The organism is Centipeda felix, assembly GCF_900186465.1.
Classification (GTDB): domain Bacteria; phylum Bacillota; class Negativicutes; order Selenomonadales; family Selenomonadaceae; genus Centipeda; species Centipeda felix.
In genome coordinates this window covers 188,153-245,823 of sequence record NZ_LT891956.1, presented here as the reverse complement: position 1 = coordinate 245,823, position 57,671 = coordinate 188,153, and the positions used below count along the sequence as shown (strand labels likewise).

The 57,671-nt window shown below is 55.7% G+C and carries 44 protein-coding genes, 8 pseudogenes and 1 riboswitch (2 of these 53 running past the window's edge); of the genes and pseudogenes, 18 read left to right on the top strand and 34 right to left on the bottom strand.

Annotated features, from left to right (window positions below):
* On the top strand, positions 1-525 hold the 3' portion of the coding sequence (locus C1713_RS02230; protein ID WP_102492888.1) for a phosphatase. Its footprint begins 228 nt before the window's first position; only the last 525 of its 753 coding nucleotides appear in the window; the start codon falls outside the window, past its left edge; it ends in the stop codon at positions 523-525.
* A gap of 124 nt (positions 526-649) precedes the next feature.
* Here C1713_RS02230 and C1713_RS02225 read toward each other — a convergent pair whose 3' ends face one another.
* The 6 genes and pseudogenes from C1713_RS02225 to C1713_RS02200 all read right to left on the bottom strand — a co-directional run bounded on the left by C1713_RS02225 (position 650) and on the right by C1713_RS02200 (position 6,711).
* Positions 650-874: a type II toxin-antitoxin system RelB/DinJ family antitoxin gene (locus C1713_RS02225; protein WP_039981258.1), complete on the bottom strand. Its 225-nt coding sequence runs from the start codon at positions 872-874 to the stop codon at positions 650-652.
* Positions 875-917: 43 nt separating this feature from the next.
* Positions 918-1,547, bottom strand: a complete 630-nt coding sequence (locus C1713_RS02220; RefSeq protein ID WP_050341967.1) for a sigma-70 family RNA polymerase sigma factor — start codon at positions 1,545-1,547, stop codon at positions 918-920.
* Positions 1,548-1,713: 166 nt separating this feature from the next.
* Entirely contained in the window at positions 1,714-3,873 is a 2,160-nt protein-coding gene (locus C1713_RS02215) for a GGDEF domain-containing phosphodiesterase (RefSeq protein ID WP_102492887.1), read from the bottom strand.
* Positions 3,874-4,034: 161 nt separating this feature from the next.
* A pseudogene (locus C1713_RS02210) lies at positions 4,035-4,559 on the bottom strand (hypothetical protein); the annotation flags it as partial.
* Positions 4,559-5,341 (bottom strand): annotated as a pseudogene (locus tag C1713_RS02205) (glycerate kinase type-2 family protein); the annotation flags it as partial. The pseudogenes C1713_RS02210 and C1713_RS02205, both read right to left, overlap by 1 nt.
* Positions 5,342-5,748: 407 nt before the next feature.
* Positions 5,749-6,711, bottom strand: coding sequence for a D-2-hydroxyacid dehydrogenase (locus tag C1713_RS02200; protein ID WP_102492886.1), 963 nt, complete (start codon positions 6,709-6,711; stop codon positions 5,749-5,751).
* Between the two features lie 255 nt (positions 6,712-6,966).
* On the opposite strand from C1713_RS02200, the gene C1713_RS02195 reads away from it, so the two are divergent.
* Both C1713_RS02195 and C1713_RS02190 read left to right on the top strand, forming a co-directional pair.
* Positions 6,967-7,215, top strand: a complete 249-nt coding sequence (locus C1713_RS02195; RefSeq protein ID WP_006690657.1) for a DUF1653 domain-containing protein — start codon at positions 6,967-6,969, stop codon at positions 7,213-7,215.
* A gap of 136 nt (positions 7,216-7,351) precedes the next feature.
* A complete protein-coding gene (locus C1713_RS02190; RefSeq protein ID WP_102492885.1) occupies positions 7,352-8,611 on the top strand; it encodes an SLC13 family permease in 1,260 nt (419 codons plus the stop codon).
* A gap of 107 nt (positions 8,612-8,718) precedes the next feature.
* Here C1713_RS02190 and C1713_RS02185 read toward each other — a convergent pair whose 3' ends face one another.
* Positions 8,719-10,905, bottom strand: coding sequence for a TonB-dependent receptor (locus tag C1713_RS02185; RefSeq protein ID WP_102492884.1), 2,187 nt, complete (start codon positions 10,903-10,905; stop codon positions 8,719-8,721).
* A gap of 138 nt (positions 10,906-11,043) precedes the next feature.
* A riboswitch (cobalamin riboswitch) is annotated at positions 11,044-11,215 on the bottom strand.
* A gap of 218 nt (positions 11,216-11,433) precedes the next feature.
* On the opposite strand from C1713_RS02185, the gene C1713_RS02180 reads away from it, so the two are divergent.
* From C1713_RS02180 to C1713_RS02150, 7 genes and pseudogenes are all read left to right on the top strand, one after another.
* A complete protein-coding gene (locus C1713_RS02180; protein ID WP_102492883.1) occupies positions 11,434-13,149 on the top strand; it encodes a Z-ring associated ZapG family protein in 1,716 nt (571 codons plus the stop codon).
* Positions 13,150-13,210: 61 nt separating this feature from the next.
* A pseudogene (locus tag C1713_RS12305) lies at positions 13,211-13,333 on the top strand (secretion protein HlyD); the annotation flags it as partial.
* 55 nt (positions 13,334-13,388) lie between these two features.
* A complete protein-coding gene (locus tag C1713_RS02170; protein ID WP_245870919.1) occupies positions 13,389-13,964 on the top strand; it encodes a hypothetical protein in 576 nt (191 codons plus the stop codon).
* A complete protein-coding gene (locus C1713_RS02165; RefSeq protein ID WP_061945690.1) occupies positions 13,961-15,535 on the top strand; it encodes an AAA family ATPase in 1,575 nt (524 codons plus the stop codon). The genes C1713_RS02170 and C1713_RS02165 overlap by 4 nt, the downstream gene beginning before the upstream one ends.
* 24 nt (positions 15,536-15,559) lie before the next feature.
* Positions 15,560-16,063: a hypothetical protein gene (locus tag C1713_RS02160; protein WP_102492882.1), complete on the top strand. Its 504-nt coding sequence runs from the start codon at positions 15,560-15,562 to the stop codon at positions 16,061-16,063.
* Positions 16,064-16,257: 194 nt separating this feature from the next.
* Positions 16,258-17,493 (top strand): PLP-dependent aminotransferase family protein, encoded by a 1,236-nt coding sequence (locus tag C1713_RS02155; RefSeq protein WP_102492881.1) that lies wholly within the window; start codon positions 16,258-16,260, stop codon positions 17,491-17,493.
* 487 nt (positions 17,494-17,980) lie between these two features.
* Positions 17,981-18,385, top strand: a complete 405-nt coding sequence (locus C1713_RS02150; RefSeq protein WP_138774470.1) for a hypothetical protein — start codon at positions 17,981-17,983, stop codon at positions 18,383-18,385.
* Positions 18,386-18,539: 154 nt separating this feature from the next.
* Here the strand turns inward: C1713_RS02150 and C1713_RS02145 are convergent, their stop codons facing one another.
* Positions 18,540-19,448 carry a hypothetical protein gene (locus C1713_RS02145; protein WP_245870918.1) on the bottom strand — a complete coding sequence of 303 codons (909 nt, stop codon included), beginning with the start codon at positions 19,446-19,448 and terminating at the stop codon, positions 18,540-18,542.
* Between the two features lie 372 nt (positions 19,449-19,820).
* On the opposite strand from C1713_RS02145, the gene C1713_RS02135 reads away from it, so the two are divergent.
* Together C1713_RS02135 and C1713_RS02130 are read left to right on the top strand one after the other, a co-directional pair.
* On the top strand, positions 19,821-20,165 hold the full coding sequence (locus tag C1713_RS02135) for a single-stranded DNA-binding protein (RefSeq protein ID WP_102492879.1): 345 nt from the start codon (positions 19,821-19,823) through the stop codon (positions 20,163-20,165).
* A 39-nt stretch (positions 20,166-20,204) separates the two neighbouring features.
* A complete protein-coding gene (locus C1713_RS02130) occupies positions 20,205-20,900 on the top strand; it encodes a hypothetical protein (protein WP_050341995.1) in 696 nt (231 codons plus the stop codon).
* 294 nt (positions 20,901-21,194) lie between these two features.
* On the opposite strand, the gene C1713_RS12040 is transcribed toward C1713_RS02130, so the two are convergent.
* Positions 21,195-21,554, bottom strand: coding sequence for a hypothetical protein (locus C1713_RS12040; protein ID WP_170950749.1), 360 nt, complete (start codon positions 21,552-21,554; stop codon positions 21,195-21,197).
* A 235-nt stretch (positions 21,555-21,789) separates the two neighbouring features.
* Here C1713_RS12040 and C1713_RS02125 point away from each other — a divergent pair, with 235 nt between their 5' ends.
* The 4 genes and pseudogenes from C1713_RS02125 to C1713_RS12655 form a co-directional block, all read left to right on the top strand.
* Complete coding sequence (locus tag C1713_RS02125) at positions 21,790-22,146, top strand: type I restriction enzyme HsdR N-terminal domain-containing protein (protein ID WP_102492878.1); 357 nt, start codon at positions 21,790-21,792, stop codon at positions 22,144-22,146.
* 5 nt (positions 22,147-22,151) lie between these two features.
* Positions 22,152-24,389 carry an N-6 DNA methylase gene (locus C1713_RS02120; protein ID WP_170950748.1) on the top strand — a complete coding sequence of 746 codons (2,238 nt, stop codon included), beginning with the start codon at positions 22,152-22,154 and terminating at the stop codon, positions 24,387-24,389.
* Positions 24,390-24,537: 148 nt separating this feature from the next.
* Positions 24,538-25,797 (top strand): IS3 family transposase, encoded by a 1,260-nt coding sequence (locus tag C1713_RS02110; protein WP_245870917.1) that lies wholly within the window; start codon positions 24,538-24,540, stop codon positions 25,795-25,797.
* 171 nt (positions 25,798-25,968) lie between these two features.
* A pseudogene (locus tag C1713_RS12655) lies at positions 25,969-26,206 on the top strand (IS30 family transposase); the annotation flags it as partial.
* Positions 26,207-26,271: 65 nt separating this feature from the next.
* On the opposite strand, the pseudogene C1713_RS12650 reads toward C1713_RS12655, so the two are convergent.
* From C1713_RS12650 to rhaB, 11 genes and pseudogenes are all read right to left on the bottom strand, one after another.
* Positions 26,272-26,493, bottom strand: a pseudogene (locus C1713_RS12650) (pyridoxal-phosphate dependent enzyme); the annotation flags it as partial.
* Positions 26,494-26,602: 109 nt separating this feature from the next.
* Positions 26,603-28,465 (bottom strand): phosphoethanolamine transferase, encoded by a 1,863-nt coding sequence (locus C1713_RS02100; RefSeq protein WP_102492875.1) that lies wholly within the window; start codon positions 28,463-28,465, stop codon positions 26,603-26,605.
* 11 nt (positions 28,466-28,476) lie between these two features.
* The gene (locus C1713_RS02095; protein ID WP_039981239.1) at positions 28,477-29,184 is read right to left on the bottom strand and encodes a 3D domain-containing protein; all 708 of its coding nucleotides are present in this window, start codon (positions 29,182-29,184) and stop codon (positions 28,477-28,479) included.
* A 154-nt stretch (positions 29,185-29,338) separates the two neighbouring features.
* Positions 29,339-30,169, bottom strand: a complete 831-nt coding sequence (locus C1713_RS02090; protein WP_102492874.1) for a menaquinone biosynthesis protein — start codon at positions 30,167-30,169, stop codon at positions 29,339-29,341.
* Between the two features lie 2,160 nt (positions 30,170-32,329).
* A complete protein-coding gene (locus tag C1713_RS02080) occupies positions 32,330-32,914 on the bottom strand; it encodes a hypothetical protein (protein WP_102492873.1) in 585 nt (194 codons plus the stop codon).
* Between the two features lie 174 nt (positions 32,915-33,088).
* The gene (locus C1713_RS02075) at positions 33,089-33,844 is read right to left on the bottom strand and encodes a DeoR/GlpR family DNA-binding transcription regulator (protein ID WP_006690671.1); all 756 of its coding nucleotides are present in this window, start codon (positions 33,842-33,844) and stop codon (positions 33,089-33,091) included.
* 90 nt (positions 33,845-33,934) lie between these two features.
* Positions 33,935-35,359, bottom strand: coding sequence for an arabinose isomerase (locus C1713_RS02070; protein WP_102492921.1), 1,425 nt, complete (start codon positions 35,357-35,359; stop codon positions 33,935-33,937).
* A 38-nt stretch (positions 35,360-35,397) separates the two neighbouring features.
* Positions 35,398-35,715, bottom strand: coding sequence for an L-rhamnose mutarotase (locus C1713_RS02065; protein ID WP_006690673.1), 318 nt, complete (start codon positions 35,713-35,715; stop codon positions 35,398-35,400).
* Between the two features lie 17 nt (positions 35,716-35,732).
* Positions 35,733-37,052, bottom strand: a complete 1,320-nt coding sequence (locus tag C1713_RS02060; protein ID WP_245870915.1) for an MFS transporter — start codon at positions 37,050-37,052, stop codon at positions 35,733-35,735.
* A 61-nt stretch (positions 37,053-37,113) separates the two neighbouring features.
* Complete coding sequence (rhaD, locus tag C1713_RS02055) at positions 37,114-37,932, bottom strand: rhamnulose-1-phosphate aldolase (RefSeq protein ID WP_102492872.1); 819 nt, start codon at positions 37,930-37,932, stop codon at positions 37,114-37,116.
* Positions 37,933-37,967: 35 nt separating this feature from the next.
* Positions 37,968-39,380 (bottom strand): rhamnulokinase, encoded by a 1,413-nt coding sequence (rhaB, locus tag C1713_RS02050; protein ID WP_102492871.1) that lies wholly within the window; start codon positions 39,378-39,380, stop codon positions 37,968-37,970.
* Positions 39,381-39,689: 309 nt separating this feature from the next.
* Between rhaB and C1713_RS02045 the strand changes: the two genes are divergently transcribed.
* On the top strand, positions 39,690-41,186 hold the full coding sequence (locus C1713_RS02045; protein ID WP_102492870.1) for a serine hydrolase domain-containing protein: 1,497 nt from the start codon (positions 39,690-39,692) through the stop codon (positions 41,184-41,186).
* 217 nt (positions 41,187-41,403) lie between these two features.
* Here the strand turns inward: C1713_RS02045 and C1713_RS02040 are convergent, their stop codons facing one another.
* The 14 genes and pseudogenes from C1713_RS02040 to C1713_RS12635 all read right to left on the bottom strand — a co-directional run.
* On the bottom strand, positions 41,404-42,411 hold the full coding sequence (locus C1713_RS02040) for an ABC transporter permease (RefSeq protein WP_102492869.1): 1,008 nt from the start codon (positions 42,409-42,411) through the stop codon (positions 41,404-41,406).
* Positions 42,411-43,427 (bottom strand): ABC transporter permease, encoded by a 1,017-nt coding sequence (locus C1713_RS02035; protein WP_102492868.1) that lies wholly within the window; start codon positions 43,425-43,427, stop codon positions 42,411-42,413. The genes C1713_RS02040 and C1713_RS02035 overlap by 1 nt, the downstream gene beginning before the upstream one ends.
* Entirely contained in the window at positions 43,424-44,926 is a 1,503-nt protein-coding gene (locus C1713_RS02030; protein WP_102492867.1) for a sugar ABC transporter ATP-binding protein, read from the bottom strand. The genes C1713_RS02035 and C1713_RS02030 overlap by 4 nt, the downstream gene beginning before the upstream one ends.
* 90 nt (positions 44,927-45,016) lie before the next feature.
* On the bottom strand, positions 45,017-46,099 hold the full coding sequence (locus C1713_RS02025; RefSeq protein WP_102492866.1) for an autoinducer 2 ABC transporter substrate-binding protein: 1,083 nt from the start codon (positions 46,097-46,099) through the stop codon (positions 45,017-45,019).
* Between the two features lie 46 nt (positions 46,100-46,145).
* Entirely contained in the window at positions 46,146-46,592 is a 447-nt protein-coding gene (locus C1713_RS02020; protein WP_102492865.1) for an RbsD/FucU family protein, read from the bottom strand.
* Between the two features lie 45 nt (positions 46,593-46,637).
* A complete protein-coding gene (locus tag C1713_RS02015) occupies positions 46,638-47,201 on the bottom strand; it encodes an SIS domain-containing protein (RefSeq protein ID WP_102492864.1) in 564 nt (187 codons plus the stop codon).
* A 5-nt stretch (positions 47,202-47,206) separates the two neighbouring features.
* The gene (locus C1713_RS02010; protein ID WP_102492863.1) at positions 47,207-48,244 is read right to left on the bottom strand and encodes a LacI family DNA-binding transcriptional regulator; all 1,038 of its coding nucleotides are present in this window, start codon (positions 48,242-48,244) and stop codon (positions 47,207-47,209) included.
* Between the two features lie 163 nt (positions 48,245-48,407).
* A complete protein-coding gene (rbsK, locus tag C1713_RS02005; RefSeq protein WP_102492862.1) occupies positions 48,408-49,334 on the bottom strand; it encodes a ribokinase in 927 nt (308 codons plus the stop codon).
* A gap of 5 nt (positions 49,335-49,339) precedes the next feature.
* Positions 49,340-49,990 (bottom strand): deoxyribose-phosphate aldolase, encoded by a 651-nt coding sequence (gene deoC / locus C1713_RS02000; protein ID WP_102492861.1) that lies wholly within the window; start codon positions 49,988-49,990, stop codon positions 49,340-49,342.
* A gap of 177 nt (positions 49,991-50,167) precedes the next feature.
* On the bottom strand, positions 50,168-51,772 hold the full coding sequence (locus tag C1713_RS01995) for a xylulokinase (RefSeq protein ID WP_102492860.1): 1,605 nt from the start codon (positions 51,770-51,772) through the stop codon (positions 50,168-50,170).
* A 902-nt stretch (positions 51,773-52,674) separates the two neighbouring features.
* Positions 52,675-52,815 (bottom strand): annotated as a pseudogene (locus tag C1713_RS01985) (deoxyribose-phosphate aldolase); the annotation flags it as partial.
* Positions 52,816-52,850: 35 nt separating this feature from the next.
* On the bottom strand, positions 52,851-53,858 hold the full coding sequence (locus C1713_RS12290; protein ID WP_170950747.1) for an SEC-C metal-binding domain-containing protein: 1,008 nt from the start codon (positions 53,856-53,858) through the stop codon (positions 52,851-52,853).
* 1,752 nt (positions 53,859-55,610) lie between these two features.
* A pseudogene (locus C1713_RS12640) lies at positions 55,611-56,204 on the bottom strand (methyl-accepting chemotaxis protein); the annotation flags it as partial.
* A 222-nt stretch (positions 56,205-56,426) separates the two neighbouring features.
* A pseudogene (locus C1713_RS12635) lies at positions 56,427-56,804 on the bottom strand (cache domain-containing protein); the annotation flags it as partial.
* Between the two features lie 352 nt (positions 56,805-57,156).
* Here C1713_RS12635 and C1713_RS01955 point away from each other — a divergent pair.
* Positions 57,157-57,671 carry the 5' portion of a hypothetical protein gene (locus C1713_RS01955; protein ID WP_102492856.1) on the top strand. The gene runs 118 nt beyond the window's last position, so 515 of the gene's 633 nt are visible here — the first part of the coding sequence; the start codon lies at positions 57,157-57,159; the stop codon falls past the right edge of the window.

The following is a 57,671-nucleotide window of genomic DNA, read 5'->3' as shown; positions in this document are numbered from 1 at the left end:
GTCATGGATGAGACGGGGCGCGTCGATCTCCCCGAAAAGGTGCTGAAAAAGCTCCACTACGGCATTGCGAGCCTGCACGATCTCGTGATCGCCCCCGGCAGCACGGCGGAGAATACGGCGGCGCTCGTCGGCGCAATGAAAAATCCCTACGTCAACATCATCGGTCACCCCGATAATCCCTCCTACCCTGTCGACTTTGACACATTGGCGCGTGCTGCCGCAGCGGAGCACGTCCTCATCGAGATGAACAATTCCTCCCACGACCCGCACGGCAGCCGCCCCGGCAGTGATCGCCTCGCACGCGATCTGCTCGCCGCCTGCCGCCGTCACGGCGCACATATCCTCCTCGGGAGTGATGCGCACATCGACGCAGACGTCGGGGAACACGGCTATACACACGCCATTCTCGATGAGATCGGATTCCCCACAGAGCTTGCGCTCAACGATGATCCCGCACGGCTGAAGGCATGGCTGACGGAGCGCCGTGCAAAAAATGGCGTACAGGGCTTGGATTATTTTTCCTAATTGTTTTGATTTTATCGTAATTTATTTATATTTATCGTTATTTATTGCTTTCATGGATAACGCACGCTTCCGCAGCAAAAAGCACCGATCAAGAAGCTCTTGATCGGTGCTTTTTCGTCGCCTCTTACTCCTCGCTCTCCCCCCACGAGGTATCCGTGAAGAGATCGAGCGACTCTCCGGGCAGGGCGCGCTGCGCGGAAATCTCGAACGGAATCTTCTGCGTGCGCACGCACGCAATAGCGAACATATTGATCGCCGTCGACATATTCATCCCGACCGCACCGCAGAACTGCTCAAAGCTCTTTTTGAGCTCGGCATCCATGCGGATACTAATGCTGGTCTGTGCCATGTATGCCATCCCCTTTACAAGTTCACACTTTCTTCTAAGAATATCATATTTCGTGCGCCGTTGCAATAGGGAGAGCCGCACAGGCACGCAGTTTTCGCAGGAGATTTGCCTTGCTCTTGGAGAGTGCGCCCGCGCTCGTGCCAAGGAGCACCGCGATACGGCGCAGGGTGAGGTCGCGAAAGTAGTGGAGATCGAGCACCTCCTTCTCTCGCGCCGTGAGGCGGTGCATCGCGCGCGTGAGGATATCCTCGGCGAGGAGCCGCTCCTCCGCCCGCTCCATCGGACGGTCGGCGGCACACCCCCGCCACAGTTCCTGACCGTCCGCTTCCTCCGGCGGTGCACAGGTGCGCGCCCGCCGCCGCAGCTCACGGCGGAACTCCGCGATGAGCGCATGGTGGACGCGCGCCTTGACAAAGCCCGCAAACGGGACACCCTGCTGTGCGTCGTAGTCATGTAGTGCCTCGAGAAAGGCGAGCGCCGCGACGTTCTCCGCCTCTGCCGCGAGCGATGTCCCGCGCAGATACGGCGCATACGCCTCCGCAACGATCAGCCCGCGGTAGCGCGCCGTCATCTCCGCCATGGCGCCCGCCTCACCGCGCACGGCGCGCATGATGACAGCGTCTTCCTCCGCCTTCGTTAGGGGCGCGTACCTTTGTTTTCCATCGAATACCATTTGATACTCCTCCTTCAAACATTTGTTTTGTTATCTGGAGTATATCAGCTCGATGAACGCCCTGCAAAAGCATCATCCCTGTGATGGCAGAAAAAACCGCAGATTTCTCTGCGGCAGATATCTTTTCGATGGGTTTTTTCACCCATGCAGCATACGCAAAATTTTCTTACGGCAGTTCAGGCGCCGCGAGCGACGCAAGGGATGCACTGATGACGTTCTCGTCGACCTGCTGGATGCAGGAGATGATGTAGTCACGGTTCTCCATGTGGAACGGGATGAGGTGGTGCAGCCGCAGGACGCGCGTGCCATCGGGCAGGCGCTTGTGCAGGAGGATCGTACTCTCCGCATCCGCGTGGAGGAGGAGGCTCTGCAGATGCGCTGTGCTGTAAAAGCGCTGATAGAGCGGCAGCTCGGCGGGGAGCACCATCGCCTTGCCGTAGCGGTCGAGCAACTCCTCAAATGGATCAAATTTGTTGAGATAGCTCGGCTCGGTGACGGAGCAGTACACCTGCGTAAGCCGACGCCGATTGAGGTCGAGAAGATCGACGCGGTCGTAGAGCTCGATGATCTGGTTCATCGCCTCCTGTGTGGAGCCTGCCTCGGCACTGAAGCGCGAGATATTCACAGTCGCCATAAGGAAGACGGCGCGCGTGTCGTCCGCGTCGCGTGCGATGAGCCGCAGGCGGACACTGTTAAAGGAGTTGCGCGTGACGAAATCCGTATAGACCTCGCGCTCTGTGCGGTCCGCCTCCTCGATCATGCGCGCGATCATGCGCCGGTTCTGCTCGAGGCGGCGCTCGTAGTGCGGTGTGTCGACACTCCCATCGTCGAGCTCGATGCTCTTCATGAACAGGCGGAACATGTGGTTCTGATAGAGGTACTTGAACGAGCCGTCGCAGTCCTCGAGAATGGCGAGCGCGAGCGAGTCGCCGATCTCAGGTGAGCCGCGCCGCTCGAGCGGCGTGTTCGAGAGCACGTTGATCGCGCCGACGCGCGCGTAGTAGCTGCCGAGACGGAACGGCTCCACCTTTACCCGCGCCGTGGGGCCATGGCAGTAGGCAATCGCCTCTGCATACGGAATCGGCGGGCTGAAAAGATATCCCTGCACCTTTTCGCAGCCGATTTCCCGCAGAAACTCGAACTGCGCCTCGGTCTCGACGCCCTCGGCGAGCGTGTGCATCCCGAGTTCCTTTGCCATGTTGACGATGGAGCGGATGACAATCGCCGACTTCGGGTTCGTCTCGAACGAGCGCAGGAAGTTCATGTCGATTTTGAGTACGTCAAAGATATAGTCCTTGATGTTGTTCAGCGAGGAGTAACCGCTGCCGAAATCATCCATCCAGACCTCGTAGCCCAGCGCACGGAAGCGCGCGATCTCGCCCTGCAGGAACGTCTCATCGTCGCCCTGCACGCCCTCCGTGACCTCGATGTTGAGCATCTTCCGTGCCACGCCATGGCGCAGGCGGACATCCTCGACCGCCTGCACCATATCCATCAGGCGAAAATCCGCCCGAGAGAGGTTCACCGAGACACGCAGAAGACTCCAATCCGGTATATCACGCTGAATCTGTACGATGGATGCACAGACCTGATCGATGATGCAGAGGTCAAGCTGCGGCGAGAGATGCGCGTCCTCCAGCACAGGGACGAACACGCCCGGCGAGATGACACCATAGACGGGATCATGCCAGCGCGCGAGTGCCTCGAATCCGCAGATCTCACGCGTCATCGTACGGATCTCGGGCTGGTAATAGGCCATGATGTGCCCGCCCATAATTGCCTTGGAAAAATTGCGGACGATGTAGCTGCGGAAGTTGAGCTCCTCCTCCATCGAGAGGTCGAACACCGCCCACACGAGATCATAGGTGTTCTTGATGGTGTTGCAGGCGATCTTGGCGCGATCCACGATGCGCGCGACATCCGTCACATCTGCATCGGGGCGGTAGATGCCCGCCTTTAGCTCGAGCGGAAGATGCGTATCGTAGATGCGGACGTGATCGTGGATGAACTGCACCTGTCGATCCGGCTGCTCGATCGGCGTCGCCACGACGAAGTGATCGTCGTTGAACCGTGAGAGCAGATCTCCCGGAAACGTCTCACGCAGGAGATCCGCGATATAGCGCAGGAAACGGTTGCCCTGCTGAAAACTGTAGCGCTGGTTAAAACTCTTGAAATTTTCAATATCAAAATAAATGAACGTGAGCGGCCGCGTCATCGGATCCTGCAAATGGAGCGACGCATGCCGCATGAACTGCATCATATTGAGAAGGCCGGTCACGGGACAGACCTCTTTTTTACTATAGTTTTCCAGTAATGTTGTTCCCATATTCGCCTCACCTACCCCCTAAGGGGATCGCCCCGCAGTGCTGCAACAGTGCATCTTTCCCCGCTTTTCCGGGCCGCAGCTGCTGCCCGGCTGCGACGGTATGCTCGGTAATTCGCGCAGCCGAACAGGAAAATCTGATCCATGGTTTGATCTGTGATTTCTCAGAGCGAGATACGCGCGAATTCCTCGAGCATGTCACGCAGGCTCATGCCGCTCGTGCCGCTGAGCACGCCCGAGCGTTCCCCTGGAGCCTGCTTCATCTTGGCGACGATGGCGTCAAAGAGATCGTCCTCAATCGAGCCCGGCACCAGCTGCTCCCAGTTTGCAGCATCGTACGGGCGCTCCTTGACAGCGTTCTCGGGGCGTCCCGTCACCTCGAGCTCTGAGATGAACATGATCTCGCGCCGCTCGGGGCTGATGTAGTAGTGCTCCAAAAAATACTTGTTCGGGCGCACCTTGCCATCCTCGGCAACGGGGCCGCCCGTCGTGTTTTCCACGAGACGCACCCACGCCTCGATCATGCGCTCCCTGCCGCTGTTCGGACGCAGTACCCAACGTGAGTTTTTGGAGTCCAGATAGTAGGTAAAGCCGTTGTCTACAAAAAGGGTCTTGTATCGCGCCTTCTTCTCGCGTTTTTCCTCTGCTTTCTTCGCGTCACGCGCCGCCTTCTGCGCCGCCTTGGCGGCTCGGCCGCCTCGGCCGCCGCCGCGCACAGCTCGCGCACGCTGCCCGTGATGTGCGTCGTCACATTCGGCAGCTCCGACGGCAGCGGCGTATCGAGCAGCTTTGTTGCAGCGTCAGATAGACGGATGCCATACTTCTTCACGACAGCGTGTGCATCCTCTGCCGTCGATGTATCGGGATATGCGGGGCCCGATGCGATCATATCGAGCGGATCGCCGAGAATGTCGCTCAGTACAATCGTAAAGACCTGTGCGGGCGCACAGTGCTCTGCAAACCGCCCGCCCTTCACAGCACTCATCCGCTTGCGCAGCGTATTCACCGCCACGATGTCCGCGCCCGAGGCGAGCAGCTGCTCCGTCAGATCCTTCAGCTCCTCCGCCGGGATCAGCGGCTTTTCAAAGAGCGCACTCCCGCCACCCGAGAGGAGGAAGAGCACCGTATCCTCCGCCGTGAGCCCCTCGGTCAGGTCAAGCGCCTCCTGCGTCGCCGCAAACGAATTCGCATCCGGCACGGGATGTCCCGCCTCATGACAGGCAATGTTTGGTATATCGCCCTTGATATGTCCATACTTTGTAATGACAATGCCGCAGTCAATACGACTGCCAAGCTCATCCGATGCCGCATGCGCCATCTGCCACGCCGCCTTGCCGACCGCGACCAACACAATGCGCCCCGTGCCGAACGTATGCCCGCGCAGAGCCTTCTCCACCGCCGCATCCGGCAAAATCGCCGCCAATGATTCCTGTATGATGCCATCCGCATCGCTGCGCAGATTCATAATCATCGCTCCTTTTCTTCTTTCTTCCTATTATAACACACGATTCAAGAGGCGCCCTGCCTCTTGTCAATCTGTATGTCACCTGTTATAATGGACATAGAAAGAACGTCCCTAGCGGCATCTTTCCAGAGTCAAGTGTTATATTCATAGAGAATAACCGCTCGACCGGTCAAAGCTGGGCGGTTATTTCTTTTGGGTTATTGCAAGTAAATATCCGGTTGCCACGACAAGCAATACAATCGCGTCAAATTCGGTCATACTCACGCACCCCCTTTCGGGGGAAAGAAGCCGCCACAAGTCCGGGGACGTTCCACATCCATTATAGTGGACGCCCACGCGAAAAGCCAAACATATTATCGAAAAACCTGTTCGGAGCACAAACTCCAAACAGGCTTTTATAATATTGGAATCCCTCAGTTCACGACGTTCTCGGGCTTCCCTTCGATAAACGACTTCACATTATCCGCCGTCGTCTTCATGATGCGCTCACGCGCCTCCTTCGTTGCCCACGAGATATGCGGCGTGATGATGCAGTTCGGCGCATGGAGGAGCGGGTTGTCCGCCTTGATCGGCTCGATCGATACCACATCGAGCGCAGCATACGCGACCTTGCCGCTCGCGAGCGCCGCTGCGAGATCCGCCTCGACGATGAGCTGCCCGCGCCCGTTGTTGACGAGAATGACGCCGTCCTTCATCTTCGCGATATTCGCCGCATTGATGAGTGCCTCCGTCTCCGGCGTGAGCGGGCAATGGAGAAAGATAAAGTCCGCTTCGCGCAGCAGCGTATCGAGCGGCACATAGTCCGCGAGCGCTCGTCCCTCCGCGCGCTCCGTGCGGCTGTAAGCGAGCACGTGGACGTTCATCGCGCGCAGGATGCGTGCGACCGCCTGACCGATTCGCCCAAATCCAACGATGCCCGCCGTCTTGCCGCTGACCTCGATCAGCGGACGCTGCCAATAGCAGAAGTCGATGCTCCGCGTCCAGTCGCCCGCATGCACGGAGTGATCGTGAAGTCCGACCTGCGAGCACGCCTCGAGGAGGAGCGCTATCGCATACTGCGCCACATTGTCCGTACCATAGACGGGCACATTCATGACAGGAATATTCTTCTGTCGTGCATACGCCGTGTCCACGACATTGTAGCCCGTCGCGAGTACAGCAATCGCCTTGAGGTTCGGGCAGGCGTCGATGACCGCGCGCGTGAGCGGGGTCTTGTTCGTCACGGCGATCTCCGCATCGCCGATGCGCTCCGCGATCAGCGGCGACTCCGTGAGCGCCGTGCGGTCATAGACCGTCACCGCCCCCAGCGCCTCCAGCGGCGCCCAGCTGATGTCCCCCGGGTTCTCTGCATATCCGTCGAGCACAACAATCTTCATGACATTTCCTCCTCGACTGTCCTCCGAATCAATCCTTTTATCGCTTTTTCTATTTTACACGAATTTTCTCTCATGGGGAAGAAAATATTTGATTGACAATCGTCCGCCTTCCGTCTATCATCGTGACGACTTAGGAATTCACTGATGCGTTCAGCACCAATCCAAGAGACTTCATTTTATCAGCAATTCCTCAGGGAATCTCGGAGGATATAGGCCACACGTTCATGCCTCGGCATTTCACAACAGGAGGAAACGATGACGCGCGAACCACCAAAACACGGCGAGATCTGGCGCCACTTCAAAGGGAAGCTCTACCGCATTGAGACTGTGGCTGAGCACACGGAAACGGGCGAAATGCTCGTCATCTATCAGGCACTCTACGGGACATACGGCATCTACGCGCGCCCGCTCGCGATGTTCCTGAGCGAGGTGGACCGCATGAAATACCCCGGTGCCGCACAGAGGTATCGGTTTGAGCGAATCAATACGGCGCACGACACATAACGCCGTGTGTATTTTACCCGCGTCCGACAGCAGGTATGCGCCACTTTATCGCGAATTACACCAAATCATACAGATACGAGCATGACAGGAATCATGCCAAGGAAGAACTGAACTGATTGAGAATGGAGAAAAATCTATGGATCAGGCAACACTGACGCTCATCGTCCTCGCCGCTGCGGCGGTGCTCTTTGCGACCGAGGTCATTCCGCTCGCCGTCACAGCGATGAGTGCGGCAATCGTCCTCGGGCTCCTCGGTGTGCTGACGCCGACACAAGTCTTTGCCGGGCTGTCGAACCCCACCGTCGTCCTCTTTGCGGGCATGTTCATCATCGGCGCAGCGATGTTCCAGACGGGACTCGCACAGCAGATCGGCATCGCCGTCGTCAGGCGCTCAGGCACAAACGAGCGCGCGCTGATGGCCGCCCTCATGCTCATCACAATCATCCTCTCGTCGGTCTCCTCGAACACGGCGACCGTCGCGTGTCTGATGCCCGTCGTCATCCAGATCTGCCGCACGGCACAGATCCCCGTCTCGCCGCAGCTTATGGCGCTCGCCATCGCCGCGAACGTCGGCGGCACGATCACGATGATCGGCACGCCGCCGAACATCCTCATGAGTGCGACCCTTGAGACGGCGCATCTGCGCCCCTTTGGCTTCTTTGAATTCGCATGGATCGGCATCCCGCTCTCCCTCACGGGCATGATCTACATGCTCACGATCGGCCGCCATCTCTGTCCGCGTCACCTCGCACTGGAGAGTGTCTCCGAGGAGTCGGAGGCGGAGAAAAGCGATCCGCGCAAAATGGTCATCTGCGCCGTCATCCTCATCGCCGTCGTCCTCGCCATGGTGCTCGAAAAGAGCATCGGCGTCGACATGGAGACCATCGCCATCATCGGCGCACTCGCCTGTGTCCTGACGGGCTGCCTGACAGAAAAGCAGGCGTATCGCGGCATCGACTGGACAACGATCTTCCTCTTTGCGGGGATGCTCCCGCTCGCCAATGCCATGGAGAGCAGCGGCGCGGGGCAGCTCATCGCGAATGTTGTCGTCGGGCTCATGGGCGATGCCCCCTCGCCGATGCTCATCATCACGGCGATGTTCATCCTCTCGTGCGGGCTGACCCAGTTCATGTCCAACACGGCGGCGGCGGCACTCCTCGCCCCCATCGCCATCTCCATCGCGCAGACCATCGGCGCGGAGCCGTACCCGATCGTTATGGCCATCGGCATCGCCGCCTCCTGCGCGTTCACCACACCGGTCGCGACCCCGCCGAACACGCTCGTCCTTGCCGCGGGACAGTTCCGCTTCATGGACTACGTCAAAATCGGCCTTCCGCTCGTCCTCCTCTCCCTCATCGTCTGCGTCCTCATCATCCCCCTCGTCTGGCCGTTCTGACACGCCAAAATTGCATAGAAAAAGCTGCCGCACGAAGTATCTCCTCGTGCAGCAGCTTTTTCTATGTTCCTCTATTCATCCTTCAACAGGCGCAATTCCTTAAAAATCTAGAACGAATATGTTGTACCAAAGGTGTAGGTTCTCTCGTTTGCCGCTTCACCTGCATAGTATTTGCGGTTAAAGAGGTTCTCAATGCCGAACTGCATTTTAACGTTCTCATTGAGCTTGTAATTGAGATACAAATTGGTCACGAAGTAACTGTCTTCCGAGCCATACTCTCCCGTAACGCTGTCCGCGCCCTGACGCGCGGCAATGTACTGGGCATCGAGTACGCCGTTAAATTTATTACGATTATATTCGATACCAAACCGCATCATGTGTTTTGGCAGATCCCAGTCACGCTCGGTCTTGCCGCCACTCGTATACTCACCGGACTCAAAGGTATAGTTAAAATACGCACGCCAGTCACGATGAAAACGGTGTTTCAGTTCAAACTCCGCCCCCTTGACCATCGCTTCGTTCAGATTATAGTAGGCACGCACGTTATTCCTCTTTGCAATCGCAATCTTGTCCTCCGTGTCCACGCGGAACAGCGTCAGTCCATAGGAGGTATTCCTACCGATCTTCTGCTTGACTCCCAGCTCAAGTGTACGGGAGATCTCCGGGGTCAGATCCGGGTTCGCCTGGATAGAGCTCGCACTGTTTCCCGCACGGCGATAGAGCCGATAGATCGACGGGGGATTAAAGGATTTTCCATAGCTTACATAGAGCATTGTATCCTTTTGCGGCTCATAGCTAACGGCAAACTTCGGACTCCACGCATGGAACGATGTGTCCTCGTAGTCCCTGCGTGCGGCTCCAATGTAGGAGTACCCGTCCTTCTTGTCGAAGCGGTCATAGCGTATACCGAGCTGAAGTTTCCAGCGTGCATCCAGTGCCAGCTCATCCTGCAAAAAGAGTGCCGACGACATCACAGAACCGCCGCTCTGCTGATACGGTGCGCCATAGGTCGAGCCCCAATCCTTCCAATGGAGGAGATCGAATCTGCGATAGCGCATTTTATCCTTCATCCACGAGAATCCGGCAAGCAGTGTATTGTTGCCAAGCGTCCACTTTTTCTGCAGATCCGCATTATAGTTCTTGGCCGGATACTCCGCACGGTCGCCGGCACCCGTCCAGTCAATATCCGTTGCTCCATCAGCACTGGAGTATCCATCCTTCCAAGTATTGCTGTAGCCAATTCCTGCCTTGAAACCGTTCTTTGTATCCTCATAGCGCAGTTTGTGAATATCCTGCTCCCGCTGGCCATAGTAGCCAAGAAAATCATCGGGCGAAGCACTGATATAGTTTCCGTTTGGCAGAAGGACAGTGCCTGAGAAAACAGGGAGCCCGGCGGCATCCCTGAAATAGGTGATGGGATCATGATAGGAGTACTGATACGAGGCATGCAGATAGGTGTAGCCAAGTGAGCGGTTCTTGTCAAACGCATAGTTCAGATCGACGAAGGTATTCTCACTGTCCTTCTTCTTTGCCCCACGGCTGCCTATAATATAGTCGCCATCAGACAGCCTCCTGAAGGAACCGGTCGCATCGGGCGTATAACTTCCACTGTCTTCCTCCGCCGTTACGGCATGACCGACCCACCCGTCCGACGTACGCTTCTCATAGCCGACGCGGAAGGAAATATTCTTATCACCACCTGTGACCTGAAGTCCGCGCTGCCATGTATTGTTGCTGCCTCTCTGAAGATCGACCTGTCCATGGATCTGAGGTTTTGTCGCCTCTGATGCAGTCGGCTTCTTCGTGATGATATTGATGATGCCCGCGACGGCATGTCCACCATAGAGCGACGATCCGGCGCCACGCACGATCTCAATGCGATCAATATTGGTCAGTGGGATGGAGTCCCAATTGACACCTCCGTCAAAGGCAGTGTTCAGCATCTGCCCATTATACATGACGAGGATATCTGCGCCCGAAAATCCGCGTAGCATGACACCATCCTTGACTTCGGCTGTTGGTGCAACGTAAATGCCCGCCTCACGTGTCAGGGCATCGCGCAGACTAAACGCATGCCTTTTTTCAAGATCCTTCGCGGTGATGACCGTCACGTTAGCAGGGATTTTCATGCGTGACTCTGCGATACGAGTCGCCGTCACAACGGTTTCGCCAAGGGTATGTTCATCTGGTGATGCGTGCACGTCCGCCGCGCCCTCCTGCGCCGCTGCCGGCACCGTCCATGCTGCGCTCAGTGTCGCCAATGCGACCGCAAGTGCCAAATTCCGTTTTGTCATTGCTGTTCCTCCATACCATACACATACATCCGCTGTACGCCCGCAAAAAACCGTCCCGGCAGGGACGGCTGCATTTTCACACGAAAAAAGCCTGCCGTCCTGTCCATCGCAGGATGCAGTGGCGCGCACCAAGGGCGCACCGGCGTACGAGATTCGGTAGGTCTTCCGGCTCTGCTTCATCGTTGCCCTGCCTTCCCGGTTTCCCAGTGACATCATAGGGCATTCTCAGCATTACGGCGGCGGGACCGCATCGGCATTGCACCAATTTCCCTGTTACGCCCCGAGGGGCACCGAACCTGCTTATTTATATTTGCTATCGTAGTATACCGTAGGCATATCGCAGTGTCAATTATTTTTCACAGATTTCATTCGCGTACGCCGCGATCCCGTCCAGCCTCGTCAGGTGCACGGTTCAGCGTTCGATCTGCTGCGGATTCATTCGCACATACACAGGCTTTTCACGCTTTTCGCAATATGATATAATGAGAATCAAATTATATGATGCATCGCTGAACAGGAGGGTACTGCATGGCTGACCGCATTATTGCGCAGGCGGATCTTTCCGGGATATGGAACTGTCTGCGGGAGCTCGGTGAGTACATCGACACAACCAATTCCAACGTCATCACCGTCGGCAAGAATGTCGACGCGCTGCAGCAGGATTTCGATGCGCTGACGGCGGATTTCCACGCCTTCGTGCAGGCGCACCGCCTCACCGCGCGCGCCCAGCTCGCGGAGACTCGTCTCGTCAAGCTGCGGCAGGAGCTCGAGCAAAAGTACGGGCACTACGCCGAGATCCGCCGCACGACGAAAGGCATCCTGCAGGCGAACGATCTCGCCATCGTGCGGCAGGAGACGGTGCGCGCGGCAGGCGAGGAGCTGATGCTGCGCGCACCCGAGTACTGGCTCGCGCCCGCGCTTGTCGCCCTCTCCGCCTGGATCAGCGACCACGAGGAGATCGCCGTGCGTGCGCTCCGCGAGGCACTGCGCCGTGACGAGGAGAAGACGGCGCTCTTCTTTGCCCTCGTCTGCCGCCGTGCGGGACGCGGTGCCCCTGCCCTGCACTGGGCGCAGCACTATCTCATGCGTCAGGATGAGACGGCACTCGACCGCAAGGCGATCCTCATCGTCGATGCGTATGCGAGCGGGCTCCTAGGCGTGGACACGGAGGGGCTGATTGCGCAGCAGCTCGACGCATGGCTCGCCCGCCTCTCCGAGCAGCCGGGCTTTGTCGAGGCGCAGGAGGGCCGCTGGAAGGAAGCACTCTCCCTCATGCAGCCCGAGACGCCCGCCGCGTTCCACTATCCCTATCTCGAGGAGCACAGCCCGACCGTCGCCGATCTGAAGTCCACACTCGCCGGCGCGGAGCTGCACGGCAAATTTTACGCGCACGTCCAGCAAATCGTCATGCAGAACCCGCCCATGCGCACGCTGGTGCAGGAGCTCGACCGCGTCCTCACGAGCCTCGTGACGGATTTCGACGCGGCGGAGCAGCCCCTGCGCGAAGCGGTGACGTTCGAGCAGCTCGTCGCGGATGAGGGCGGCGACGAGACGCGCGCAAAGAAGGAAATGCAGCTCAAACAGGAGGCGTTCGAGGAGCGGCGCGACTTTATGCAGCTCCTGACCGACGCCGCCATGAACCCGAAGGAGGCGCAGGCGAGCGTCGCGACGCAGAAGATGGCGCTCGCCATATCCAAGGACTGGATGCTCTCCGCCTATCGCGACCACATCGCGGAGAACCGCGCCGCCGTGCCGCACAGCATTGCGCTGCGCATCGGAGAGTTCGAGGGGGAGACGGAAAACGGCGAGAACGAGGAGGAGCTCCTGCGGCAGTTCGCCGCGTGGAACGACGCCATGCGCGACCGCGAGCTGGCAAAGCTGCGTCTGACCGGGAAGCAGGAGCTCTGCAAGTGGGCGGGCATCGTCCCCATCGTCCTCGGGTTCTATCTCGGCGGTGCGGTCGGGCTCGTCATCGGCGCGGTCATCGGCGTGCTCATCTACCTGAACTACCGCAGCGCAAAGCGCGCCCTCGAAACGCAGCGCGAGGAGCTGCAGGAGCACTTTGCCGAGCAGGGCAAAACAGGGGCGGAGATCGTGCGCGGCCTCCTCGCCGAGGTCGTGGACTACCGCGAGGCATACCGCGCGCTCGACGCCGAGAGCCAAAAGACGCTGGATTACCTCACGGCACTGGACGTTTCCGCCTTCCGCACCGTCCGCGAGGGCGGCCGCAGGATGCAGATATAGGAGGCAACAATGAACGGGCTAGGGAATCACTGATAAAATGAGGTCTGCCAGATTGGTGTAGATTTTTTGTCCGATTGAGGCAGCAAACCGGACGCATAGCAAGAGCTATGTGGAGGATTTGCTAACGAAAAGCGGGCGAAAAAGATGCGTCAAGATGGTTGTGCCGAATTTATCAGTGCTTCCCTATAGATCAGCGCCCGCAGGTGTCTCGCCGAGGATATAGATATAGGAGGCCTACGATGAACGAGCAACATCCGTTTGCTGCGATCCCCACAAGCGATGCGGCAGCGCACGGCGCAGCAACCCCCGCCGCACAAGCCGCCGACCGCGCCCGTGCGCAGGAGACGCGCATGATCGCCCCGCCGCGCACCTACGCCCAGTGGGCGGCGCTCCTAACGACATTCGCTGCGGGGACGGCGGACGAGGAGGCAGTGCACGCCATGCGCGCGGGGACGCTCGTGTGGCAGTCGGGAGTCGCCGAGCGGTTCACCCAGCGGCTGCTCGATGCCCTGAACACGCGCATCCAGAAGGACGGCGACACATTTTCGCGCGACCTCGCGCGCGCATCCGCCGAGCAGGATACCATCGCGGCACTCCTCGCCCAGCGGCGCAGATTTCGCACGCTCTATGCGGCGGCCGATCTCCCCGCCCTCCCCGCCGCGACGCGCAAAGAGACCATCGCTGCCGTACAGACGGCGGCCGACCGCACGCAGGAGTCCCTTGAGGCCTCCGCAAAGACAGACCGCACGGGGCGCATGAGCGCGCTCGTGCGCAGCCACAGGGTAAACGTACTGGAAACGGAGGCGTTCTCATGACCGCACGACAGACGTGCAAGGAGCTGCTCGCGCGCTACGGCATCGCACGGATCCCCTTTATCACGCTCCACACCGTCGAGCGCGCCCGCGCGCTGACACTGCTCAAAGAGGTCGCAGAGGAGCTCTCCCTACCCTTTTGCATCCATACCCTGTCCAAGGGCGTCTACGACCTCGCCACGGACAAGGTGCTCAGCGACGACAAGTCCGTCTATGGCGCGCTCGACTTCATCGGCGAGCAGATGAAGCACCGCGCGAACACGACCCTCGTCCTGACCGAGACGCCCGACCTCTCGACCGACACGAACGACGCGCGGCAGCTCCTCGACCTCGTGACCCTCGCGAACGAGACGGGCGGGCAGATCATCGTGCTCACCACCTCCCCCATCTGGAACCGCCTCCAGCGCCTCGGGCTGCGTCTCGAGCTCCCGCTGCCCGACGAGGACGAGATGGAGCAGATCGTGCGCGGCTACATCGACGACTACCGCGGCGAGATCACGATCGAGTGGACGGACGCCGACATCCGCGAGGCGGCCTCCATCCTCTGCGGCGTCACCGCCATCGAGGCAGAGAACGTCATGGCGGCGCTCATCGCGAAAAAATCCATCCGGCGGGAGGACATGGACGAGGTGCGCACGGCGAAGGATCGCCTCTTTTCCGACATCTCGGGACTGGAGAAGATCACCGTCGACGAGAGCGTCCGCGACGTGGGCGGGCTCACGGGACTGCGGAACTGGCTCGACGAGAAACGCCTCCTCTTTACCGCGGAGAAACGCAGCCTGCTGCGGGAAAAGGGACTCAAGTCCCCGCGCGGCATCCTGCTCGTCGGCGTGCCCGGCTGCGGCAAGTCCCTCTCGGCCAAGGCGATCTCCGCCAGCTGGAAGCTCCCGCTCTACCGCCTCGACTTTGCGACCGTACAAGGCAGCTACGTCGGGCAGACCGAGCAGCAGCTGCAGAGCGCACTTCAGACGGCGGAGAACGTCGCGCCGTGCATCCTCTGGATCGACGAGATCGAAAAGGGACTCTCGGGCGCGGGCAGCTCGAACGACGGCGGCGTTTCCACGCGCATGGTCGGGCAGTTCCTCTTCTGGCTGCAGGAGTGCCGCAAGCCGGTCTTCGTCGTCGCGACGGCGAACGACGTCTCCATGCTCCCCTCGGAGCTCCTGCGGCGCGGGCGGTTCGACGAGCTCTTCTTCATCGACCTGCCGACCGCCGACGAGCGCCGCGACATCCTGCACCTCTACATGCGAAAGTATCTGGGGCTCGACTTCGCGGGCGCATTCGCCGACACCCTCGTCGCAATGACCGACGGCTTTACGGGCGCGGATCTCGAGTCCACCGTCCGCGACCTCGCCTACCGCGCCATCGCGAACCCCGCGTTCAGCCTGAGCGCAGAGAACCTGCGCAGCGCCTTTGAAAACGTCGTCCCGCTCTCCGCGACCGCGCCGGAAAAAATCGCCGCCATCCGCGACTGGGGACGCGAGCGTGCCGTCCCCGCGAGCGGACGCCCCATCGGCAGCGAGACCGAGCTCAAAAAATCCGCCGAGATGCGCACGCGCAAGGTACTGGTGTAACTCCCCCGACAGAAAGGAACGAACATGCCGCGACCACTACTCCACCGAAATCAGACGGAACAGACGCAGGAAAGCCGCCTGAGCCTGACCGCCGCCCCCCGAGAGACGCAGAGAGAGGCGCAGGAAAACGCCGTGCAGCTCGCGCGCCGTCTCAAAGAGCCGCGCTCCAAGGCGTACATCGACGCCATCCACAAGCTCGATGCGGGCGGCGCGACCATGAGCGCGGCAGAGCGCGACGCCATCGTCGACGCCATCCGCGCGGAGTTTCCCGACATCGTCAGCATCGCATCCATCCCCATCGGCATCGTCGCGCAGTGCTTTCTCGGCGCACCCTACGAGGTGCACACCATCAACATCACCGGGGGCATCATCATGCACTATAAGCGCGGCGAGCCCCTCCCCGAGGGCATGGAGGGCGCACGTTCGCTCGCCGCACACGGCGGCTACGAGTTCGTCGAGGTCTACAGCGACGGCACATACCGCGCCATCAGCAGCAATGGCGCCGTCTCCGTCGTCCATCCGCACTGAGGAGCGGCGGGGTGCTGCTCCGCCATCGGGCGCGCTATGCACAGTGAAGGGGCGCATAGCAGCCCCCTCTCTCCCTGATAGCAATATTCAGAAACGTCAAAAGTGGGTGACCAAACGGAAATATTGTGGTATACTGTGGGCATGGAAAACGTCAACAGTATCCTTTCTTTGTCGATTTTTAAGGAGAATTGCCCATGAAACGCGAAGAAGTCGTCCATCATCTCGAAGCCTTCGACCCCGAGATCTACAACCTCCTGCAGGAAGAACGCCAGCGCCAGCGCTACACACTCTCGCTGATGCCGAACATGAACGCCATGTCGCCGTTCGCAAAGTATCTTGAGGGCAGTATCCTCACGAACAGCTTCTTTGACCGCAGCGACGAGACCCCGACCGGCGGCCTCCACCTCGAGGCCATCGTGCGCGACCGTGCAAAGCAGCTCTTTCACAGCGACCACGCCATCGTCCGCCTCGGCAACATCGTCGCCGCCTCACGCGTCGTCTTTCAGGCGCTCCTCGCAGAGGGCGACATGGTACTCTCCCTCAACCTGCGCAAAAAGGATCACGTCGCGGGACTCTCCTACTGCTTTGAGAACTACGGCATCGAGCCCGGCACGCAGGAAATCGACTGGGGAGCAGTGCGCGCGCAGGCAGAGCGCGTAAAGCCGCGGCTCATCATCTTTTCCCCGGTCAGCTTCCCGCGCACGATCGACTACCAGATCCTCTATGAGATCGCACAGACCGTGGACGCCTACCTCTGGGTCGACATCAGCCAGAGCGTCGGCCTCGTCGCATCCAAACTCATCCCCTCGCCCGTCCCCCTCGCCGATGTCGTCACGTTCTCCACGCGCGACTCCCTGCGCGGGCCCGACGGCGCCGTCGTCCTCACGAAGGCGGAGCTCGCCTCGCGCATGGATGCCGCCGTCATCAACACGGGGCATGAGGCACTCCACATGAACCACCTCGCCGCACTCGGCGTCGTCCTGCGCGAGGCAGCCAGCGAGCGCTACCGCAACTACGCCGAACAGGTCGTGCAGAACGCACAGGTGCTCGCGCGCACCCTCGCCGACCACGGCGCGTCCGTCCTCTGCGGCGGCACGGACACACACCTCGTCCTCGCCTCCACGGCGGCGGGCGTTGACATCGGCACGGCGGTCAAGGTCATCGGACAGATGGGCATCCGCGTCAAACTCGACACCATGCCCACGATGGATCCGGGACTCTTCCTCCACGCCCTGCGCCTCTCGACCTCGAACCCGACGACCCGAGGAATGCGCGAGGAGGACATCGCCTACATCGGCTCCCTGCTCGCAAAGCCGCTCTCGACCGTCCTCACACCCGAACAGATCGAGGCAACGCGCAAGGAAATCGTTGCCCTCGTCAAGGATGCCCCCCTCTTCGACGACGAGTGGATGGGGGATTCTGAGAGCTAAGGAAATATTGATAAATTCTTTTGTTGCACGATTGGCCTCCGAAATATTACAATAGAGGGAAACAGCAGCACGACGAGAGAGGCAACATCATGGTGCAGCGCCCCTTTACCGAAATGGAATGCCGATTGTTAGGGAAGGGCTGATAAACAGGCCCGTGGATTGGTGCAGATTTTTTCCTGTCAATGAGGCAAACCGGACGCATAGCAGAGTCTATGCGGAGGATCGAGGGCACAGACAGGGCAAAAGAATGCGCTAAGATGACGGTGCTGAATTTATCAGTGCTTCCTTAATATGGAGGAATGAGATGATGTTCGGAAGACAATATTTCAAAAAGATAGGCATTGTGTTCTTTTTCTGCTTATTTATTAGTCCTATATGTGTTGCTCAACGTCCCGTGGAATACACAAGGAATCTCGGAGCTATTCCGATAAGTTGTTCTATATACAAGGAGCAGACGTCAATCAATGGTATCTGTGTAGGGGATTCTATGAAAAAACTGCTTGCTGCTTTTGGAAAGCCGTATCATACGTCACAATCAGACCATAGAATAGACCTTTCCTACAAGGGAGCAAGTATTCAATTGACCGCATGGGATTTGGATGATAATTATATCGTAACCTCAATTACCGTAGATGGGAGAGGCGACTTTAGTACAGCAGATGGTGTGAGTGTCGGAATGTCAGAAACTGTATTATCCGAAATATACGGCACAGCAGATGGTGTATCTACGGAAAGACATAAGGCCCCGAAGCTTTCTGAAAAAGATAATGAGGAGTATCGGAAACGTTTCGACAAAACGATATATGCATATAATGTAAACGAGTCTGTGACAATGTGGTTTACGGTAAAGAACGGTATGATAACCTCAATTAAAGTTCGTGCCAGTGAATAGTGATATACGCAAACGCTGCAGATAGGAATCACTGAAACATACGGTATGCCAAGATGGTCATGTCGAATTTATCAGTGCTTCTTCCTAAGCCTCTACACACACAGACAAAAGAGCGCCTCTCCGCCATGCGCGGAGGGGCGCGTTTTCGTATGTGCTATGCCTTTTTTTCGAGCATCTCCTGCATCTCCCCAAGGGTCTTCATCGGATCGGCATAGAGTGCATACCCCATCATGGATGAGGCCGCGAATTTGATGGCGAACGGATACGGCTGATGTGCAACAAGATTTGCCATTTGCTCAACCGCTGCTCTTAGCCTTGTCTTGTCCGGATCATGGTTCGCGATGAGAAAGATCAGCTCGATGTTCTCTTCGGATATCGTGATATGATGCTTTTTCTCCGCCATATCCGAAATCAGTCCAAGCTCGCATTTCTGCCGGAACACCTTCGCCATATCCGCACAGAACTGATGCATCGCTGCGCCGTCGACAAATGCCTGAACATCATTCAGATGAGCGACCAGCCCCGCCGAACCATCCAGCGCGTCATCTCCATACTTCATCTCGATCACAGCGAGCGTCGGTGCTCCCTCGTCCTTTCGGGCAGACGCGGTCGACGGCCATTTCACAGCGACCATATCAAACCGCGCATTCGTCCCCTCTGTATCGCGATAGACATACTCCACATCAGCGATATAATAATCCGTCGCGTGCGAGATCGCGCCATGCCGATTATTCTCCCGTACGACGACCTGCTGGAACTCCCGCTCATACTTCCGATTCTTCGCGAACCAGACATCTATCGCATGCTTATACAGCGGGATAAGTCCGACTGCCACGCAGATCGAAGGATTTGCCGCCATCCCCTCATCATACTTCGTATCAAACGTGAGCGTATAGCCAGTCGCGCTGCGGTCAATGCGGAAGAGGCTGCCGCCGCGATAGTAAATATTCGCCGCGTACTCCCCGCGAAATTCCAAATCAAGGGTGTCATCATTCTGCACGTACGCGAGCAGGTCGTGGAGCGGGCCACCCTTTTGAAAGTCGTGGAACATATTTTCGCCCAATGCTCTTTGATACAAGCCCCTCACCTTTCTCTCTCATCAAAAGAATATTGCTTTGACAAGAATAAAACAATATTACTTTTCTTTCAAGTTCTGAAAAATATTTTTCTTTTTCTGGTTGACATTATCAATCAGAGTATATATAATCTAAATATGCTCACAGACAACTAAGGAATCACTGATAAAATGAGGTCTGCCAGATTGGCGTAGATTTTTTCGTCCGAACGAGGTGGAAAACCGGACGCAGAGTGGTGCTCTGTGGAGGATTTTCCGCCGAAGTGCGGGCAAAAAAGATGCGTCAAGATGGTTGTACCGAATTTATCAGTGCTTCCATAAATTCATTTCATCAAGCAAGAATATGTGAGGAGCGTTATCATGAAAAATATCCAGCTCTTACTGAACGACGATGAGTACGCCCATATTGCAGAGGCCGCGGAGAGGCAGGGCATTCCTGTCCTCGCGCACATCCGCGCGCTGCTCCTCGGCACGGAGGATGCGTTTGCGGCGACATACGCCGACACATTGCGCCGTGTCGAGGCACTGACGCCGGGGACAAAGTTCAGCCTAAAGACCCTCTTCGGCACAGACTGGACAATGCCGCGCGGAACCAAACTGACCCTCGGCAGAGCGTTCTACGACATGGTCGACGGCGGCAAGGTCACCGCGGCCAAAGCACTCGGCAAGGACAGCTCAAACATCATGCAGTACGTGCGCGTGTAAAGGAACACGCACGGAATAAGAGAGAAAACGGAGGAACACATGAATCTCAAGGAAGCATTCCAGATGCAGAAGATCCTCAGCCGCCTGCTGGAGGAGGCTGCCTCATATCTGGACGATACGGACAACGTCATGACGGTGACGGAGAAGCATCTCCGCAGCAAGGTCGTCCCCGAGCAGGCGGACGAGGACGTGGACTGCAGCGAGAAGTTCTACATGGCGTACAATCCCATGACTGTGCTGCGCGCATGGCACGCCCTCATGGAGGAAAAGGAACGGCTCGGGCGCGCCATTACACAGGCAAAGACGACAATGACGCTGAACTTCGACACCGCCGCCGAGGAGAACAAGGCACGCCGCCGCTTCCTCAAGACGCTCGCGCACCTATCCGAGCAGCGTTCCACGAGCAGGATGAAACGCGGCGCCGGGAAGGGCTACGTCTTTAACAAGGACGGCAACCAGACCCCCTACTGCTACGACATCGAGGTAGTAAAGACGATCGACTACGATCGGAATGCCGTGCGCCGCATGCAGGAGGCACTTTCAAAAACGGCAGCGGATACGTCCCGTGCGCTTGACGAGGCGCTCCTCAATGTGCAGGTTGACTACACGCTGCAGCTCCCGATCACGATGCCTCCCCTCGGCGAAGACAGCGCCGAACGCCGCCTCATTGAACGCATCTTCGGCTGCGATGGCACCTCCCTCACGGAGATCATCGAGGCACTGGAAGGGAAGTAGCGAAAACAAGGGCGCCCCTTTCGGCTCGCTGCGCGCGCCACTTCCCCCGCAGCGACGGAGGAAGCGAATATCCCGCCATTTCAGCCTCCCCTGCGAGAGCGGGGGAGGGGGACCGCGTAAGCGGTGGTAGGGGCGAAAACGGAAAAGATGCACCAAAATAACGGCTGCTCCGGCAGGGGCAGGGATTCCACTCCCGGTTCAGGTGCAGATGAACAAAGAGGCTGCACACCCCCCTCTGTGTGTATCCGCACACAGAGCTCAAAACATGGTATAGACACTCCCTGTGAGGAGAATTCAAATACCACCCCCGCGCCGCGCCTTGGCATCGGCGGACCATGCCGCAGGGCGGATGAACGCGGGGCTGGCGGGAGAGACCGCCACCACACTTCGCCGTGTAAAACGCAATGGCCGAAACACCCAACGGCGTCCCTGAACGCACAGTGTACGGATGCAGACTGCGCCGTACAGCACCCTGCCGCAGACACACGCCGCATCAATGCCCCGTCCGCACGCACTTTCCCCAACACCAAAACACGCTTTCGCCCCCTGAATATATGTACGCTTTCGCCGCCTCCTGCGGGAGTGCGGCACAATGGGGAGCCCCCTGCCTCTGCCGGAGCAGCCGAAAACGCCCGCCCACGAACGTGCAAACATTCGTGGGCGGGCGTTTTTTATGCGGAAAGGAATGCCGATAAGGTGTAGTTCGTCAGGACGGCACGACTGTCTTTATCAGTGCTTCCTAAATTTCACACAGAAAAAGACGCCCCGAAGGGATCTCATCGTGACGAAATTCTTCTGCAGTATGCTGATGGAATTTATTTAATTTCTTTGGAATCTATGATATTCTATATAATATAAAGACAATTCTATTTTGCATGAGAGGATTCCTATGGCTACTGAAAACATGTATTATGGCGATACGATTTCTGACTATCTCACGGGAACTATCTTAAAAACTACACCAGAGGAAATTGTGCGCCAGACTTTTATCCGCACTCTGCACGAAGACTATCTTTATCCGAAAGAAATCATCCGCAGAGAAGTTAGCATTCAAAGCGGATCAAAGATTTTACAGGACGAAACCGGTGCTGACATTCGCGCAGACATTGTTGTTTACCACAATAAACGAGCCGCACTAGATGGCGATCAAGGAAATATTCTATTTGTTGTAGAATGCAAGAAACCCAATGTAACAGATGGGGTTACAATCAGCTTGTTTCCTATGTATTTAACACATCTGCCATAGGTGCAGTGTGGACAAACGGCAATCAAATCAATATATATCGCAAAACCAAAGAAATCGGAAGGCTAGAAGAAATTCAATCCCTTCCACTCTATCACGAATTATGGCAGTCTGAACACGATGCCATCCCCAAAAAAGAAGAGCTTAAACGCCCGCATAACATACGCTTTCTCCTAGCAACTTGTCACAACAAGTTATATGGGCGTGGGATGGAGAATGAAGATTTTGATCTAGCGATGGATATGGTGCGAATCCTGCTTGCAAAAATCCAAGACGAAACCGGTCCCGGTCTATATCCACGTTTTTGGATCACGGACGAAGACTTCAAAACCGTAGAAGGAAGAGCCGCAGTAGCTTCCACGATACAAACCCTCTTTAGAGAGTATGCAGATCAATATCCGGATATTTTTGATGCCCATGAAAAAATATCCGTTGGCAATGACTGTATTGCGGAAGCTGTCGGGATATTACAAAAGTGGAATCTTGCTGCATGTAATGATGACGCAGATGACTGGGATCTCATGGGAGAAACATACGAGCAATTTACCCACATCAACCTCAAGCGACAACAAGGTCAATTCTTTACAAATAGGCTTGTCGTCAATATGATGGTAAAAATGTTAGCCCCCGAAATTGGCGACCGAATACTAGACCCCGCCGGCGGGGGCGGGGGATTTGCCACAGCTATGTTCCGTTATTTGCGTCGCAAAGTGATCATGTCTACAAAACATGGGTCAGCAGCACGAGACCGCCAATTAACAACGATTAAAGACAGCATCTACCTTGTTGAGATTGCTGCCAGATTGGTAAAAATCGCAAAATGCGCAATGCTCCTTACCGGTGATGGACAAACAGGAATGACGAGGGGAAACTCTATCGATCAATATGACCGACTGGATCCTTGGATTAAATCGCGCTGTTTTGCAAATACAACAAATGCACCGTCTATCATCGTGACAAACCCGCCATTTTCTGGTCAGAAAGCAGATTCCCAAATATCCGACCGAAATATTTTGAGAAATTTTAAGTTTGGACATACATATACACAACAACAGGATGGTTCCTATATTTTTTCCGAATCTGATAATGACCTCCTATCACGTCAATCCCCGGAACTTCTTTTTTTGGAGCGTTGCATCGACTGGTTGAAGCCAGGAGGGCGGTTGGGTATCGTTCTACCAAAAGGAGTATTGGACAACATTACCTGTGAAGCATATCGTTCATGGCTGCTGGACAACTGCAATATCAAAGCCATTATCACCCTGCATAAGGATACCTTTCAACCGGATACCGGTGTAAGGACTTGCGTACTGATACTGGAAAAATATTCGAAGGGGCACAAAGGAATAAATAATTATAGAATATTTATGGCACAATCACAAAGAATTGGACAAGACTCAAAGGGAAACGCCGTTTACGTGGTTGACAACAACGGGAACAGCACAGGTATTCTCAGTCAAGATCTGGATGAAATTGCCGAGGCATATTCTTCATTCCTTCAAGATAATACGGCGATACACCCTTCTGAGTATATTTTCTCTATTCACAGGAATGATCTTAAGGATCACCTCAACCTCAATCCCCAACATTATTCTCCCCGCCTAAACAGGGCAATCGATCATGTGTTGGAGTATAATGAAAAACCCGGCTGGTCTGTAACAACGATCGGACAACTAGAAGCCGGTATGAAAATTTTTATGGGTCCGCGATGGAATTCTGCAACAATAAAGGTGGATAATCCTACGAATACAGCAGAACTCACTCCATATTTGACGGCAAATGGTGCCTTGGAATTACGTCGCTTTACTGTAAAATGGCTTGATTTTTCCAAGGCAACAAGACAGCAACGTGAGTGCAGATCATTACTCAAAATTAAGGAGGGGGATATTTTAATCACGCGCTCAGGCACAATCGGAAAAGTCACCTATGCCACAAAGAACTTAGCCATGGCCTATTTGGTCAGTGACGACTTAATTCGAATCCGAGTGCAGGACAAAACGCTGCGCGCCTATTTATTAACATACTTTTCTTCATCGACGGCACGCTCGCTGATGCTGCTTGATGAATACGGCTCTGTGCAACAACATTTACAGCCTCGTCACATACAAGAAATGCTAATTCCGATACCGGAGGATTGGGGATCTGCCACACAGGAAATTGCCGCCGGAAACAGGTTGATCCACGCTATGGAAAATTTATCTTTGGCAGACCATCTCATACAAAACAGTATATTTAACGTTTTTTGATACACTCTACCAAATCATTATCATTCTGAAGTGGTAAACTAAAACTGGACACAGAGGGGGTAGAAAATGGACACTGCTTGGAGTATCCTGTGCACAGGATAACAAGCAGTGCACAACGTCTCTCCCAATGTAGACAGGGGGTTATCACATGAAGTACACCAAGGAGGAACGGCTTGACATAGGACGTCGTATTTATGACGGCGAGCTCACAAGGTATGAAGCAGCCGATGAATACAAGATCAGCGAGCAGACCGCACGCAATTACATGCGGCTGTACCACGATGTCAACCATCTTCCGCCGCGAAAGGGCGCGCAACATATCTGTGGCCTTGCCAAAACAAGATCTGCGCCGGCTCCAACGGGGCTGGAAGAACTCCAATCCATGACAAAAGAAGAACTGATCGATGCCCTCGTGATGGCAAAAATTACGGAGGCACGCTTAAAAAAAAGGCTATCTGGTGGAAGGAGTTGGTGCGCACAAGAAGTTCATTCCTATCGGCAGGAAGAGTACCAAGTAGTGATGGAGCTTTCCGGTCAATTTCCCGTTCAGCTGCTCTGCGAAAGAATCGGCATCCCGCGCAGCAGCTTCTACCACTGGAAAAAGAGTGTGGAACATCCGTCTAAGCAGAAGAAGCGGCTTGTACAGAGTATCCTGTTGTTTCAGGAATACCATATACGTTTTCCCTCTCACGGGTACCGTTGGCTGAACGCCAAAATCAGACTGGATAAGGGAATCATCTTTTCCGATCCCTATGCCCATAAATGTTGCAAGATGGCAGGAATCAAGAGTGTTTCCAAACACTACAAATACAAGAAGCCCGGGGATCCGTTTAGAATCTATCCGAATCTGCTGCTCGCAGGAATCGACATCCAAGGCCCTATGGAGTGTATTGTGAGCGATATGACCGTCTTTTATGTGAAGGGCACATACTACAAGCTCACACTATACATGGATCTGTGGAATGACGAACTCATCGCTCACGCGCTTTCATCGAGACGTGGAGACCGCATGACCTATCTTGCCGGCTTACAGGATGTGCTTGCGTTCAAGAAGCAGTATCCAGAATACAAACTTATCCTGCACAGCGATCAAGGTTCTGTCTATGCATCCAAGAGCTATAACGAACTCTTGCCCATGTACAACATTACAAGGTCAATGTCCAGAGCCGGCACACCAACCGATAATGCCGCTATGGAATCCATCAATGGCTGGATCAAGGCCGAACTATTTACGGATTTCCATATTACCTCATCGGAGAACGTCCCGAAACAGGTATCGGATTACATCCGTTTCTTTAACGAAGAACGACCGGCGTACACACTTGGGTACCTCACGCCAAAGCAGTATCGGGAACGGTTTTCGCCCAAGCAAGAATATGCTGCCCAGACCACCGCAGGTGATGTTTGAAGATTGCTATCCGCATTCTGTGTATCATATCTTCGATGGAACTGTATGGCATTCAAGATTCCATGAATAATTTTGGTTCATTGTAAAATGAAATCGGACACATAAAAAAGTAGAACATACAGAATCAATCTGGTAAAATATCTTTGCACAAACACTACCAGGAGGTTCTGTATGTCCCACACTCATTCTACCACAAAACGCCGCACATTCAAGCACTTAAACGCCTATCAGCGCGGGCAGATCGAAGCGATGCTGCGTCTCGGTGTCCCCAAGGTGAAAATCGCCAAAGACCTTGGCATCGCCCGCTCCACCTTGTACGAGGAAATAAAGCGCGGCACGGTAGCGCAGAAGCGTTCCGATTGGACGTACTATGAGCAGTATGTTGCACAGTCCGGTCAAATNCGCATCCGCCGGCGGGGCGCAATGCCGGCGCTCCTTTCTCCCCACCAAGTGGTTAAAAAGGCACAGGGCCGCCACCGCCGCGCCCGCGTTGCCCGCCGTGTCCAGTGCCACCTTGTCGATGCCGATATGCGCCAGCTCCCCGATGAGCCGCTTTGCCCCGCGATCCTTGAACGAGCTGGTCGGCTGACGATCCTCCATCTTGAAATAGAACCGCCGCCCGTCCATCATACGCGGCAGGAGGGGCGTGGGCACCTCGCCGAGCGTCACCCCATCATGGACATCCTTTGCATCCATCGCACTCTGGTACAGACGGAACAGGCCGCCGCACTCACATTGAAAAGAATGCGTCGCAACGGGATACTCCTTTTTGCATTGCTCACAGAAAAAGTGCATCGTAATCCTCCTATTCCTTCCCATCAGCAGGCGCAGCAGGTGCGCCCGCCGCATATATCGGCGGATCGACATCCTCGGTCAGCGCATGCGTCCCAAACATCGTCGTCAGCGTCTCACGCGTAAACCCGTACGTGGACGCCGAGAAATCCTGCCGCGGATCGTAGCGGTTGTTCGGCGCACCGAGGAGGCCACAGACCGTATCGTACATCATATCGTTCGTAAAGTACGCATCCCGCCGCCCCGTCAGTGTCGCCGTGCGGCGCGGCATCGCGGCGCGGTATTCGGGCGAGAGATAGATGAACATGGGAATGCGCACCATATCGAACTTGAACACATCGGGATTGTGCGAGATCTGCAGATTCTCTCCATGATCGGAGAAATAGACCATCGCGCGCAGGTTCAGATTCTTCTCCGCATAGGCAAAGATCTCCGCGAGGATATGATCCGTATAGAGAATGCTGTTCGCATAGGACGGCGCACTCGTCGCCGTCGAGTCCCCCGCCGTCGAGGCGAACTTCGCCCACGTATCGGGGTAGCGGTTGTTATAGTAGATATGACTGCCCATCAGATGCAGGACGACGAAGTTGTTTGCCTTTGGATCAATACGTGTCAGGTATGGGAGCAGGCTCTCGTCATACTTTGTCGTGAAATTGTAGGAGTCATCTGTCCACTCCGCCACGTCCGCCGTCTTGGCGACCATCGTGATCGCACTGTCGAACTGCCCATAGCGCCCCTGATTGCTGAACCAATACGTCTTGTAGCCGATCTTCTTCGCCACATCGAGAATCGACGCCGACTCATAGAACTCCTTGTCGTTGTACTGACTCTTCTCCGTCAGCGCGCGCTCCAGCACGGGAACGGTCTGCGTCCACGAGGAGTATACATTCTGATAGATCAGGAATCCGTCCCGGCTCGCCATACTCTCCAGCCACGGCGTATCCTCGTACGGGAAGCCCGGCGTATAGGCGTGCATATAGTCGCGCGACGCCGACTCACCGATGATAAAGATCACCGTCCCCGGCGCACGTGCGGCAAGCGTATTCTCCAGATCAATGATGAGCGACTCGTAGCGCTCGCCCTGATTTAGTCCATACGACTGCGTCTCCTCGACATACGAGGTCACGTCCTTGTATACCCCTGCAATCGAGCACTCGGGCACGAGGGCAAAGAGAACGCCTGCCGCGACCACCATAACCGCGACGAGCGCGCCCATGCGCGAGCCCTCCGCGCTCGGATAGATATGGCGCGCGAGCACGAGGTAGCTGCGGTAGAGGAGATAGACAAAGAGGAGCAGCAGCACCCCGATGCCAAGCGCGGGCAGCGTCCCCACCGTCGACTCGATGTAGTCACCCGCCTCGTGCCAGTTCGTCAGATAGAGCGCCATCAGTGAGGCGGGACTGAGCGCGTGCCAGACCGTCATATAGTACGCGATCTGCGTCAGCGGGATGAGTGACATGAGAAAGCCGAGCACAGCGAGCAGTGCCGCCGTCACGCGCCGATGGCCGAGCCGCAGGAACGCCCCGCCGAGTGCGGCGAGCGCAATCATCTGCGCCGTCCCGATAAGAAAGTCAAAGTAGATCAGTGACTTGTACCAGTCCTGATGGTACGTCCACGCATAAAGCAGCGGGAACGTCAGACACCAGAGCAGCCCCGGCACCATCGCCCCGAGCATCCCGCGCGAAAAGAGTGAGACGCCCGTCCCATACTGCAGCAGCATAAGGACAACAAGGACAGGAATGAGCCCGGGGAGAAAATACTCCGCGCCCATGTCCTGTCCCATATTGATATAGGCGGCGACCATGACCAGAAAATAGATGCCCGCCGCCGCCGCATAGCGGATCCACTCATTGGTCCGCTCCACACTTAGCTTCATGAACGAATCCACTACTCCATAATAAAGATCTCAAGATCCTGTCGACCGAAGGACAATGCCTCCGCGTGTGTATCAAAGGCAACGTCGATACGATAGCCGTTGATTGCATAGCCGATGTCCTCTGCCACAGCCTCGCCGTAGCCGGGGATAAAGACGTGTGTCCCGAGAGGGATCACGGACGGGTCAACGGCGATCACGCCGTGGCGCACGAGCGTCCCCGTCGCCGTATGGCTGCCGTTGCCGGGATCGTACGCACTGTACGCCGTCGCCGACACATAGACTGAGCGTCCACCGCCGCGGCTCACCTGTGGGGGGCGCTCCTCGACGATGCCGAGCGCCGCGGGGTCATAGTCCGCCCCGCCCGACAGCGCGTGGTAGGTCGCCTCGCCGCAGATCCCATCCACGGTGAGCTGATGCGCCGCCTGACAGCGCTCGATTGCCTCGCGTGTCATGGGGCCCGCGATCCCGTCCGCTGCCCCTGCAAGATAACCGCCCTGAATCAAAAGCTCCTGCACGTGCTTTACCGCACCGCCGCGCATCCCCTCCTTGACGAGGATATGTGCTGCCTCGGCGGGCATCTGCACCACCAGCGGTGCACAGACCGCCAGCGCCGTTCCCGCCGCGAGACTGCGGCGCAGCGTCCGCTGTGTCCGGCGCATCACGCGTCGACGGCCAAAGATATGTTTCACCGCGAAAAGGAGTTTTCGTATCTGTGTCATTCGGATGCTCCCTTCATTTCTCAACGCGCTGCAAGTCATTCCCCCATCGGCGGCACGCCTCATACGCTTCGATTGGCTGTATGGAATCCGTGCCCTCCACGCAGCGCATCCATTTCTTTTGATGGAAATATTTTACTATAAAGAAGGAAATCCGTCAAACCTGCGCCAACTCAATCGCAGGAGCACGCGCGATCAGCCCGTCCTCCGCCGCGTACCGATAGAAGCAGCGCAGCCCCTCCAGCGTCTCCGCGTCCAGCTGCCAGACCACGGCGTGACCGAGATACGCCGTCAGCTCCGCGCGCGTAAAGCGCCCATCCGCGAGCACCTCGCCGATCGCCGCGTCCTTTACGCGCGCCCAGTCTCGGAACGCCCCTGCGATGCGCCCGTGCACCATGCGGAGTGCCGCGGGGTGCACCGCCGCGAACGAGCGCGCCGCCGCCCAGATCCCGAACACCATGCGCAGCCCCGTCAGCAGCTTCCACTCACGTGCGAGGTCGTAGATATAGATCCCCTCGGGCGGATGATGGTAGAGCTCCAGCGCATCATCACCGATGAACATCGACGCCGCCGCACCGCCCGGCACGGGGTCAGCGAGCGTGAGTGGCCGCACCTCATACGTCGGCGCGGCATCATAGCGGCGGTGCAGAATGATCTTTAGCAGCACATGGGACGAGGCGGACTTATCCGAGAGCAGGACGCGCTGCGTCCCGATCTCTTCTGCCGGCACACGGCTCACGAGGAGCACGCTCCGCACGTCACCGTCCGAGGCAATGCACACATCGGGCAGGATGAGCAGATCCTCCGCATGGCGCGCATAGGTGATCGACGACACCCCCGACACATCGAGATGCTTCGCCTCAAGACAGTCGTTCAGCTGTGCAGGCACCGCACGCAGGATATCCAGCCCCTCCGCCGCTCCATGCGCAAGCGCATACGTCAGCGGCAGCACATTGAGAAACGCAATATGACCCACGCGCGGCACCATGCACAGCCCTCCTCTGAATCGAAGGAATCACTGATAAAATGAGGTTGCCGGATTGGCGTAGATTTTTTGTCCGCTTGAGGCAGCAAACCGGACGCATAGCAACAGCTATGTGGAGGATTTGCTAACGAAAAGCGGGCGAAAAAGATGCGTCAAGATGGTCGTGCCGAATTTATCCGTGCTTCCTTAAGTTATACTTCTATTATAATCCCAATGCGCCAAAAAATACAGTATGTTGAAAATATATCTTTCCCATTGGTTTGGTCGTCTCTAGGGAAACACTGATAAGGTGCTTGCCTCCTGATTGACACTGCCAAACTTCTCCTATATCATAAAAGTGAAAGAGGAGAACGACCGAAGGCGTCAGGCTGTCGGCGGCATTTGCTGTCCGGCGGGGGTGACCTGTAAGCATGGACGCGGCGTTTCCTCTTTCTGCAAATCTAATGGCTCGTTCCGATCTGCGCGATCTTGAGATCACCACACTCATGATCAAAAATGCCGTCTTGAAAAGATACAGTCATTCGGAAAGTGTTCTGCAATACACACCTAACGCACCGTGCGGTTTCTTGCAACTCACACGGCTTCAGCCGCAAATGTGACTGCGTTGACTTCGTGCCGTCACCATGTTACAATATGGCTAACAAAAGAGGCTTATTCCTCCCCCTGTTTATCGATCAGGACTTGTGGGGGAATCGGCTTCACAGAAGGCGTTTGACTCTCTTCGCCCGGGCTCATAACCCGGATACGTTGCGGGGAAACGCCTTTGGGAAGTCTCCCCTCGGCCGCACTAACGCCTGTCTTCGGACGTGGCGTAGCGGCGAGGGGAGATTTTTACATAGTAAACGCATCAGCATCCACTTCCGTCTTTACATTCCGCCTCGCACCTGATACAATAGCGGCAGATAAAGCATTGCCGTCTGCAACAATCGCGGGAAATGAGTTCCCGTAGGACTGCTACTAGGCAGTGCTTTTCTTTTTGTTCGGTTACGACGCATTCCCATTTTTTACTTGCTCGGTAGACCGACGAAAAGACGGACGATCATCCGTCTCGCTGCCCATTTCCCTGAGCGCAACAGATCACATTGGCAACTATCTCCCGCTCCTCTGCCCCAAACAACTCAGATGGCGCTCTTCACCTTGCCCAAATCTACCTCGTCTGCTATACTGAGAATACTAAAGGACTGTTTCGTTAGTGGAGCATGATGACTCCCAGCCGTACCCGTTCGGGGTGCGACTCAGCGAGCAGTCCTCTTTTTGTGTGCAGAGCATATCTTCACGCACCACATCGTATGATACACTGCCAGCAGCTCTTCGTTCTCGTCAACCGCCTTAGAACAACGATTGACATTCTCAAGATACTTTGCGATAATGCATCTAGAAGCTTGAGGTGCGCCTCCTTTGGTGGGGGTCTTGAACGCACTCTCGAGCTTTTTGGATTGCTGTGACTTCGTGCAGATAGACCCCCGATATTCTCTTTTCGTCTTGCCCAAATCCACCTCGTCTGCTATACTGAGAGTGTTAAAGGACTATTCGTGAGTGGAGCATGATGCCTCCCAGCCGCACCCGTTCGGGACGCGACTCAGCGAGCAGTCCTCTTTTATTTATATACCAATGATAACAGAACGTGCCCGCACGCCTTGACAATATCTGCCGCCGTCAGTATACTTGAGAAAAATGAGCCTTGCAGGGCGGATCGTCCCGGCGCTTTGTGCCGTTGGATAGCTTGCACCCATGGCAAGGCTCTTTTTGTGTACGCAGAGCATATCTCTAAGCACCATACACCTTCTTCCTTGCCTTCCATGCGCCCCTATGGTATAGTGAAGGCAATAAGAACATCCTCTCCACCGTGACGAGAACGCATAGGCGAGGTGGCAGCAGCAGCGGATGAGCCGTCACCCTCACCGCTGACACTGGATGTTCTTTTTGTGTGCCTTCCATAGCGCGCGTTTTCTCTTAGCCATAAGAAAATGGGCTGTTGCGCGAAGCTGCAAACTTCGTGCAACAGCCCATTTTTCATCTTATACTGCGACAGGGCTCCGAGCCTCCGGTCGAGCATCCTCCCGCTGGCTCGGTACCCCCAAATCGCCCCAGATGCTCTCACCGCACAGGAGTTTCCTGCACTCCTCCGGCGTGAGCGGTCTGTCGTCGATAAGACTTCTTGGCTTATTTGCTTCTTCCATACCATATCTCCGCCTTTCCGCAAGATTTTAAAAACTCATGTGCAGCCGCTTCTTGGTTCTCTTCTGTGCCACCCTTGTGCAACCGATACTTCTCGATCAACGAAGTCAGCAGTTCTTTACCTTTATTATACTCGAAAAGCTCTCTCTTTTGCAACACATGGACATCACCTTGATTTGTTACCACGGTCATCAGTCCGATGCTCAGATCAAAAACAAATATGGCAATGTCTGCGAAGGAAAAATTCGATGTTGATGGATGATTATGTGCAAGAATCAACTCATGTGCATAAATTCGTTTCTTTAATGAGGCAAGTTCTGTATTCGACTGGAGCGAAACGTGGTCTCTTCCCCCGTAGATTATGACCCTACTGGAAAAATCCAATGGCACAGCATAGACAACCTCATTGCTGTCATTATGAATTTGTGCATCGCGAAGCAGCTCCTTATGCAACGTCCTTAAAGATTCATTCTGCGCCAAGGAAAATCCAGGAACGGCAACTAGAGAGACCTTGCTGACAGCAATATCTGTGATCCTGATCTTGTGATCGCGTTTCTTTGCCTGTTCCAAAATTATCCCCCTACGCTCTTCACATCAGGTCCTGCACCTTCATTCATCGCATCGACACATTTCTTCTTCCACGCCTCACAACGCAGCATCTCTCGACCTGCATCGCCTTCCCCGTCTCAGAATCATACACTGAATAAACCACGCATTTCTGCGGTAATCCTTGCTCGGGTCATATCACACCAACAGTTTCACATCGTGCTCGTCCAGAAATCTTTTCCACTCCTCCGACGGCTCACGGTCGGCGGCGAGGTAGGAGAGCGCACTGATGTCACCAAAGTGCACCAGTGCCGTCTTGTCGAATTTGCTGTGGTCGGCCAGCAGGATCACGCTGCGCGCCTGCCGCATCATCACCTCTTTGACCTCGCTCTCGCTCTCGTTGGACTCCATCAGCCCCTTGGCAAGGTCGAGCGCCTTGCAGCTGATGATCGTATAGTCCGCATGATAGCCCGCCAGCATCCGCGTCGCCGCAGGCCCCGTCAGCGAGCAGGAACTCGCGCGAAAGTTACCGCCCGTGCAGATCATACGGAAATCACTCGAACGAAAATCGTACATCAGCCGAACGGAATTGGTGATGACGGTGATGTTCGGCGTCTTCACGAGGCGGCTCAGCAGCATCTGGCAGGTCGTACTGGAGTCCACCATGATGGTGTCCCCCTCGTGGATCAAGGGATGCGCCGCATCGGCAATCCGCAGTTTGCTCTCCTGGTTCTGCCCGCTGCGCCGTACAAATGAAAGATCCTCACTCGTCGCCTCCGCGAGGACCGCGCCGCCATAGCTTCGATGCAGCAGTTTCTTTTGTTCCAGCTTCTCCAGATCACGGCGGACGGTCTCCTCCGTCACATGAAATGCCTCTGCCAGTTTTCCCACATACACCCTGCCGTCACGTGTCAGCATCTCCATCACGCGCTGCCGCCGCTCTACGCCCAGCATAGCAAACCTCCTCTATGGAATGAAAAATACCGATTCCTTCCGCGTGAGAAAGGAATCGGTATCGTTATGCGATGAAACGCCGGGCCAATACTACCGTGTCACGATCTCTGCGGGGATGTCCAAGATCTTCGCAACCTTCAGCAGCGTGTCAATGTGTCTGCCCGCGCCTGCCGCCATGTGATGCGTCGGTCCTGCCTCGCTCCAGCGATTGCAGAACTCACGCGCACCGCACGTGAAGCGCATGCGCATATTCGTATCGCCAAAGGTAAAGATCTCCCCCGACTCATTGACGCCCTCAGCGACAATAAATTTGAAACGACCGTCACCGTCCTGCGTAATGGCGAGATAGGTAACGGGTGTATCCGTCGGCGGATAGAACTGCGTCAGGTAGCCGCCGCCCGTCTTGCCATGGAACACCGGAACGATCTTCATCGTCGGTTTCTTTGCCTGCGAAATATCCGCATCACCGGAGCCGCTGTGTCCTATAATACAGATATCTTCGTTAAAGTCAATCGAATACATCTCCGAAAGCTGTCCCGTGCCGCAGATCGTCTTCATGATGCTCATCGCCATGGCGACCTTCATATCGCCCTCGACCGCGCACGCTGTGCCCTGCTGGATGAGCATGGAGAACGCGGGGATCAGCATGCTGTCGAGTTTTCCTGCCGCCCCCTGCGCATAGCCGTCATAGTGGGACGCGACCAGACCGAGCCGTTCCTCCTGTGCCCACTGCTCGAATGCGACCACATACTTTGCCATATCCCAGACCGTATCGACCGTCGCGCCGCCCGCAATGTCAAAGGTATCAAGGATCTCCTGTGCCTTGGCACGGATCACGGCATCATCGGCGACGTTGTCGGCAATCGCCCACATCTTTTCCCAGTCAAACTGCTTCGTGTAAAGACCGAGGCGGCGATAGAGGTTCGACTCATCGATGTAGAGATCCATCATGCCGGGATAGGGACGGCCGATCTGCGCGATGTTCGTATCGCGGAAGCGGCGGCGTACCTGCGCCGCACGGCACCAATCCTCAATCTCGCGCTGCACCTCGGGGTCGCCGCCCTCGACCACGCCCGTGATGACGGCATGACGCTTGCCGTAGCGGTTGAGATCGGCCGCCATCTCGCCGACTGCCCCGCAGGCGTAGAGCGTGCCGAGCCATGTGGGGATGTCCGTATGCTGATAGTCCGGTGCCTTTTTCTTCTGCACGTTGACCAGAATCACCGGCACATCGAGATCCTTGACGGCGGGAAGCATATTGTAGGACGTCGCGTACGTCAGCAGCTGCAGGATGACGAGATCCACATCGGCCGCGCGGAACTTCTCGCCCGCCGCCTGCGACTCCTCCTTCGTCGTGACGAATCCGCCGTCGACGAGCTCCACCGTGCCGGGGAGCGTCTTCTTGAACGCCTCATACTGCCCCCTGAACTCCGGAACGAGCTCAGGGAACTGCGGCAGATATGCCCCGAGTGCGATGGAGAAAACGCCGACCTTTGCCTTTGTATTGACAAGCATATTCTGATTCTCCTTCATTTCGTATGAGAACTCGATGTTCATGCCAGGAAAAAAACCTGCTGCATCTTGGGCTGTGCCCCCGTCTCCGGGTCGAGCTCCATCACCATCACGTCCTTCATATACGCATTCCAACGGTCAACGACCTCGCTCTTGGCCTGGTAGTCCTCGGCGTAGGCAACGCCCTTTTCACACTCGAAATAGCCGAACAGCTCATTCCCCGTGTTCCAAATCGTGTAGTTGCTGATGCCGGCATCCTTGAGCACCTGTTTCAGCTCCGGCCAGATGGCGTCATGCCGCCGCTTGTACTCGGCGAGCATGCCGTCCTTGACCGTTGCCTTCCACGCAAATCGCTCCACTTGATTCTCCTCGATTCTCAGTTCGTATGACCCGTCGTCCGTGCAGACGCCGCAGGGTCAACAAGCCAGCCGTTCTCATCCACCTCGTCGCCGTAACGCTCGGCCGTGATCTCATCGAGTGTCTTGCCGCGGTCATCCGCGCCGAAGAAGGTCCCTGCCGCCCAGCTGATGACACAGAAGCCGACCATGAGGATCGCCGCCGTCTGGAAACCGAGAAGCTCCATGATGATCGGAACGGCAAAGCCCCAGATCGCCGCCGCAAAGCGCGTAACGAAGAAGGTGAACCCCTGCGCCGTCGCACGATAGCGCACCGGGAAGAGCTCGGAGCTCCAGAGCTGATAGAACTGCTGCTGCATGGAAAAGCCCCATACAATCGTAAAGAAGAAGAGCATCCACGTCTGCAGCATATCGGGCGGGAGCACCCAGACAAGCCAGCTGATGACGCCGAGCCCGGAGAATATGGCAAAGATCTTGCGGCGGTTGAAACGGTCTGCCGTATACATAAAGATCACCGTCGTCAGGATACAGACCGCAAAGTTCAGGCACGTGAGGAAAAGCCCCATCGCATTGCTGAGATTTCCGACATGCTCATAGACATACGGCATGAAGAATCCATTCGTACTCGCGGCAAGGTTCCACATCGTATAGACGCCGCAGCACATGATGACCGTACGAAGCGAAGTGCCGCGCAGGATGTCGGCATAGGTCGCCTTTCTCTGGACAATCCCCTCAGCAGCAAGCTTCTCCGCATGCTCCTTGGCTGCCTTCCACTCGGCTGACTCGGGCATCTTGAGGCGCTGGTACCAGATCCACGCGGCGACGATGATGAGATGGGCAAAGATGAGGCGGTTCCCCAAAAGTCCGAACATCGAGTTCATGGGAATCGATGCGGCGAACACGACGACCGGACCGAGCATCCACGCAATCTGCGCCGAGCCGCAGTGTTTTGCGCGGTCCTTCGACGGCGCCTCCTCGGCGATAAACGTCCACGATGCCACGACATCCGCACCAACTGTGAGGCCGACGATGACATAGCCGAGCAGGAACATGGGATAGTTCGTCGCGAGGCAGATAATGGCAACGCCGATCATATAAATTAAGAGTGCCCAGTTATAGACGAACTTGCGTCCGTACTTATCACAGATCCTGCCGCCGATGAGGGCGCCGAGTGCCGCCCCGCCCGTGTTGGACGAGAGCGCCGCGAGCAGCCCCATCTGCACGCTGCTCATGCCGAGATAGTCAGCCCACATACTGAGCCCCGACGCACCCGCCACAATCGATCCGGCGTCGATGTAGCTGATCAGACCTGCGATCAGCGTCTTTTTCCACGCGGACATGTGCATGTCCTGCTTTACCCCTAACATAGGAATCTCACCTTTCTATGATGCCGTAATGATGTCAGTCGAGCAAATCCATATTGAGCGCGATATGGAAATCCTTCGCGAGCTGGACAAAGCCCTCACGCGGGATCGTCTGCTTCTTGCCGCCCATGGAGAGCACCTTGACGCAGATCGTGGCCGCCTTTTCCACAGTGTCCATCAGGCCGAACGCTTCGTCGAAATCATCGCCGCAGACGAAGAGTCCATGATGCGCCCAGACAACGACGCGGTACTTCTCCATCAGCTTGACGGACGCATCGGCGATCTCCTTGCCGCCCGGAACCATCCATGGCACGACACCGATCCCCTCCGGGAAAACGACGGAATCCTCCGTCGCCATCTCCCAAAGCTCGCGCGTGAACGCCTTGTCCTCAAGCGGAAGGACGAAGGTCAGTGCGATGAGATTGGTCGGATGCGCATGGTAGATGATGCGATTCGTTCCATTCGTCATCTCCTTTTTGAGCTCATGCGCCGCGAGATGCGTCGGCAGCTCACTGGTCGGACGCCCGCCGCCGACGAGCCCCCAGACGATGCCGTAGTTCTCGCCCGCCGCATCGATCTGGATGAGCGCGACATTCTCCTCCGGGGCGAGCTCGACGTTGCGCATATACTTGCCGCTGCCCGTCACGAGGAAATATTCCCCCGCGAGCCCCGGCACCGTATTGCCGATCGGCTGCCATGCGCGGACCTCGTGCAGCGAGTCCTTGACCGCCTCCACTTCCTCCGCCGGAACGCGATACGTCAGATTCCCGCCGTTCCGCTCATGCCACCCCTTTTGGAACGCATCAGCGGTCAGGCGCTGAAAGCGCTCCATAAACTCTGCCTCTTTTATCTCCATGTCGTCTTCCTCCTGCTCCGGCCGCGCCTGCGCCTTTACAGCACAGGCGAAACCTCGTTGATATCAAAGGATTTTGCCACCATCTGACGTGCCTCGGACAGATCCTCAAAGACCTTGTCCTTCAGCATTTGCGCCATCAGATTGCCGATCGCCGTTGCCTCCACAGGGCCCGCGCAGACCTCCTTGCCCGTCTGCCGCTGCAGCAGGCGGTTGAGGAACTGATCCTGACAGCCGCCGCCGACCACGTGAATGCGTTCGAACGTCCGCCCCGTCACCTCCTCGATCTCCACCACCGTCTCGGCATAGCACTGGGCGAGACTGTTGTAGACGCAGTAGAGCAGCTCGCACTCCGTCTCGGGTGCCTCCTGCCCCGTCCGCCCGCAGTACTCCTGCAGTGCCGCCCGCATGCTCTGGGGGGCGAGGAAGGCCGCGTCGTTGACATCCACCGTCGAGGTAAAGTAACGGCCGATATGCGCGAGCTGGTACAACTCCTCGAACGTGTAGTCGTGGCGGAACTCCTTGCGCAGATTCTGCATGATCCACATGCCCATGATATTTTTGAGGTAGCGATAGCGGTAGTGGTAGCCGCCCTCGTTCGTGAAATTGTGCCGCTGCGACACCTCCGAGCAGTCCGGGATCAGGCGCTCGATGCCCATCAGCGACCACGTTCCTGAGCTCAGATAGATGCTGTCATCCGACGTGCTCGGCACCGCCATGACCGCCGATCCCGTATCTTGCGTCGCGGGCAGAACCACCTCCGTCTGGAACCCGACCTCCGCCGCGATCTTTTCCGTGAGTGCACCCACGGGAGTCTTCGGCATGGCAATCGCGCCGAACATCTCCTTCGGGATGCCGAGCATATCCATCAGCTCGTAGTCCCAATCCTGCGTCTCTGCACTCACGAGCTGCGTCGTTGTCGCATTCGTGTACTCGTTCTTCATGACCCCCGTCAGGAGATAGTTCAGATAGTCGGGAATCATCAGAAAATGTTTTGCCGCCGACAGGGTCTCGGGACTTTCCTGCCGGATCGCCATAAGCTGATAGATCGAGTTGAAGATCTGCTTTTGAATCCCGTTGCGTGCGTAGAGCGCCTGCTCCGAAATCGTCCGGTAGACCAGCGTATCCATGCCCTGCGTCCGCCCATCCCGATAGGCAACAGTATCGCCGAGCAGCTGTCCGGCCTCATCGAGCAGGACAAAATCCACCGCCCACGTGTCAATCCCGACACTCTTCGGAATCCGATTCAGCGTACGGCACCGCTTCAGCCCCTCGACCACCTCGTGAAAGAGATGATCCACATCCCAGCAGAGATGCCCGTTCCTTCCCACGAGACCGTTCTGAAAGCGATGAATCTCCTCGATACGGATCTTCCCGTTCTCAATCCAGCCCAGGATGTGACGCCCGCTCGATGCGCCAATATCAATCGCCAGATAATACGGATGCTCCATCGTCTCTTTCCTCCTATATCTTGTTTGTCTGTTTTGTTGTCTTTATGTTGTTTTATCTTTGTTTTTTATATAATAAAACATAATCTATCATAAGTCAATATAATATTTGATTGTTTTTATTTCTTTTGATCTTTGTTTTCTTTGGTTTTCCGTTTAACGCAATCGGATGGATACGGCAGATGGGTACGCACAACCTGTTCCGCCGTATACAATATTCTTTCTCAGTCCATCGTGCTTTATCGAGAGAACCGTTGTATAATTACCGTTGTATTCTTCTGTCTCGTTTTCATCTTACGAAAGGAGCTTCTCATGCGGAAAAGAATCACCTCCCTGCGCCGCTTCTCCCTTGTCATCGGCGCGGCGTTCCTCTGCGGAATGCCTGCGGCATACGCGGCCTCAAACAACGCTCCTGCCTCCATCGCCGCCGCTGCACACAAGACAGCGGCATCCCCCGTCGTCGGCGACCCTGCCGCACTCCCACAGGGTGCCGCTCTCTCTCCTGCGGCAACAGCACAACTGACAAAGCGCCTGGATGCAATGATCGGAGATACGGGCACAAAGGTGCCCGGGCTTGGTGTTATTCTCTACCGCAACGGACAGGAAGTGTACAGTCACTTTGCCGGCAATCGTCGTTTTCTCCGCCAGAACCCAATCGCAGCGGAGCCAATCACACGAGATACACGGTTTCGCATCGCCTCCGTCTCCAAACAGTTTACGGTATTTACCCTGATGCAGCTCGTCGAGGAAGGAAGGCTTGGCCTTGACGACGATGTGAGCCGCTATCTCGGCTTCTCGCTGAGAAATCCCGCCCACCCCAACACCCCCATCACGGTGCGGATGCTCGCGAGCCACACCTCATCGCTGCGGGACGGGAAAGTCTACAGCATCCCGCCATCGGTCAGCGTACGTGAGTTCTTCACCCCCGAGGGACGTTACTACGAAAACGGCGACCACTTTGCCCCTGCAAATGAAGCTCCTGGACAATATTTCTGTTATGCCAATATCAACTACGGCCTCCTCGGCACCATCATTGAGAAAGTGACGGGCGAGCGCTTTGACCGCTACCAAAAAGAGCACATTCTAAAGCAGCTGGATACGGCAGCAGACTATGTTCCCGGCAATCTCACGAAGCGCAGCTTTGCAAAGCTCGGCACGATCTATCAAAAGAAGGACGAAAACGGCACCTGGAATGAAAATGGCCCCTGGTACGGCAAGGCGGATGACTATAACGGCCGCCAGCCGAAAGCAGAGTCCATCTACCTGCAAAATCCGTACGCAGAGGACATCCAGGGATGGTTTCCCCTCGCAGGCTATGTGCCCGGCACGAATGCAACGATGCTCTCCCCGCAGGGCGGTCTGCGCATCTCCTATGAGGAGCTGACACACGGTTTGGAACTGCTGATGAACGGCGGAACCTATCGCGGGAAACAGATTCTCTCTCCTGCATCCATCCAAGAGATGCTGCGCCCCCAATGGCAGTATGATGCAGCGCAGAAAAACGGAAACACCGCCGGCGGCACACTGCTGTCCTATGGGCTTGGCGAACTGCAGATCGCAGGCGACAGCACGGCGCGTGTGAGCCGCAGCCATGTGGTCGATCTTGTCGGGCACAACGGCGAGGCGTTTGGTCTGCTCTCCGGCGTATTCTTCCGCCCTGGAACGAAGGACGGCTTCGTCTACATCATGAACGGCGAAGCCGTCGCCGAGGACGACGACCCGCGCAGTGCAGGCACATTCAGCGGCAACTACATCTGGGAAGAGGAGATCATGGATGCCATGACCGAGGCTCTGCTCTCGAAAGATTAAAAGACCTCTGATAAACCAGTTCCTCGAATCGGCGTAGATTTTTCACCCAAACGAGATGGAAAACCGGACACCGTATACGAGCCTGTGTCAGTTGTTTCATCGAAGTACGAAAAGTTGTGCCAAAAAAGCTTGAATTCCTTAGTCAATATACAAAGAAGCACTCTGCATGATGAAAACTCTCATCATGCAGAGTGCTTCTTTGTTCTTTATTTATCCTTTAATTCTGACTAGCCTTCTTCTTCTCACGCTCATTGACAATGTAGTTATAGATGAGGACGAAGATGAGCAGCCCGCCCCAGATGATCTGGCGATAGAAGTTCGAGATGCTCTCATACATATTGAGCCAGCTCGATATCATCTGGACGATTAGGATGGCAACGATGACCCCCTTCATGTTGCCCTTGCCGCCGTAGGGATCAACACCGCCAAGCACGGCGATCAGGATCGCCTCCATCAGATAGGACGCACCGTAGTCCGCCTTTGCAGAGTTGAACCGCCCGAGCATAATCAGCCCCGCAGCTGCACTCAGAAGTCCGCTGACCATGTAATTGGCGAGATAGAGACGCATATTGTTAAAGCCAGAGAACGTCGATGCCTTTACGCTTGTCCCCAGCATACGCAGCTTATAACCAAGTGTCGTACGCTCCATAACAAAGGCCGATGCGAGCGCAAGGATGACGAAAATGATAAAAGGCGTTGGTATCCCGAGAACCTTCGCCGACATTGCCCCAGCAATCTGCGGCGGAAGACCTCCAAGCGTACTGCCGTTCGTCAGCACAATCGCCGTCCCCATAAAGAGTGCCTGCGTGCCGAGTGTCGCGAGAATCGGTGTAATGCCGACTGCACCGATCAGGAACCCATTGATGGCTCCGCAGAACATCCCGAAGAGAAGCGCCCCCACGCACGCGGCAAGGATGAGTAGGGTCACTGTAGATTCTGATGTATCAGGCGTAATCAATGCTGGCAACACCTTTGCCACAAGGACGGCAGAGAGATTCGCCACGGCAACAACACTGAGGTCAATTCCTGCCGTATAGAGCGTAAATGCCATGGCAATGGCGAGGAGGCCGAACTCCGGAAACTGTTTTCCCATGGACTGAAAATTTGACACACTCAGAAAGAGGGTTCCTTTGAGTACCGTACAAAAAGCAAAAACCACGAGAAACACGATCATCAGGCGCATGAGATTCTTATCCCTGCGGAAGACTTGACGTAAAACATCCATCACGATTCCCCCCCCTTCGCATCCGATACATGGACCGTGAGTTTACGCTCATTTCTCCGTGCCTGCAGAGCAGAGATCGCCGTACCGAGAATGATGACTGCACCTGTAAACACTTTCTGCCATGTAGTGGATACATCGAGAAGAATCAGACTATTGTCCATGACCGTGAGGAGCGCCATGCCGAGCATCGCACCCCACACCGTCCCTTTGCCCCCTTCCATGCGAACGCCGCCCAGCACACATGCAGCGATAACAGTCAGTTCGAGGCCCTCGAGGTTGTTCGGATGAACGGCGAGCAGCATGGTTGAACGGAGTACACCGATAAGTCCCGCCATGCAGCCCGAAAACGCATAAATGAACACAATGGTCTTAAATACGTGGAATCCCGCGCGCTGCGCTGCACGGACATCTCCGCCAATCGCATAGATACCACGACCAAGCATGGTGCGCTCGAGGATAAACCACCCGATAAAAATAAGCAGCACCATGAGAATAATCCCGACTGGCATATCCGACGTGAGTCCTGAGACGGGATTCGTCACCGACAGCAGTTTCATCTGACCGAGCTCATAGAGCGGCTGGCACAGCGGATACTCACGCGACTTAAAGACCCCCTGCATGATGCCGAAGCAGATACTGCTCGTTCCCAGTGTCACAATGAGTGCGGGAAACCGAAACCGCGCAATGATAAAGCCGTTGACAAGTCCCACACAGAGCCCAATAAGCATCGCCGCCGCAAAGAACAGCAGGGGATTATCCGTCACATGCTCGAGCTGCGAACAGACAATGAACATCGCCATCGATGCAATCGCAGGAAATGAGACATCCACTCCGCCCGTAATAATGACGAACATCTCACCGATGCAGAACATCGCAGGTACGGAAAACGCGCGCAGGAGATCCACCGCATTGTTCCCCGTGAAGAACTGCCCGCTCTTTATCTGAACCAATAGGCAGAGCAAAATCAACACAATACCGACGTAAAACTCTGTCGATGTAAATATCCGCTTCCTCATGCGGCATCCCCTCCTTGATGGGCAAGGCCAGCAAGTGTATTCTCGTCCAGCTCCTGCGTTGATAACGCAACGGCAAGCCGCCCCTGCTGCATCACCATCACGCGATTACAATTCGTCAGAATCTCCGGCAGATCATCCGAGATGATCAGCACAGTGAGCCCCTCCTTCGCCAGTTTACGCACGCGTTCATAGATATCGAACTTCGCACCGATGTCCACACCAACCGTCGGTCCATTAAGGATAAGCACATTCAGATGGATGGCAAGCCACTTTGCTAAGACGCATTTCTGCTGGTTGCCGCCTGAGAGCGTACCGACCGGCGCCTCAACATCGTGCAGAGCGATCGAGAGTTCCTTCTCCCAATAATGCGCCATCTCTTCAATTCTCTGTTGATCCACTGCTCCCAGTACATTGGCGTACTCGTCCCATTTCTCTGTCGAGATATTATCCGCAATCGATTGACTCAAAAAGAGGCCTTCTGTCACGCGATCAGGAGGCAAATAGCCGATCCCATTCTTTATGGCATCGCGAATACATTTAATTTCTATTTTTTCGCCATTTATTCGTATTTCTCCGCTTTGTGGGCGATGGTAGCCAAAAAGAGCTTCCGCGAGCTCTGTCCGCCCCGAGCCGAGAAGCCCCGTAATACCGACAATCTCCCCCTTTTTCAGAGAAAAACTCACATCGCGGAAACCGTTGTCGAGGCTGAGATTTTTTACCTCGAGAACCGTAGGGGCACCATTGTCCTGATAGGTAAAATGTTTCGTGACAATCTCACGCCCGGTCATATAATATGTAAATTTATCCTGATCGAGTTCACTCGTCTTCCCCTCCGCAACATTTTTTCCGCTACGGAAGATTGTATAGTGCTCCGCGATCTCGAATACTTCGTCCAGTTTATGGGAGACGAAGAGAATGGCAATGCCGCGCGACTGCAATTCACGAATCAGTCGGAACAGGGTATCCACTTCTTTTTTTGTGAGACCTGTCGTCGGCTCGTCCATGATAATGAGGCGTGCGTCATTGAGCAGTGCACGGCTGATCGCGATCATCTGGCGCATGCCAAAGGTTAGATTCTCCACGAGCTCATCGAGATCTACATCCAAATTGATCTTCGCAAGTGCTGACTGTGCCGTCTGCCGCATCCGCGACTTATTGACGATGCTGCGCCCCGAGGCGACCTCCATATTCAGCGCCAAATTTTCCTGCACTGTGAGATTCGGAAAAAGAGATAAATCCTGATAGATAACCTGGATGCCGCTATTAATTGCTATCTGCGGTGTCATGTAGTCGAACGTCTCGCCGTCGATCTCGAGCACCCCATCATCCGGTGTATAAAATCCCGAAATGACATTAATGATGGTTGACTTTCCACAGCCGTTTTCCCCCGCGAGACAATGAACCTCCCCTTTTCGTATGGAGAGATTGACTCCATCCAGCGCCTTGACGCCACCGAAATATTTTTTGATACCGGTTGCCTTCAGAATATAGTCAGACATCCCCCAGCGCCTCCTTCCAATATATAGGTACATAGAGCAAAAGCGCAGAAGCCCGCCGGGGGACTGCCGCGCCTTCGCTGACACATTTAATTAGAAATTGTAGTTATCGACATTGTCCTTGTTGACTGCAAGCCAGCCGGCCCCCATGAAGAGGTGCGGATTGTCCGGGCTAACCTGCAGATTGTTATAGGACTTCAGGCCGAGATCCATGCCAGCCTGCGGAGTCTTACCCTCAAGAATCTGACGCGCAAGCACGCACATTGCATATCCTGCCTCGGCTGGATCCCAAAGCGTGATGTAGGAAAGTGAGCCGTCCTTGATCAGCGCACGGCACTCATTCGGCATACCAGTGCCGACGACAAAGACCTTGCCCTTCAGGCCGAGCTCGTTGATCGCACGCGCGATACCTGGGGTATCCATCGAACTGGTACCGACAAAACCGGTAACCTCCGGATGAGACTTGATAACCTCCTTCGCGACCTGATATGCCTTCTCCGAGTTGTTCTCCGACTCAACGCGCTTCGGGTTATCGAGGAGCTTCACATCCGGATACTTTGCCATTTGCTGCGCGACCGCACCGTTTGCCCACTCATTCTGCGAGGCATTCGTCAGATGTGCGACCATCGTCGTGTAGATGCCTTTGCCGCCCATCGCTTCCTGCAGCTTGTCCATAATGAACGCACCATAGCCTGCATTATTGAATGCCTCAAGGTCATAATCCGAGTTCTTGCACGTGGAGCCCTCATGCGTAATGACAACGATGCCCTTGTCGCGGGCCTCCTTCAGTACCGGGTCACACGCCGCCGGATCAACAGGGACAACACAGAGGGCGTTGATTCCCTGGTTGATCACATCCTGAATGACCTGTACCTGCTGTGCTGCATCGGTTGCCGCCGGCCCCTTCTGATAGGCGTTGATCCCGGTATCAGCAGCATACTGCTTCACGCCCTCATCCATACGTGCAAACCAGCCGTTGGACGAGTCCTTGACGACAACGGCAATTTTCCAGTCCTTCTTCTCGCCCTGCGTCGCCACATCTGTGGTCTCGACGACGTGCGCAACAGACTTATCTGCGCTGCCCTCCTGCTTTCCACTATCTCCGCCACAGCCGGCGAACGACAGGCAGCAGGTGACGCCGAGTGCCACCGCCAAGAGTTTCTTTTTCACGGTCATGATGAAAACCTCCTCATCTTATTCAGGGGATGCCGGGCGGCGGCCCCTACATAACGCCTTTCTGCAGCAGCACGCAGCCATAGGGCTGTCGCTCTCCTGTGGAGATTGTTACAAAAGACGTCTTTGCCTTATCGTAAAAGCTGAAACGATCGATGAAACCAACACAGGACTCACCCTCCGGCACATGGCGTTTTACCGCTGCAATGAAGTCATCCCATACCTTGGGGCGGCCGATTTCTGCCCGCTTTTCCTCCATGACATCCATAATCTGCACCGGATGTTTTTCATACTCTGTATCGAGCGGCATCAGTGTCAAAATCGCATCCAGCATTTCCGCCGCACCAATGCCGTCCGCATTAATCGTGATTCCATTCCTCGCCATCGACACGGCGGGATAGAAATCGTCTGCAATCACAACAAGATCGCCGTGACCCATGTCTGCGAGAGCCTTCAAAAGATCCGGACCGATACACCTTGGGATACCCTTTAACATAATGTACTACCTCCAATCCAATAGATCTACAAAAGGTGAGGCACACTACTCAATGTTGCGATGACGCGCCTCCATCGTCTGTGGCGTCTCATGCAGGCGCTCCACCAGCAACATGACGATAAGATCAAACAGTAAAAAGAGATGCTGCTCAAAGAGGTTGCCCATCGGCTGCTTTGATGGAATCGTACGCGGGTCATTCCCCTTATATACCATTGCTGGTACAAAGAGGATCGCCTCCGCCTCCGACGGAGTCCTCTCAGCAGGTGCTCCCGTGATGACAAGACGCCGCGCACCGGTTTTCCCCGTCTGATCGAGGAGATAATCAATGTGACCGATTGCACCAGAGCCGTTGACAGCGATGAGAAGATCTCCTGCTCTCATCCCCGGGGTCGTATCGTCCCAGAGCCAATGTACCTCCTTGCCGAGATGCATCAGCCGCATCGCGAAAGCACGCGCAGCGATGCCCTCACGTCCCGCTCCAACGACAAAGATACGCCCTGCCGCCGCAATCTCCACGAGAGCCGTCGCAAGCTGCGTCTGATCCTGCGCCGCGAAAACACTTTCATGCTCGCGGAGCATTAGGCGATAGAGCTCCTCATACTCCTTCATATCGGTCACGCTCCTCTCCATTTTTCTGAACCACGCAGGATGAGATTCGTCGGCAGGAAAATCTCCTGCCGCCTGCGCGCATCTCCTGCATGCTCCGCCTTGTCCTGAATCCGCCGAATCAAGAGATGCATCGCATCTTGTCCCATGCGACATATATCGCGGTCAACGACACTGAGGGCCGTGCCACTGTAATGCAGCATCTCGATCTCATCGAAGCCGATCAGGGAAATATCCTCACCCAACCGCAGCCCACGTTCGTGAAAATAACGGAGACAGCCAAGCGACGTCATGTTATTTGCCGCAAAGACAGCGCTCGGCGGGTCGTTCTGCTCCATGAGTTCATGCATAGCGGCATAAGCACGCTCTCGATGAAAATCGCCCTGCACCACATAGCGCATATCCTGCGGTATATTCCACTTGGCAAGGGCCGCCAGATATCCCATCCACCGTTCACTGCCGGGACGAGAATTCTCCGGGCCACGAATCGTCGCAATGCGGCGATGCCCCTCATGTAAAAGGCAGTCTACCGCATCCATTGCGCCGCGAAAGTCTTCAGAAAAGACACCGTCAAAACGTCCATTCTTTAGGTCACGGTCAATCAAGACGACCGGCACATGCTCCGCCTCAAGGGCAAGCAGCCGCTCACACGTCTTTTCGTTTCCCGCATCCACGGGAATTACGAGAATACCTGCGAGCCGCTCCGTGCGCACCACATCAAAGAAGCGATGCTCTTTTGCCACATTATCATCCGTGCCATACAAGAAAATGTTATAACCACTTTCATCCGCAGCGTGCGTCACGCCACGCAGGAGCTGCGAGAAGAAGGGGTTCTCCATGTCTGGGATCAGAAAGCCAATATTCCCCGTGCGCCCCGTACTCAGCTTGCGTGCCAATGCATTTGGTGTGTAGTCCAATGCATCGATGGCGTGCATGACACGCCGTTTCGTCGCCTCCTTGACATGGGGACTACCGTTGAGCACACGTGAGACGGTCGCCGAGGACACCTGCGCACGGCGAGCAACATCATAGATATTGACGCTCATCGCTGCACCTCCTCCGAAGAATGATTCAAGCGAACGTTGTCTCAGGCATTTCATCGTGCTTAGAGCGTCAATTCCCATATTCTTTCTTGTAAGCGATTACATAATGTATTGTATTTCTTTTCTTTGGAATTGTCAATATAATCTTATCTTTTGATTGTATCTTTCACTGCCTCCCCTGCTGTGCGAGAAACGCCGCAAACGCCGCACGATCCGGATACGACATCTGCGTTCCCTTGCGCGTCACGCTGAGTGCTGCAAACGCACTCGCCTTCCGAATGGCCGCAAGGACGTCTCCATCCTGCACATAGCAGCTGGAAAAACACCCGATAAAGGCATCACCTGCCCCGGAGGTATCGGTCGCATCCACACGGCACGCCGGAACATAGTACTTCTCCGCCTTAGTCATCCAAAGAACGCCGCGCTCCCCGAGGGTGACGATGACATTCTTCAATCCCTTTTCGAGGAGGAATGTCGCCGCGTGCTCGACATCCTCCTGCGTCGCCATCGGCATCTCGGTGAGAATGGCGAGCTCCGTTTCATTCGGCACGAAAAAATCGCAGGCACACACACGGTCGATAGCAAGTTCCTTGGTCGCGGGTGCGGGATTCAGCAGTACCGGAATCCCACTGCGCCGCCCGAGCTCGATCGTATGATAGACCGTCTCGAGTGGGATCTCAAGCTGCAAGATAATCAGCCCACACGACCTGATATTCGCTTCCGCCGCATCCACCTCGGCCGGCGTGAGTGCATTATTCGCCCCCTTGATGATGAGGATGCTGTTCTGTCCATGCTGATCCACAAAGATAGGGGCAACACCGCTGGACATCCCCTCCACTTTCTTGACGTGAGTCGTATCAACGCCGTATATTTGAAAATTACGAATCGTATTATCCGCAAAGATATCCGACCCGACCCGCGAGACCATCATGACATCTGCACCGCACAGAGCAGCGGCAACTGCCTGATTTGCCCCCTTGCCACCGCAGCCCAGCGCAAAGTCGGGCGCCTCCAGCGTTTCCCCCGGGGCGGGCATCCGCGTAATATAGGCCGTCAGATCGACCATGTTAGATCCAACAACAGCGATTTTCATGGCACTCAGCCCTCCCCATTCACGATCTTTACACCACTGCTCGTCCCGAGTCGTGTTGCCCCGGCGGCGACCATCGCCTCGGCATCTGCACGGCTGCGGACGCCGCCCGACGCTTTGACCCCCATCGTGGGGCCAACGGTCTCACGCATCAGTGCGACATCTGCCGCCGTCGCACCACCTGTGGAGAACCCTGTCGAAGTCTTGACAAAGTCCGCCCCTGCCTCCTGGGCGAGGCGGCATGCCGTACGCTTCTCCTCATCGGTCAGAAGGCACGTCTCGATGATAACCTTTGTAAGCGCTTTCTTTTTTACCGCAGCAACAACACCAGAAATATCTGCACGCACATAATCATAGTCCCCATCTTTCAGGCGTCCAACCGGAATCACCATGTCTACCTCTTCTGCGCCGTCCTCGATTGCCTGTCGTGCCTCGAAGGCTTTCACCGTTGTCGGTGTCGCGCCCTGCGGGAAACCAATAACCGTACAAGTCTTGACTCCAGTGCCGCGCAGCTGCTCTGCTGCATAGGACACCCAGATCGGACTGACGCAGACAGAGGCAAAATGATACTGTTTCGCCTCACTGAGCAGCTGATCAATACCAGCTTTTGTTGCATCTGTTCTCAACAGCGTATGGTCGATCATTTTTGCAAAGTCCATAAGTCCCTCCTGCTAATATTAGGAATCTTCAATAACAAAATTCTAGCACTATTTCGGCAACTTGTAAAGAAACCGTTTTCATGGGAGGCAGGATGAATGCAGCAAATCACAGAGAATTTACAACACAAAAAAAGCCACCGTGCGGAAGTCTCTTCTTCGCACGGCAGCCATGCATGCTCATCCGTCGTACGTTAGTGCATTCCCGGCAGCATCCTCGATGGGGAGTGCCGCACGATAACGGGCAATGAACTCCTGCGCGCCGCGCACACCTGCCACGTCGGGGGTCAGCGTCTCTCCGTCTGTCGCCGCGAACACCTCCCGATCCAGAAAATCGGCGAGATCCTCTCCTCTTCCACGAAACGCGTAGAGTGCCAGCACTGCCATTCCCCACGCGCCGCCCTCTGCTGCCGTCTTCATCACCGCCACTGGCACATTGAGCATGTTGGCAAGTACCTGCTGCGCAATGTGCGGCGTGCGAAACAAGCCTCCGTGGGCAATCATGCGCTCCATCCGGATGCCTTCCTCCTGCGTCAGGATATCAAATCCAATCCGCAGTGGGGCAAACGCCGCATAAAGCTGTGTCAATACAAAATTTGCCAACGTGAGTGAGCTTTGCGGCGTGCGGACAAAGAGCGGCCTGCCTTTTTCCGTCCGCGTGAGGTTTTCCCCTGAGAGGAAGCTGTAGTTGAGGAGGCCACCACCACCTGGATCCGCCTGTTCCACCTGCTGAAATAACTTTTGATATAACGTATCAGCAGAGACGGGCTGCCCCACCACTGTGACAATCTCCGAAAAAAGACCGAACCATGCGTTGATATCCGATGTGCAGTTGTTGCTATGCACCATTGCCGTCGGCTTCCCGTTCGGCGTCATGACGATATCAACGTCCCGATAAACCTTTTGAAACGGCCGCTCCAGCACATTCATCGAGAAAATGGACGTACCAACGGAGATATTGCCCGTCCGCTCACGGATGCTGTTCGTGGCAATCATTCCCGTGCCCGCATCGCCTTCCGGAGGGCACATGGGGCAGCCCGCCATAAGAGTACCGCTCTCATCCAGAAGTGCCGCCCCCTCGGACGTGAGTTTACCTGCTGCCCGCCCTGCCATGAGTACACACGGCAGGATGTCATCCAGCTTTTTATGAAGTGCCGCCGCTGCCGGAAGTCCGGAAAATATTTCCAGCATACGCGCATCGTACGTCTCTGTCGTGGGGTCGATAGGGAACATGCCAGATGCATCGTCGATGCCGAGCACCTTTTCGCCGGACAGCTGCCAATGGATATAGCCGGAGAGCGTCGTCATATAGTCGACCTGCGCCACATGCATCTCGCCAGACAGCAGCGCCTGATAGAGGTGCGCCACACTCCACCGTTCGGGAACGTTGAACGAAAACGCGCGGGTAAGCGCCTCTGCGGCCTCTCCCGTCGTATTATTCCGCCACGTCCGAAAAGGAACAAGCAGATCTCCTGCCGTATCAAAAGCGAGATACCCGTGCATCATTCCGCTAATTCCCATCGCTGCAACATGCTGAATGGATACTCGGTACCGCTCTTCCACACACTGTCGGAGATCCGTATATGCACTGCGCAGGCCGCGCCAGATCTCATCCTGATGATAGGACCAATACCGTCCATCAAAATGATTCTCCCACGCATAACTCCCCTGTGCAATCACATTGCATTTTGCATCAATCAGAACGGCTTTGATCCGTGTCGAGCCCAACTCGATGCCCAAAAAGGCCTCACCATTACGCACGATTCCTGCTGCTGTCATATCCATTGACCGCGCCTCCTCATCTATGCTGGGTCCCCTGCTCTGAAGTACGTCAAAACACTTCCGTATGATATTGGGTCTTATCATTATGGTACGCAACCTTATCCATGTCAACCCCAAATACGCTCATATAAAAAGATTAAGTCATGGTATGATCAGCATACATTTACACCATCGACTTGATCGCGAAGAAAAAAATGAAACACGCATATTATTCCGGTTCAATCTCATCATTTCTTGTGAAAACCGAAGATCATATTCTTGGTCAGCTCATAGTCGCGGATGAACATCAGACAGAGGACCAATAAAAGAACGCATGACGCGCTGAAATCCAGATCTTAAAGGACCTGCTCATGCCGTTTACCGACAGAGAGATTGCCTTTGAGCTCAGCATACCGCGCAGTGTACGATATATCTCGTAACGATGCTGGCGCATCGAATTCGATGAATACGACAACGGCCATTGGACAGGTCATGGACGCCTGTAAAGAGTTGCGCAGGAAGGCATTTGCTTTGTGACCGGTGTCCCCTGCGCTGGAAAAACACTCGCAGGCCTCAATATTGCCAACGCACGTCCATCGGCTCAGCGCAGAGGAACATGCTGTTTTCCTCTCCGGGAATGGTACTCTAGTTGCCGTTCTACAAGAAGAACCACCCGTGATCGCGTGCAGGCACAGGAAAAAGAGAGTACCCGATTTTAATCACTGAATTCGAAGAACTTAATATGATAAAACATAGGTGTGAAAATTACTACATCAATAGATCTCTGTGCAATATCCTAACCCATTCCGCTTCGTACTCCTTCCCCCTATCTCAAAAGAGGCTGTGGCACAAAGTCCGAATAATCTTTTGCCACAGCCTCTACCAGATTTACTGCCGTCCCCCCTGCCTACTGACAATCTTTACGCCGCTGCATAGGACACCCAAATCGGGCTGACGCAGACGGAGGCGAAATGATACTGTTTTGCCTCGCTGAGCAGCTGGTCGATACCGGCTCTCGTCGCATCCGTTTTCAGCAGCGTGTGATCGATCATTGTTGCAACGTCCATGTGTTCCTCCTGTCGATATGAAAAGTTTTTTCAGCTCACCGTCCGCAGCACTTCTTATATTTTTTCCCGCTCCCACAGGGGCAGGGATCGTTGCGGCCGACCTTCTCCTTCCCTGCGGCGAGTCCAAGCTCTGCCGCGACGCGCTCCAGCTCCTCCAAAAATGCCGTGCGCACGCTCTCATGGGGGAATTCCTGCGTCCGGAACTGCTCGCGCAGCTCCTCCACTGTCATCGTCCCGCGCGCGAGTGCTTCGCGCATCCGCGGGCCGATGCTCGCCGTCTGCCGCTGCGTGAAGTCATGCGGCATCAAGGCGGAAAGCTCGGCCGGCGTATGGCCGCGATTGGAAAACAGACGCGCGTGGTTGGTGTAGTCCACGCAAAGCGCGACAAATTCCTCGACCTCGCTGTCACGCTTCATGACAAGCCCCCACTCCTCCGCCGCGCCGAGGAGGAGGTGAACATCGCCATCGACGCGCACGTCGAAAAAGACCTCCCAGAGTGCGCGCTCTCGCTCGCCTAGGTACCAGTTCTTCGGCATCCGTTTCATCAGAAAGGCCGCGAGCTTTTTCTGCCACGGCGTCGCCTCGACGTACCGCCAATCCGCATAGTACAGCATCTCTTCCTGTGTCGCAGGCACATAGAGCGGCTTTCCCCGCTGCCAGTTGAGCATATCGGCATACCCCTCGTCCGTATCGAACAGGATACCGCTGATGATGCTGCGCTCCTGCGGCGTGTGCGGCGGTTCATCCGCAAAGCACTCGTCCAGCCCCATGATGTCATAGCCCTCATCCTCATGGCGTGCCAGCTCGGCAAACGTCCAGAACTGCTCCTCCGTAATCGCGCCACGCGGATGATACGCATGAATCAGCTTCCATGCCTCCGCCAGCGAAATCGTGCCATAGAGATTCGCCATCGCGCAGAAATAGTTGCGGAGCAGGTACGACTTGCGGTCGGGCAGCCCTGCCGCACGGTACATCTTGTTCAGGCGTCTCCGGTCATACGTCTCGGGGAACTGAATGAACCGCTGTTTGTTTTCGTTTTCCATGGTACCTCCCTCGCGGATGGCAGAATATAGGAATTGCTGATAAAATGAGGTCTGCCAAATTGGCGTAGATTTTTTGTCCGATTGAGGCAGCAAACCGGACGCATAGCGAGGGCTATGTGGAGGATTTGCTAACGAAAAGCGGGCGAAAAGATGCGTCAAGATGGTTGTGCCGAATTTATCAGTGCTTCCTATACATCGAGCTGTATGTTTTTACAACTTCTTTCACCTACATATTACGTTGCTTTTGCAGCACTGTCAAAGAAAATTTACAGGCAAGCGATCCGCCGCACCGCGTTCCTGTCACCGCTGTTCTTCAGTTGAAAAAATGCCCCCCTCCCGCTATAATAAAAGGAGAATTCATCAGCAAAAAGGAGTGCTCACATGGAAGAACTCACCCTCAAATACGGCTGCAATCCGAACCAGGTGCCCGCACGTGTCTTTGCCGACGGCGGACTGCCCTTTACCGTACTGAACGGACGGCCGGGCTACATCAATCTGCTCGACGCACTGAACAGCTGGCAGCTCGTGCGCGAGCTGAAGGCGATGGCGGGGCTGCCCTTCTTACCCTCTCGCTTGGGCAAAAAAACAGGTTCCTCCCCGCCCCCGGGGGGGGGGGGAAAACGTCCTCCACCGCCCCCGCGCGAAAGCTCGGGAGAAGCACAGGCTCGACCCCAGGCCCCATTTATACTTTCACTGATGCTCCAATCTTGATTGACTTGCTTTTCCTACAACTAATTTTACTCTGTGTTGTCTCTCTGTCAGATTGTTATCTATCTGTATGTGTGTCTCATTTATCTGCCTATTTGTACTAGTATTTTTCTTTTTTTTTTTTTTGTTTTTTTTTTTTTTTTTTTTTTTTTTTTTTTTTTTTAATGATACGGCGACCACCGAGATCTACACTCTTTCCCTACACGACGCTCTTCCGATCTCTGCTCGAATGTGTATAAGAGACAGATCTGGTCCTCCAAATGGATGAGAGCTACACGCCGGCCGCAATCGAGCGCAAGGACGTGTACGGCGTCACGTTCGAGCAGCAGCGCAACGATGTGAAGATCACGGAGGACTGTCTCACGGATCGCCCGACGGCGAACAAGGACATCCCCGCTGCCGCCCGCCGCGACCTCCTGCTCGCACTCATCACGCTGAAATACACGCAGTCGAACTCCGTCTGCTACACGATGGACGGACAGGCGATCGGCGTCGGCGCGGGACAGCAGTCGCGCGTCCACTGCACGCGCCTCGCGGGCAACAAGGCGGACATCTGGCAGCTGCGCCAGAGCCCGCAGGTGCTCGCACTCCCGTTCCGTGACGATGTGCGCCGTCCCGACCGCGACAACGCGATCGACGTCTACGTCGCGGGCGACGAGGACGACTACGCCCTGCTCGCGGCGGACTGGCAGCGGCTCTTTACGGAAAAGCCCGCGCCCTTTACACGCGAGGAGAAACGCGCCTACCTCCGCACGGTCACGGGTGTCGCGCTCGGCTCGGACGCGTTCTTCCCGTTCGGCGACAACGTGGAGCGTGCTCATCAGAGCGGCGTCTCCTACATCGCGCAGAGCGGCGGCTCGATCCGCGACGACAACGTCATCGCGACCTGCGACAAATACGGTATTGCTATGGCAATGACCCACATCCGCCTCTTCCATCACTGAGGAGGAACGCTCCACGGGGCTGAAATACAGACGGGACTGCAGTACGAATTCGAAAATGTCGTACCGCAGTCCCGTTTATGATGGACAAACGCCATGACGATTATACGTCAAATGCCTCAATCTGTTCCTGGATGGCGCGCACCGCCTCAGCGAGCTCACGTGCCACATCTGCCATGCCGTTGATATCGCTTGTCTGCTGCTGGATGCTTGCCGCCATTTCCTGCGTGCTTGCGGCACTGTTCTGCGCCCCGTCCGCGAGTGAGGAGACGAGCGGCGTAATCTCCTTGACGTTGGCAAAGATGGCCGACATCGACGACTCGAGTGCCGCTGTCGCGTGTTCTAGTCTCTCAATGGAGGCCGCGATGCTCATGTAGTTGCTGCGCGTCGAGCCGATGGCCTCCGTCTGCACCGTCACGGTGCGCTCCACATCCTGAATCCCCGCAACGGCGTTCTCCGAGTTGTGTGTCAGCTCCGCGATGATCTCCTTGATATCCTTGGTAAAGCTGCTCGACTGGTCGGCGAGCTTGCGGATCTCATCCGCAACCACGGCAAATCCGCGCCCCGTTTCTCCGGCACGTGCCGCCTCGATGGCAGCGTTCAGTGCAAGCAGGCGCGTCTGCTCGGCAATGGACTCGATCATCGTACTCGCCTCGCCGATCTTGCCGGCACTCTCGTTGTTTTCGTTGACGAGGCGCGTAATTGCCGCGATGTTGGCGTTTGCCCGCTCCGTCTCCTCCAGGAGGTCATGCACCACTGCCGTACCGTGCTCCTTTTCGTCGGCGACGCGCGCGCTCACCTCTTTCAGATCACGGAGCAGCCCCTCATACATTGCTGCACGGCTTTCCTCACTGCGCTCCGCAAGATATGCATCGATGTTGTCCACGTAGTTGCCCGTCGAGATCACCCAGTTCCACGGAGCGAATTTCAGCGAGTAGGCACGTTTCGGCGAGAGCTGCCCCGTCCCGACGTTCTCCGGCTTTTCCCACATGAAATTACTGTACCTGCTTCCGTCGTTCGCTGCTGCGATAAGATTGCGGATGACATAGTTGCCGTCGGGGTCACGGTCGTCTCTGCGATCCGTGCCCTCCTTGTTTTCCAAAAATGGATGCGCGATCAGCCGGCAGTCTGTGTCGTCAATCCAGAAGTATCCGCTGCCGTCCGCTCCATAGCGCAGCTTTTTCACACGGGCAATCGCCTCTGCCTTTGCCTCATCCTGCGTCAGCCGTCCGTCCCGGTACATATCGTAGGCGCTCTGCACCTCACTGCGTGCGAGCTCCGTCGCGACGCCGATCATATTGTCGTAGTCCGTGTACAGCATCGTACGGAATTGCTCATGCGTATGGCGATCACGCATATCTGCCATGATGAGCAGCAGCACGATGATGAGCACCGACAGCGCAATCACCGGCGCCATCAGCGCCAGCATGAATTAACTCCGCAAAGATTTCATTTTTACAGCCCTTTCTCTCTCGTGCGTCCCTTATATTAGAAGTTCGCGCGCTGCGGCAAAAATCCTCTTTTTATAAAACTTTTGTTTTCTGTGGAGATTCACACAATAGGTCTCCTGGCGGGCACTTCTTTTCTCTTTCCCTTTTCCGCGCGCTATGCTATAATAAAATATCGTTAGAAGATGACGGAGAACGGTTATGAAAAAATATCAGATGTTCCTCCTGCTGATCCTATCCATCGCCGTGCTCACTGCTGCTGTGACCGCATCCGCGGCACTGCCGCCCGTCTCCGGCGCCCAGCTCATCCTAAAGCCCGTGCGCATGGAGCAGGGCAAAGACGTGCGCCGTTCCTACTATCAGGTCGGCACGACGGAGATCAAGGCAACGCTCGCACAGATGGGCACGCAGATCCATTTCACCCTGTGGGAGGGCAAGCAGAACGTCTTTCACTTTAGTGCACCGGCATCGCGTCTGGGGCTCGGCTCTTCCGGAGCGTTTATGAGCGACGGGCATCTGTTTTTTTACTGCAACATCAACACACGTGCCGGCTGGCGTCCGCCGGGGGCCCCGCCCGCCACAGGACGTGCGGTCATCGTCGGAAAATCGCCGGTGGACGGTGCATGGCGTATCTACGTCGACAGCAGCGACTACTACAATCCGGTGCCTGACGATTTTCAGGTCTACATCGGATCCGTGCAGCACAGCGCAGATCA

What these genes read in the sequence shown, in the direction of transcription:
- C1713_RS02035 (WP_102492868.1), bottom strand. Translation starts at nt 43,427, where the DNA reads ATGAGGAAGCGGATATTTACATCGACAGAGTTTTACGTCGGTATTGTG.
- C1713_RS02165 (WP_061945690.1), top strand. Translation starts at nt 13,961, where the DNA reads ATGACCGCACGACAGACGTGCAAGGAGCTGCTCGCGCGCTACGGCATC.
- C1713_RS02045 (WP_102492870.1), top strand. Translation starts at nt 39,690, where the DNA reads ATGCGGAAAAGAATCACCTCCCTGCGCCGCTTCTCCCTTGTCATCGGC.
- C1713_RS02070 (WP_102492921.1), bottom strand. Translation starts at nt 35,359, where the DNA reads ATGCTTGTCAATACAAAGGCAAAGGTCGGCGTTTTCTCCATCGCACTC.
- C1713_RS02025 (WP_102492866.1), bottom strand. Translation starts at nt 46,099, where the DNA reads ATGACCGTGAAAAAGAAACTCTTGGCGGTGGCACTCGGCGTCACCTGC.
- C1713_RS02155 (WP_102492881.1), top strand. Translation starts at nt 16,258, where the DNA reads ATGAAACGCGAAGAAGTCGTCCATCATCTCGAAGCCTTCGACCCCGAG.
- C1713_RS02090 (WP_102492874.1), bottom strand. Translation starts at nt 30,169, where the DNA reads ATGGTGCCGCGCGTGGGTCATATTGCGTTTCTCAATGTGCTGCCGCTG.
- C1713_RS02185 (WP_102492884.1), bottom strand. Translation starts at nt 10,905, where the DNA reads ATGACAAAACGGAATTTGGCACTTGCGGTCGCATTGGCGACACTGAGC.
- rhaB (WP_102492871.1), bottom strand. Translation starts at nt 39,380, where the DNA reads ATGGAGCATCCGTATTATCTGGCGATTGATATTGGCGCATCGAGCGGG.
- C1713_RS02075 (WP_006690671.1), bottom strand. Translation starts at nt 33,844, where the DNA reads ATGCTGGGCGTAGAGCGGCGGCAGCGCGTGATGGAGATGCTGACACGT.
- C1713_RS02095 (WP_039981239.1), bottom strand. Translation starts at nt 29,184, where the DNA reads ATGACACAGATACGAAAACTCCTTTTCGCGGTGAAACATATCTTTGGC.
- C1713_RS02195 (WP_006690657.1), top strand. Translation starts at nt 6,967, where the DNA reads ATGACGCGCGAACCACCAAAACACGGCGAGATCTGGCGCCACTTCAAA.
- C1713_RS02010 (WP_102492863.1), bottom strand. Translation starts at nt 48,244, where the DNA reads ATGAGCGTCAATATCTATGATGTTGCTCGCCGTGCGCAGGTGTCCTCG.
- C1713_RS02020 (WP_102492865.1), bottom strand. Translation starts at nt 46,592, where the DNA reads ATGTTAAAGGGTATCCCAAGGTGTATCGGTCCGGATCTTTTGAAGGCT.
- C1713_RS02220 (WP_050341967.1), bottom strand. Translation starts at nt 1,547, where the DNA reads ATGGTATTCGATGGAAAACAAAGGTACGCGCCCCTAACGAAGGCGGAG.
- C1713_RS02135 (WP_102492879.1), top strand. Translation starts at nt 19,821, where the DNA reads ATGAAAAATATCCAGCTCTTACTGAACGACGATGAGTACGCCCATATT.
- deoC (WP_102492861.1), bottom strand. Translation starts at nt 49,990, where the DNA reads ATGGACTTTGCAAAAATGATCGACCATACGCTGTTGAGAACAGATGCA.
- C1713_RS02110 (WP_245870917.1), top strand. Translation starts at nt 24,538, where the DNA reads ATGAAGTACACCAAGGAGGAACGGCTTGACATAGGACGTCGTATTTAT.
- C1713_RS02130 (WP_050341995.1), top strand. Translation starts at nt 20,205, where the DNA reads ATGAATCTCAAGGAAGCATTCCAGATGCAGAAGATCCTCAGCCGCCTG.
- C1713_RS02030 (WP_102492867.1), bottom strand. Translation starts at nt 44,926, where the DNA reads ATGTCTGACTATATTCTGAAGGCAACCGGTATCAAAAAATATTTCGGT.
- C1713_RS12290 (WP_170950747.1), bottom strand. Translation starts at nt 53,858, where the DNA reads ATGGAAAACGAAAACAAACAGCGGTTCATTCAGTTCCCCGAGACGTAT.
- C1713_RS02100 (WP_102492875.1), bottom strand. Translation starts at nt 28,465, where the DNA reads ATGAAGCTAAGTGTGGAGCGGACCAATGAGTGGATCCGCTATGCGGCG.
- C1713_RS02180 (WP_102492883.1), top strand. Translation starts at nt 11,434, where the DNA reads ATGGCTGACCGCATTATTGCGCAGGCGGATCTTTCCGGGATATGGAAC.
- C1713_RS02060 (WP_245870915.1), bottom strand. Translation starts at nt 37,052, where the DNA reads ATGTCCGCGTGGAAAAAGACGCTGATCGCAGGTCTGATCAGCTACATC.
- C1713_RS02125 (WP_102492878.1), top strand. Translation starts at nt 21,790, where the DNA reads ATGGCTACTGAAAACATGTATTATGGCGATACGATTTCTGACTATCTC.
- C1713_RS02160 (WP_102492882.1), top strand. Translation starts at nt 15,560, where the DNA reads ATGCCGCGACCACTACTCCACCGAAATCAGACGGAACAGACGCAGGAA.
- C1713_RS02190 (WP_102492885.1), top strand. Translation starts at nt 7,352, where the DNA reads ATGGATCAGGCAACACTGACGCTCATCGTCCTCGCCGCTGCGGCGGTG.
- C1713_RS01995 (WP_102492860.1), bottom strand. Translation starts at nt 51,772, where the DNA reads ATGGATATGACAGCAGCAGGAATCGTGCGTAATGGTGAGGCCTTTTTG.
- C1713_RS12040 (WP_170950749.1), bottom strand. Translation starts at nt 21,554, where the DNA reads ATGTTTGCACGTTCGTGGGCGGGCGTTTTCGGCTGCTCCGGCAGAGGC.
- C1713_RS02040 (WP_102492869.1), bottom strand. Translation starts at nt 42,411, where the DNA reads ATGGATGTTTTACGTCAAGTCTTCCGCAGGGATAAGAATCTCATGCGC.
- C1713_RS02150 (WP_138774470.1), top strand. Translation starts at nt 17,981, where the DNA reads ATGAAAAAACTGCTTGCTGCTTTTGGAAAGCCGTATCATACGTCACAA.
- rhaD (WP_102492872.1), bottom strand. Translation starts at nt 37,932, where the DNA reads ATGGAGATAAAAGAGGCAGAGTTTATGGAGCGCTTTCAGCGCCTGACC.
- C1713_RS02015 (WP_102492864.1), bottom strand. Translation starts at nt 47,201, where the DNA reads ATGAAGGAGTATGAGGAGCTCTATCGCCTAATGCTCCGCGAGCATGAA.
- C1713_RS02200 (WP_102492886.1), bottom strand. Translation starts at nt 6,711, where the DNA reads ATGAAGATTGTTGTGCTCGACGGATATGCAGAGAACCCGGGGGACATC.
- rbsK (WP_102492862.1), bottom strand. Translation starts at nt 49,334, where the DNA reads ATGAAAATCGCTGTTGTTGGATCTAACATGGTCGATCTGACGGCCTAT.
- C1713_RS02225 (WP_039981258.1), bottom strand. Translation starts at nt 874, where the DNA reads ATGGCACAGACCAGCATTAGTATCCGCATGGATGCCGAGCTCAAAAAG.
- C1713_RS02170 (WP_245870919.1), top strand. Translation starts at nt 13,389, where the DNA reads ATGAACGAGCAACATCCGTTTGCTGCGATCCCCACAAGCGATGCGGCA.
- C1713_RS02215 (WP_102492887.1), bottom strand. Translation starts at nt 3,873, where the DNA reads ATGGGAACAACATTACTGGAAAACTATAGTAAAAAAGAGGTCTGTCCC.